This window comes from Flavobacterium aerium (assembly GCF_030766725.1).
GTDB lineage: Bacteria > Bacteroidota > Bacteroidia > Flavobacteriales > Flavobacteriaceae > Flavobacterium > Flavobacterium aerium.
On the sequence record NZ_JARQWR010000009.1, the window covers coordinates 1 to 57,671 of the forward strand.

The following is a 57,671-nucleotide window of genomic DNA, read 5'->3' on the forward strand; positions in this document are numbered from 1 at the left end:
CACCATGCGGGAAGAGAATGGAGTAAAAGTGAAGTTTGCGTATAATGAAAACGAAGAATTAGTAAACATTCAAAATGAACATAAAGAATTATACCGTTTCCGTAGAAATGGAAATGGAGATGTTGTAAAAGAAATTGGATTCGACGGATTAAAAAGAGAGTACCGAAGAGATCGAGCAGGTAAAGTAGTCCGCATTGAACGACCAGAAGATCGATGGACGGAATATGAGTATAATCTGATTGGGCAAATTATCCGTTCCGAATATTATGATGGAAGTTGGGAAGCCTATAGTTATGATAAACGAGGTCTCATGATTGAAGCAGTCAATGAGCAGATTGCGGTGAAATTACAGCGCGATGCGATGGGACGTATTATTGAGGATCAGCAAGGCGAACATAGCGTACAAAGTATTTTTAATCGTAATGGACAACGCATAGCAGTAACCAGTAGTTTAGGAGCTAATGTCCAACATGAATATGATAAGTTAGGCAATCTGATTCAAACGCAAGCAGGAACGAAGGATTTAGAAAATTCATGGGAAATGCAGCGACAATATAGTGTGATGGGACAAGAGTTGAGTCGTACTATGAGTGGGGGAATACAAAGTAATTGGGAATATGATTCTGGCGGACACCCTATTGTACATCAGGTAAAATCAGAAAAACGAATTATGCGCCATCGTCGTTACAGTTGGAGCACCAATAACCGTTTATGGAAAATGGTCAATGAGCTTACCCAAGGACAAACCGATTATGGGCATGATGCTTTTGGAAGTTTAGCTTGGGCAAAATATGAAGAAGGGCAATACGATTATAAGTTTCCAGATGAGGTAGGAAATCTATTTGAAACAAAAGAGCGGAATGATAAAGAATATGGAACAGGAGGAAAGTTAATACGAGACAAAGAATTTTTCTATCTGTACGATGTTGAAGGCAATCTAATTCAGAAAACAGGAAAAGTAACCTGGAAGTACGAATGGCAAGGAAATGGAATGCTCAAACAGGTAGAAAAACCCAATGGAACAAAAATAATATTTGAATATGATGCTGTAGGAAGACGAACAGCTAAAATTGTAGCGAATAACATCACTCGTTTTGTTTGGGATGGAAATACGCCATTACATGAATGGAATTATGCAGTAGAGAATCGTCCCGAATGGATTGTAGATGATATGGGATTCTTGCAGCAAGATCAACCAGAGCCAGTTACTTCCGATTGTATTACTTGGGTTTTTGAAGAAGGAACATTTAAACCTACGGCCAAAATTGTTGGAGATCAGAAATACTCTATAGTAACCGATTATTTAGGAACACCATGCCAAGCATTTGATGAAAAAGGGGAAAAAGTTTGGGAGATGGAGTTGGATATTTATGGCAAAATCCGTAATCTTGAAGGAGCAAGTTCTTTTATTCCATTCCGCTATCAAGGACAATATGAAGATATAGAAACGGGATTGTATTATAATCGTTTTCGATATTATAGTCCAGATTCTGGAATGTATTTGAGTCAAGATCCGATAGGACTAGCTGGAGGAAATGTATTGTATGGATATGTGCAAGATAATAATGCTTGGGTTGATGTATATGGATTGACAGGAGCTATAGCTACTACATGGAATCAATTTCAATCTAAAACATCAGGATGGTTTGGTAGTAGAAGTGAAGCAGCAACTGGTTGGAAAGTTTATCAAGAAAGCTCTAATTCTAAAGAATTATTAGCAATAGGAAGATTACCTGATACTGAAGCTGCAGAGAAAAATTTAGGAATGAGAAGATTAAATACTGCAGGTTGGACTCCAGCTGTAAATGATTCATGGATGCAGGGGGGAATTGATGCAAATAAACCTTTTTATTTAGCATCTGATCCAATTGCCGCTAATAGATTTAATCCACCAGGATCAAAATTTCCTACGACAGTATTCGATAGAGAATTAAAGCAATTAGATAGTGCAAAATATGTCCAAAAAGGCAAAACCATGGTTAAAGCTTGTCCTTAAATTTTTTTAAATATGAATGATAAAAAAAGAATTATTGATATTATGTCAGTATTTAAAGAGAGAGAGATTTCTTTTATTGATGTAGAACAAATTGTAATTATAAATGATTTGTTCAAAAATTTAAGTAATGAACAAAGAGAAAATATTCGTGAAGATATAAAAGAGGATGAAAGATTAAAAATTTTAGCTTTTACAGAAAAACTTTCAGTTAAAGCATATGAAACAGAAAATATAAGTTATCTAATTACAGCCCTTATATTAATTTCAATAGAAGATTTTAAATGGGATTCACGAGAAAGTCTTATTTACTTGTCAATAATATGGTTTGTTTCAGAAAAAATTAAATCAGATTCTCTAGGATTATTTAATGAAGTGATAAATTTATCTTCAGAAGAAGGAAAAAGAATATTATTAGAATTTGTATCTCGGAATAAACAATTAAAATCGTTGCGAGCAATGGGTTTAAAATCTACGATCAAAAAAAATAGCATTTCTTTTGATCAAATTGTTCCGCCATGGATGAATTAATCGATTACCAGATAAGAGTTAATTAAGAGGGAAATTAAGATGTTCAATAGGGCTTAATGAAAACCAGTTCCTTGTTAAATATTATAAACAAAAAATACGATTTCAACACATTCTATGAACAAACAAATAATTGCCATTACTGCAGTACTATATTTCTTTATGATAGGCTGTAAACAAGACGCAGAACAATCCCAAAATACGACTGAAAACCCAATTACAACTCAAGAAAATAATAACGATAATATTACTGAACAACCAACAAAAACAGAGGATAAAACCAATTGTTTTGATAAAAGTAAATTCACACTTCCTTATAAAGAACCAATTGATTTAGAAACTGTAAAATACAGTCAGTTGGACTGTAAGATTAGTGGAGTAGAAGATTTTTTATGTGGAGAAGAAAAGCTGCGTTATTTGGCATTACCTGAAAATAAGAAAGTCAAAGTGATCCTAATTCCGATGGATTGTGGTGATTTTCCAGATCGTTTCTATCTATTAACCATTGTAGATCAAAAGATTGTTTCAAACCTATATGTAGAAGGAGAATGGTATGAGCCAGAAGGAGATGATTACCAAGAATTAACTACTTTTAATATTGATACAAAGTACAATATTACAGTTAAAACAGATCGAGTAGAAAAAGGTAAAACATCACATAAGGAAACAGCTGTCTATACAATTACGGATCAAGGGGTTTTGGTGAAAAAAGAATAAGGACTAGTACATGAAGAAATACAGTTACAATGATAACATTGAAACTTTCGAAATTGACCCTCAGTTTTTGAAAGAAGGAATACAATATGCGGAGAAAAAAGAGCATAAAGCCATCCGAATCATTACACAGAATAATAATTCAGGTTCAAAATACAATCTTGATTTTTTATTTTTTAAAGACAAAAACTTTATTGAAAAACTAAGTATTGGAGACGATTTCAAAATTGGAAAAATAAGTCACATTGAAGAACTAAATTCAATGAGCGGATTAAAGCATCTGTCATTAAATCAATCCATTGCTATAGACTTATCTGGACTGATTCATTTAGAAAGCCTATATCTGAGACATGATAAAGAAGTCAAAAACTTAGATAAATTAGTTGATCTTCAAGATTTATTAGTGACTACAACGAAAGAAGTAGATTGTCAGTTTTTAAGTAAATTAGAAAAAATAAAGAATTTACGAATCTGTGATGGTGTTCATACTTTGGACGGATTAGAACAATTGGTGAATTTAGAAAGCCTACGCATTACCCATAATCCAAAATTGATAAATATTGATGCAATTAGTCAATTACCACGATTGAAACAAGTTTATTTTGAATGCTGTAAAGGACTTTATGATTTTTCAGTTTTAAAAGAGAACAAAAGCATTACAGAATTGTTTATTGATATATTAGATTCATTAAGTTTTATAAAGTCAATGCCAGAATTAGAAAAAATATCATTTTGGAATTTGAAAGATGGAGATTTAACACCATTAATAGAAGCAAAACAGTTGAAACAGTTTTATTTTTACCCGAATAAAAAACATTATTCGCATAAACTGGAAGAAATAAAAAAGTAAAGTACCTACGCAATTCACAAGAATAAACATGAAAGGTTTAATCAGTTGGGGCAATGCTTATAAAAAGAAGGAAAATGGAAGGAGATTAAGCTTTTTCTGCTTCTTTAATTCAATGATTTCACCTTTGTAAAAATCAAATAAAAATACTTTGTCATAGTCCGAACGGAAAGGATTATTGAGAATAAATTCACTGAAATAAAAATAATCACACTCATTGATAATACTATCAAGTGTAAGAACAAGCCATTTTTTATCTAATCCGACAGTAGAGACAGTTTGTTTCAGAATGATATTCTGCAAATAGGAAATTGAGGGACCTTTGATTTTAAAAGGCTCAGGATTATAAAATTCGACCGATGAATGCGCTCGTTTTTGAATTTGCTGGATGTATTGATAGATAACTAAATCCCCTTTAATACAAGATATAATTTCATTTTTGAGCAATTTTAGATTTTCAGAAGTAAAGTTGAAAGCCCGCTTTTGAAATATAAAATTATATAAACCCCAATACTTATCTCCTTTTGAATTCAGCTCTGCTTCAATTTCGGAAAAAAGAGGTTTTAAAATAGAATAAATAGCATCGGAATCTAGGCTAAGATCTGTAAATTGGATTTGGACAGTTTCAAAATCATCCAATTTTAAAAGACTTGGACCTATTACCTTTAAAGAATTACCATAACTAGTGGTAAACTTCATTAAATCTGTAAATTCAGCGTATTTTTGATCTTTAAGAGAAGAAATTGCCATGTTTTTTAGATTGAAGTTTCTCATGCTATTTTTTTGTCAAAAGTAACAGTAGATCAAGGATAGAATTCTCTTTTTATACGAAACGGAAATATTTTTATACCAAAAGCCCAATTCCAAAGCCTAAAAGAAATCCCATTTCATTTTTGTATAAATTAATTGGGGTTTTGTATAATATAATGCGATGTAGATTAGTTTTTTAGTTATTTCGCTACCTATTAAAAATGAATATTTGGAAAATACATTTAATAATAACTGGTTTGTACGATTTCTGATTAACCCAGAATATCGCATTCATAGACATCTATCTATATTGCTGTATATAGGAGTAGTTTTTTATGACCCATATGAACATAAGGAATTCTCAGGAAATTATCAATTCTATATAAAATCACTGTGGACATCCTATTTGCTATTGATGGTCTACATCAATATGTATGTGCTAATTCCACACTTTCTGTTCAAGGGCAAGCATTTCTCCTATTTATTTAGTTTGATTTTGATTACGATGTGTTGTTATCTAACGTTGAGGTATATCACAGAAAACTATTTTGATGCCTATAGAATAGCACCCAAAAAAGTGTTTTCTAGCTTTTTTAGGGAGATTTTAGCAGCAATGAATATATTAACATTGATGGTCTTTGCTTCCACCTCAATCAAATTATTCCAACGATGGGTGCGAGATAATACGAGAATCAGTGAGTTGGAAAATACTTCATTACAAATGGAACTAAAAGAGTTGAAGAACCAGATTAATCCCCACTTCCTATTCAATATGTTGAACAACGTAAATGTGTTAGTGAAGAGTAATCCAGATAAAGCCTCTTTAGTAATCTTGAAACTTTCCGATTTTTTAAGATACCAACTGTATGACAATCATCATACAGCGGTGCCATTACTTTCAGAGATACAATTTTTGAACGATTTTATGGATTTAGAGAATATTAGACGCGATGGATTCAATCACAGTTTGAAAATAGAAAGTGAAACCCAAGACAATGAAGTCATATCAAAGTTAATGTTGCCGCCTAATTTATTCACCACATTCGTTGAGAATGCGATTAAACACAGTGTAGATCCCGATTATCCGTCACAAGTCAACATTATTTTCAGTATATATGAAAAACAACTGACGTTTATGTGTATCAATACAAAACCAAGCGAGCCCATTTTCTCTCCCAATAGTGGATTAGGATTAGCAAACATCAACCGTCGATTAGAATTGTTGTATGGCAAGGACTTTAAATTAGAATTAGAAGATTCAGATAGACTGTATAAAGTAACCTTAAGAATCCCCGTATGAATTGTATAGTTGTAGATGACGAACCTTTGGCAAGAGAAGGAATGCTCTTGTTGATTAAAGATGTTCCAGAATTAAATGTTTTGGGCTGTTTTAATGGTGTAAAAAAAGCAAAGGAATTCTTAGCAGAAAACAAAGTCGATTTGATTTTTCTTGACATACAAATGCCAGGGATGAACGGACTTGATTTTGCAGAAACAATATCCGAGGAAACACTGATAATATTCACAACAGCCTATTCACAATATGCTTTAAAAAGTTATGAAGTAGATGCCATTGACTATATGGTAAAACCAATTTTGAAAGAACGCTTTGAAAAAGCAGTAAAAAAAGCATTGAATTATAGTGAGCTATTACAAAGTACTGAAAGTAAGAGCAGTTTAGAAGATATTACGGCCGATTTTATGCTGATTAAAGCAGACAGGAGATTTCATAAAATACTATTTAAAGACATACTTTACATTGAAGGATTGAAAGACTATGTAGTGATTTATGTGAATGACACGAAAGTAATTACCGCGATGAATTTGAAAACAATTTACCAGCAATTGCCCTTAGACATTTTCATTAGAGTAAGTAAATCCTATGTGGTGAATGTCAATTATATTCTCTCATTTGATAATCATACAATCTATCTCCAAAATGCGGAGATACCCATTGGAGAAATTTTCAGGAAAAGTTTCTTAGAAATGTATCTCGGGAAAAATATTTCAGATAAGTTATAAATAAAGAACGGTATCAATCTAAACCTACTAAATTAATCCAATGAAAAAGAAACTGCTTTTATTTTCATCCGTGTTTTTTTGCCTTTATGCCAATGGACAAGAAAAAGAAATTAAGACACAAATCCGTAAAGAAATAACGGATCGGTTTCCAGCAACACGTATATTTGATGTTCAGTATCAGCAATATTTACCAACAGATTTTGACTCTCAATTATTTGGGAATGACTTCCAAAAAGGAGAAATTCAGAACCATTCCAAGCTGAAATTAATTGCGAATATCCCATTTTATAAAAAACCAAAATGGACCTTGACCTCATCCTTCAACTATAGATATGAAACGTTTGATTTAAAGAACGTGGAAAATGTCTCAATGCCTTCAGCAATGCCCTATAATGAGAAATTAGATTTTCATTATTTATCGGCAGCAGTAAGCTTTACAGGTTTTACAAGTTTGTTTAAAAAAACCTTTATTTACAATGCGAGTATCATTGCCGATGGGAGCAATAAAGATGTAGAACGATTTAAAGTATTCTTTGGCGGGACATTTGTTTTAAAACGTACTGAGCGCACTACAATAACGGCAGGTATTATTGCCTTTATTGATCCTGCTTCACCCATTCCATTTTCACCAACCTTTACATTAGAACATAAATTCAAGAATTCACCATGGGTATTTGACTTTATTCTCCCACAAAGATTATTATTCAAAAGAGACATTTTTGGAAAGGGAAGAATTTCTTTAGGAAGCGAATTAGGGTCCGATGGATTCTATACCTACGTGAATCGACCCGGATTTGCAAGAGTATACGATTACAGGCAAATTGAAATAAAATCAGGCTTAACCTATGAACACAGTCTTGGAGATGGGCTCATTGCAACCTTTAAAGGAGGATTTGCCAATGTTTTTAATTCAAGAGTAACCGAAAGAGGAAAATCGACAAACGATTATATTTTTAATACAACACAAGATGGAACGGGATATTTCTCTGTTGGAATATCCTATAATCCAGTTTTTACAAAGAAAAAATAAAACAGGTGGAGGAGCACCTGACTCATAATCAGGTGGTCCCTAAATGGCTGGATTTTTGGGAATGGCGAGACTACGCCATAAATAAAAAACAAGATAACTTTCCCAGTTTTTATACTTTCCAATGAATTGATCAATCCCTTCTTTATCCTTTTTATCTGTAATAATCTGATGAAGTATCAATGCATTCAAGAGACCTGCATCCCCATAAGGAACACTAGATTGATCTTTAAGGCTTTTTAATAAAGCATAATTGGCGGTCCATATTCCAATTCCTCGAACCTGAGTTAAAAATTTCTGACGACCATCAAAATCAGAAATTTTCTGAATAATCTCTTTTGACAATTCTCCAGAAGAAAAACGAGAAGAAACCTCTAGTAAATATTGTGTTTTTTGAGTAGAAAATTGCATGGCGCGCAGCTCGTCAGGATTCCCTTTCTCGAGTATTTTTGGATTCGGGAAAAGGTAATACTTTTTGTCCTCATAAGTAATAAAATCCCCATAACGCTCGACTAACTTTCGTTTTGTTTTATAGGCAAAAGTCAAATTGATTTGCTGTCCTATGATAGCCCAACAAATAGCTTCAAATAAATCAGGAATTCCAATTAATCGGAGCCCGGCAAATTGATGAGCCATGAAACCAATTTTTTTGTCCCTATTCAATAATGCATAAAAAGGATTTAAATCCCGTTTTAGATCAAACCAATCTTCAACATAATCAATAATCAAACGTTCCATAATAGCATCGTAATGACCTGATAATAGAGTGATGATGAGGTTTTCGGGATCGGCAGTAATATCAATCAGGATTTTCTCATCCTGAAGTACAATAGCTTTACGTATGGCATGATTATTTACTTCATGCAGACAATCATCAAAATCACGGTGCAAATACCATAAACACTCTGTGAAACTGAAATCGGGAGGCAGTGGAATATTAATTATAGGATGACTCATACTACAAAATTAATAGAATTGAAACAGAATACAATCTGAATCTTGCGGATGTAAAATAAAAAGAGGACCCAATAGGTCCTCTTTCTTTATGCTGTCATTTGACTTATTCTCTGTCAATATAGGTTTTGTTACCATTAGAGTTGATATAGTATCGACCACCTTTAGGTCCAGTATATACTTTATGTCCGTTGTATTCACCTGTTACTTTATCCGCACCAGTATCAACTTTAGATTCTACTTTTTTAGCAACAGTCTTTGTTTTAGTCTCTGCTTTTTTAGTTTCCTCTTTTACAGCTGTACCCACTTTCTTAGTTTCCGTTTTTGCTTTGTCTGCTACTTTTTTAGTATCATCCATAGCGGTAGTACCTACTTTCTTCGTATCAGCTTTCGCTTTGTCGGCTACCTTTTTTGTATCTTCTTTTACGGCTGTTCCTGTTTTCTTAGTTTCAGCTTTTGCTTTGTCGGCTACCTTTTTAGTATCCTCTTTTACAGCAGTTCCTGTTTTTTTGGTATCAGCTTTTGCTTTATCCGCTACTTTCTTAGCATCAGCCTTTGTTTTGTCTGCCTCTTTTTTTGCAGCGGCAGTTTCTTTCTTGGCTTTGCTTTCCGTTTTAGTAGCATCCTTCGTTGCTTTTTCTTTCACTGCTTTAGTTGTTTTAGCAGTTTCTTTCTTAATTGCTTTATCCTGAGCTTGAATTGTACCTGCACAGATTAGCAATAAGCATAATACGATTAGTCTTTTCATGGTTTTGATGTTTTAATTTACTATTAAAGGTAATAATTTTATTAATAAAAAATATTTTGAGGAGTAGAATTAAGTAAATACTAAGGAATAGAATTCCAAACACTAGAATACTATAGAACAACAAAAAGCCCCTGATGGAAATCAAGGGCTTTTCTTATTCAACTTTTGGAAGACTATTTGCTTTTTTTAACGTCAGCTTTTACTTTTTCCACTTTAGCTGTAGCATCTTTTTTTGTAGCTTCAGCTTCTTTGTTCATTTTCATTTCTTTAACTTTAGCTTTTTCAGTAACTTTAGTAGCTTCTTTTTCAGCTTTAGTAGCTGCTTTATCAGTACCTTTTGTTACTTCTTGTTTTACAGCTTTTTTAGCTGGAACTTCTTGTTGAGCATAAATCGCTGTAGAGAAAGCGAAGAATAAACCTAATGCAATTAACTTTTTCATGATTGGTTGATTTTTAAATTATAGATTAAAATTAGCTAAATTATATATCCGAAATACAAGGCGAATAAAATATTAACAAATTTTTATCTAAGCCATAATTAACTGAAAATAAGTGGCTTATAAGGAAGCTCTTCCAGATGTTTTTAAAAATAAGCAAAATATTGTGTGACAGCAATATAACTGTTTTAACATGAAAGGATGTGTTAAATGAAACAGATTTTACCCATTGAAAATAATTTTTTAGACAAGCAAAAAAAGGTGGATTTTTAGCATGTAATTGTAGGAAAAAGAAATCAAATTGATTTTCGTATAAAATAAAAAAAGCGAGAGAAGTTAGAAAAAAGCGCGAAGCTGAATATTTCCTGTGTGAATGGCTTGGCTAGTTTCACTTTTTCGACCCTGATAATTTATATTAACATCAAGATATTGGGTTAAATTCTTTTGAATTAATAATCGCCATGTTAAATTTTGACCAGCTTGCAATCCTTCTAACATTTGATAAGCAACCGGAGAAAGCTCATTTCCCTCAAAAGCATTCTGATATAAAGAGAATTCACCATTCATGGTAAACTTCTTTTCACTAGCATAAGTAAAGGAAGTACCTAGGCGCTGTTGGTTAAGAGATTCCAGATCGCCAATTTTATTTTCTTTGACCTGATATTCATAGAAGAGATCCCAACTGGTATTTTTTGAAAACAAATACGAGATTTTTGGAGCAACCTGATAACCTCTTAATTCAAAGTTTTTTGTGCCATAATTTTCGGAGGTATTGGAAGACTTTATCGTTTTGCTACCAAAACCAAAAAGCCAGCTCTTTTTATACAAGTGGGTATATTGCAATTGATGCGAGTAATTTTTCCCTTCTAGGGAACCAATAGAAAGTAAGCTCTTCGTTCGGCTACTAATATAGGTATAGGTAACGGAATGATTTTGTTTCCCTCTATTGTAAAATAAACTATTTCTAAAACTGGAGTTAAGCCCTAACAAATCCGTTTCATTTGTACTAAAAGGATTCAAATCAAAATTATCCTCTTTTCGTTTAATCTTTCGATCAATGATAAAGGAAGTCTGATTATAAAAATAAGAAAGAAACTTTTTGATCCCTTTTTCATTCTGCCATTGATTTGTGTTTAAAGTAATAGATTGAGAATATTTATTCTGATGCGTTTTAATGAATACCTGATTAGGAAGGAAAACACGAATATATTTTGCCTGATCCGCAAATTGTGCTACTTCAAATTCTTCCAGTTCCTGAACACCATTATTATTATAATCAATCCACACATAAATACCACGGCCGGGATCCACTTCGAGATAAGTAAACTCCTGTTGTGGAATCGTACCCGATGTGGTTTCAAAAGCTGTAGTAATTTGAATTAACTGATTGAAAAAACGATCATTGTACAGTAAGCGAGAATTTAAAGAAGGCTCATTTGGTCGCGATTGGTCTTTAAATTTCAGATTTCTGTAATTTACAAATAAAGACAAATCACTCTTTTCCGTCTGGATTAATCGAGACTTAATATAATAAGACTGTGAAGTATTAACCCGTTGTATTAATCCGTTTTGTAAACTATCATTAGTACGATTAAGGTAACCTAATTCAACATACACTTTGGTAGAATCACCACGCCCCATGAAAGCACCATATTCAAAGAAACGTTGGCTTAAAGCAGAAAACTGATCCGTAGCTACGAGACGTTCTTGATTATTTTCCAATCGAACAGTACCACCAACCCAATTTTTATCAAAATGATATTTCGTTCGAGTTTGATTACGAATGAATTTAGAAGAGGCATAATCGCCGTCATTTTGCAAAATACTTCCTTGGGTCTGGATTTGCCAGTTATTGAATTTAAACAACCCATTAGCAATATGGCGATGCCCTGAGAAACTTTTTGAGAAGTCAAGCTTTTCAAACTGATAATTAAAGGTTCCTTTAGACGGTAATTTGAAACTTAAACCTGTTACCAGTAAACTTTGATTTCCAAGTGGATTAGTTAAATTCCAATCCCGATCAAATTCAATGGTAAATAAACGTTCAATAGTTTTGAAATTCTGTTGGACAAACTGATAGTTAGCAAAAGCATCAATTTGCCATTTCTCATTTGTAAATACGCGCTGTCTGATGTTTATCCTTCCTGCAGTTCCTTGATTATTCCCGTCATCTATAGGAGAAAATAGATTTTGATCATTATTACTAAGACCAATTTCAAAATCAACATTCGTTTTCTCATCAGGATTGTATTTCCCCATGACGGTTGCAATTTGGATTTTCGTAGGAGCAACCAATCGGATAATAGGCTCAAAATTTCCCTGCGGAACACCACTTATAGGAGCAACATATTGATATATTTTACCAACGGCAGCATTATTCGTAATATTGTAATTCCCTAAGTTAGGACCTACTAGGCTAAAGCGAACATTATATAGAACATCTTCAGCCACATTGGAATATTGAAAAACTTCAACACCACCAATATTTACTTTTTTGTATAAGATTTTATTTTCCGAATAACTGTCAATATAAGCAGAAGGAGCAGTCATTAATGCGGGATCATCACCGGCAGCAACTAATGCTTGTACCTGTTCTGGCGAAAGATTCTGTTGCAGCGGTTGATTCTTCACATCATTTTCTGAATAGACATACCCTCCAATACTCCAGGTTTCACGCTCATGAGTCGCTCCGGCATACGTAAGGAAACGAGTATAGTTACGATCTGTATATTGATACTCAATATTGATCCGCATTTCGGAAGTAATAGGAAATAAAGAAGTAAATACAATTTCTCCGGCATTGTAATCAATAACGTAATCTTTGTTCTCTCCACGCGTGAGCAAAATACCATTCACAAACACACGCTCACTACCTGATACCACTAGGACATACAACTCACCATTAGGACCTCGAAGTTTATAAGGCCCTTGATTTCCTTCTTGACCAACAAAAGTACTTTTCGCATACTGCCCGCGAACTAACGCTGCTGCTGCAAAAATGGAAGTTTTGGCTTCTAGTCGTCCAAATTCAAAATGAGTAGAAACACCCTGTACCTTTTTATTGAAATTCAAAAACTTTGATTTCCGATTCTCCAGGAATAAATCCCCAGCACGAATACTCCATTTGTCGCTAAAGAGCTCAATGAAAATCTGATCAAATTCATCTAATTTTTGAGAGTAACCACCCTCCTGCAAAGGAATATTACTATCCTGAATAGAAGCCCTAAGACTTACTTTATCCGATATTTTTCCAGTAATCTGTAAGTCTAAAGCAGAGTTGACAACTGCGTTTTGATTGTTTCCTATTGTAATTCCTCTCGTGATACTTCCCGAAGTTGTAAGTCCGTCAAAAGGAATAAAATTACGTTTCACATCCTGCTTCACCTTATATAAGCTTCCCTGTGCAGCTTCATTACTCACAATACGACTATCATCGTAGATGGTATAATCTTTGGTTAGAAAGCGAGGATATTTCAAGTAGTGTACGGTGAGAGAATCTATAGTGGTAAGTGCCGACTTTGATTTGAAAATCAACAGACCTTTTCCAAAATCGACAGTATAAGCAGTACTATCAATACCATTTCCTTTGATGTCAGTCAGTTTAAAAAAGGTAGGATTAATGCTCACACTATCAATACGAATGGTATCCTGAGTAACTTTTATTTTTTTGGTTTTGTATGACGTGCTGATATCCTGAGCCTGTAGCCCAGCATAAAAGAGAACACAAAACAATAAAAATAATTTTCTAAACATACTCCTATTAACTCCAAAAAACCAAAAGTAGTGTTAAAGTATCAAATTTTTAACGTGTTGAGGAGACTTGCGCGCAAATAAATAAAGGATTAGAATTAAAACCAAATAAAAAACCACCGGATTAAGAATAAGCCGATGGTTCACTATATATAATAAGGACAAAGTACTAAGAGTTCTCTGTTGTTACAATTTGCATTGTTTCACGGCTCACTTGTTTTAACAGCACATTCTTATTCTGTTCTACCATTTGAGCGGCTTTATCGTTAAAATGACGAATTGTATATAAGGACACATTTTCGTTATACGTTACTTTAAACTTTTTCGATAATATTTTATGAAGCTCATTAAAATTACCAAACTTATCATCCACACAAACAGAGAAGCTAATCGCTGAATTTTGAATCAAATGCACCTTCATTTTGTACAAATGCAGTAAGGCGAAAATTTCACTAATATTTTCCTCCATAATAAAAGAGAAATCAATAGAAGACAATGAAACCAACAATTGATCTTTCTTGACAATATAACACGGGAATTGAGGCTCAAGATCTGGTCCTTTACTTACGCGAGTACCCGGTAACATCGGATTGATAAAAGATTTCACAAACAATGGAATCTCTTTACGTTGCAAAGGTTGCAATGTTTTTGGGTGTATTACAGTAGCACCATAAAAAGCTAACTCAATGGCTTCACGATATGAAATTTGATTCAGCAACACCGCATTTTCAAAATAACGTGGATCGGCATTCATAACACCAGGAACATCTTTCCAGATTGTTACACTTTCGGCATTAAGACAGTAAGCAAAAATAGCAGCGGTATAATCAGAACCCTCACGGCCTAAAGTGGTGGTGAAGTGATTAGGGTCAGAACCTAAGAAACCTTGAGTGATATTCAGTGTCTTGCGTTTTACTTGAGTAGCGATATTTTCCTGAGTTTGTTCCCAATCTACGCTAGCGTCTCTGTAATTCGTATCCGTTTTAATAAAATTACGAACATCCAACCATTCATTAGCAACACCACTATGATTTAAATAATGACTTAGAATCGTAGTAGAAACAAGTTCACCATAACTCACAACCTGATCATAGACGAAGTTATAATTAGGCGATTTATTAATGCTTAAGAAATGTTCTAAATCCCCAAATAATTTATTAACATCATTGAAAACAGCATGACGCTCCTCTTCAAATAAATCCAATAAAATCTGATTGTGGTATTTTTTGACCTCCTGAATAGAAGACTGCAAAGAAGGCGATTTATCAAAATAATCCTTAATAACAACCTCAAGAGCATTCGTAGTTTTCCCCATAGCAGAAACCACTAATAAAACATCCTGAAAACCTACTTTTTGTAAAACATCATAGACGTTTTTTATCCCAGCGGCATCTTTAACTGAAGCCCCGCCAAATTTGAATACTCTCATATATTTGCAACAAAATTTGTTATTCCCTGTTCACTCATTTGTACCGTATACCAATCCTTTAATAGTGTAGCCCCCGATTTTTCGTAAAACGAAATAGCAGAAGTGTTCCAATCCAGAACCACCCATTCCATACGTCTTACTTTTTCTTCTTTGGCATATTTAATCACTTCACTATATAAAGCATTCCCTAAACCAGTTCCGCGCATTTTCTCCTTCACGATTAAATCTTCCAGATGAATCGTTTTTCCTTTCCATGTAGAATAGCGATTGTAGAACAATGCCATGCCTACAATTTCATCATCCACTTCAGCAACAAAAGTCTGGAATAAAGGTTCCGAAGCGAAACCATCACGAATTAAATCTTCAACAGTCACTACAACAGCATCAGGTTCTCTTTCAAAAGTTGCAAGTTCTTGGATTAACTGTAATACAGAAGCCATGTCACGAGCTTCACCTTTTCTAATAATCATAATAATTTGTATTGGTAGCTTTTCCTGCTTTTCCGCTATATCTTTTTAGGTCAGAACAAGCCCTAAAAAGGATGCCGCTTCAATCAGGGCTATTAAAAATTGAATTAAAATTAAACAAATGTACAATTCTGATAAACTATCCTGTAATAATTATTTCATTATAACAAAAATATCGATATTTGTGAACACAACTACAACGAAATAGTAATGGAAGAAAGGAATAAGACATTAGGTGAGTTTATCATCGAAAAACAAGAAGAATTTCAATTTTCCTCCGGGGAATTATCTAGATTAATCAATTCAATCAGATTAGCAGCAAAAGTAGTTAACTACAAAGTAAACAAAGCCGGATTAGTCGATATCGTTGGTGCAGCCGGAGAAACGAATATTCAGGGAGAAGACCAGCAGAAACTAGATGTGTATGCGAATGAAGTTTTTATCCAAACCTTAATTAATAGAGAAATTGTTTGTGGAATCGCTTCCGAAGAAAACGATGATTTCATCACAATTCAAGGAAAAGATAAAAGCCATAACAATAAATATGTAGTATTAATGGACCCATTGGACGGATCATCAAATATTGATGTGAATGTATCAGTAGGAACGATTTTTTCTGTTTTCAGACGTATTACACCAGTAGGAACACCCGTAACGATAGACGATTTCTTACAACCGGGAGTCAATCAAGTTGCAGCAGGATATGTTATTTATGGAACTTCTACAATGCTAGTATATACTACAGGACATGGAGTAAATGGATTCACATTAAACCCTGCAATTGGAACATTCTATTTGTCACACCCCAATATGCAATATTCAAAAGATGGAAAAATATATTCCATCAATGAAGGGAATTACGTTCATTTCCCACAAGGAGTAAAAGATTATATTAAATACTGTCAGTTAGAAGAAGGAGATAGACCCTATACTTCACGCTATATTGGAAGCCTCGTATCCGATTTCCATCGTAATATGATTAAAGGCGGAATCTATATCTACCCAACCAGTGCAAAAGCACCCAATGGTAAATTGAGATTATTGTACGAATGTAACCCGATGGCCTTTATTGCAGAACAAGCAGGAGGAAAAGCATCCGATGGTTACGGTAGAATCATGGAATTACAACCTACAGAATTGCACCAGCGTGTCCCATTCTTTTGTGGAAGCTACAATATGGTAGAAAAAGCCGAAGAATGCATGAAGAATGCAAAGGGATAATTCCCTTAATAGATCGTAAAAACAAAACTCCTGATGATAACAATGCCATCAGGAGTTTTGTTTTTTATTCACTTTCAAGATTATTCGTTTTTTGCATAAAACACACACTTTGATGTTAAAGTCATTACTATTATCATAAAAGTGACTAATTTACATTTGTATATTAAATATTTTATATAGATTTGAGTTCCGTAAAATAATCGTTTTATACGATATAAAATAACATTGTAAACACAATAGTGCCCCTACCATTTTTATGTTTACCCCTATTGTTTCAAGACAATGGTGGCATAATTTAAAAAGTATGAAGAAAACTATACTCTTTTTGCTTTTGTTCCCTATGGTACTATTGGGACAAAGCACCAATCAGAATTACGTTAAGACCACGAATTATCGTGAAGCAGGTGGTACCAATCCACAATCACAGGTAACCTATTTCGATGGATTAGGACGTCCTATCCAGACCATTGCACAACAACAATCCGGAACGGGAACCGATATGATTACTCATATTGAGTATGATGGTTTTGGCCGTCCCGTAAAGTAATATTTACCCTATGCGGGAAATACTACCGACATGAGCTTTCAGCCCAACGCACTAAATGCGACACTCAATTTTGCACAATACACTGGACAAAATCCTTACAGTGAGAATTTTTACGAGAATTCCCCTTTAAATCGTGTGCGTAAAAAAGGAGCTCCAGGTCTAGATTGGCAAGGGAATACCACCGATGATAATGATCATACTGTAAAATATGAGTACTCTAGTAATGCCGAAAAAGAAGTAAAATTCTACGATGCCAAAACCACATGGAATGCTAGTGCAGGGTTGTATGACATTCAACTCCTCGATCGTGGATATTATGCCCCAGGTACATTGTCAAAAACTATTATCAAAGATGAGAATTGGATCAGTGGAACAGATAACACGACCGAAGAATACAAAGACAAACAAGGACGGGTGGTGCTCAAAAGAAACTATGAATCCGATGCCGGTGAAAGCCGTCGAGATCTAGGATTACATAATACTTACTATGTCTATGACTTGTATGGAAATTTAACCTATACCATTCCACCCTTAGCCTCAAGTCCATTGACTCAATTGGATCTCTTATGTTACCAATACAAACACGACCACCGCAACCGAATGGTGGAGAAAAAAATACCAGGCAAACAATGGGAGTTCATTGTTTATGATCCATTGGATCGTCCAGTGGCAACGGGTCCTGTCTTTACTCCTTTTGGTGGAGATCAAACAGGGTGGATGATTACCAAATATGATGCCTTTTCTCGAGTAGCCTATACCGGATGGTATGCCGGTAATACGCCCCGTGCTACTATGCAATCCCAAGCAAATGCTACTGCTACATTTTCGGAAAAAAGAGTGACTTCCAATACCGTTGATGGAGTTACAATTGGTTATTCTTCCGCTACTTTTCCTTCCAGTGGAATCAAATTATTAGCAGTCAATTATTATGATAATTACACTTATCCTTTAGCGCCCACTGTTCCTGGACAAATTGAAGGACAAACGGTTTTAACAACTGTCAAAGGTTTGCCTACAGGCAACTGGATACGCACCCTAAATTCCCCTGCTTCAATTGCCTATGAACTAAGCCATACGCTGTATGATGAAAGGAGCAGGCCTATTTCGATGTATACCAAAAATCCTTGGGATGGTTATTTCCAAATTAATTTGAAGCTTGATTTTAGTGGAAAAACACTTTTTACCAAGACTTTGCAGAAGTTTGATACCAATGCTGTAGTCACTTCGGTTACGGATACCTATACCTATACGGCGCAGGATCGTTTATTAACCCACAAACAACGGGTGGATGGCTTGGCCGAACAATTAATTGTCTCCAATAGTTATGATGCCTTAGGACAACTTATTGCAAAAAATGTGGGTGGAAATGATGTTTCGGGAGCAACGGGATTACAGAAAGTAGATTACCGCTACAACATTCGCGGTTGGTTAACCGATATTAATAACGAAGCAACATCGGGTAATGCCGGATTAGTATTGGGTGCAGGAGATTTATTTGGTTTTAAAATCAATTACAATCAAGTTACCGACAGTCAGAATGGTGTCGTGGTTTCATCATCTTCCAGTGCATTCAATCAGGTAAGACCGTTGTACAATGGTAATATTGCTGAAACTTTTTGGAAAACAACCAATGATAATGTGCTGCGAAAATATGGATATCTATACGATAAACTCAACCGTCTGAGGGCTTCCTATTACCAAAAACCAGAAACACAAAATCCTTATCCCAATTCTTATAACGAGTCTATGGGTTATGATAAAAATGGAAACATTAAATTCCTGCAACGCAATGGAAACCTAGATTCTCATCTGTTTAACATCCTGATGGATAATCTAGAATATTCCTATACCGGCAATCAATTGAATAAAGTGATAGATTTCACGAATAATCCCGCAGGTTTTAAAGATGATAGTAATGGTATTACGGACCCTGAAGATGATTATGCTTATGATGCCAATGGAAACATGACCTTGGATCAGAATAAGGGTATTAATAAAGTGGTATACAATCACCTGAATTTACCAACAGAAATCACCTTCTCTGGAAGCGCCACTCGAAAAATTAATTATCTTTATAATGCTAACGGGGTAAAATTGCAAAAAACGTTCATTAATGGAAACCGAACCACCGTGACCAATTATTTAAACGGTTTTCAGTACAATGGCAGTGTATTATTATTTTTCCCACATGCTGAAGGTTATGTTGCCCGAACAGAAAACCTGAGCGGACAGGCTTTTTTCAATTATGTATTCAATTATAATGACCATTTGGGCAATGTACGGGTGAGTTATACACTCGATCCATTGACCAATATGCCTAAAATTATTGATGAAAATAATTACTATCCTTTCGGATTAAAACAGGCCGCCTATAATACAGAAGAATATGCGTATTTCTCCTCAAACAATGGTGGAAGTGGTTATTATAGTCCTGTTTTAGGAATTATTGAAGCAGGGGCAATCAGTCCCTATAAATATAAATTCAATGGGAAAGAATTGCAAAATGAGTTGGGGCTTAACTTGTACGATTTTGGAGCCCGTAATTATGACCCAGCGATAGGGAGATGGATGAATATTGATCCATTAGCGGAACAGGGGAGACGATGGTCTCCTTATACTTATGCAATGGATAATCCTATATACTTTATTGATCCAGATGGAATGTGGCCTTGGCCTTCATGGAATAGTGTAAAAACAACATATAAATCAAGTACTAAAAATGTTAAGGCCTACGTAAATAAACAAGTTGCTGAAATAAAATACGACCTGTCTAAGGCTAGTGAAAAAACAGGATTTACTCATGCTGCAAAGTGGTTCGAGACAAAAGCAACAAGCATCAGTAATGGGTTTGACCTAACAGTCAAGAATCCAGACAATGCTAATAAAGGAATGTCTGAAAAGCCACAGGGCAGCCGAGATGTAAAAACCGCAGTAGTAGACGTCCTTGCACAGTTATCCACTTTCTTAACGCCGGGTGGCTTTCCTACTGATGATAGTGATAATACGGATAATAGGACTTCCTCAGACAGCAATGAGGCAACAAATACAACAATGAGTGCTTCTACGAATTCTGAAGACCAAACAGTGGAGATTGCCTCTAAAAATTTTAAAGCTACTGACCCAATTAGAGGCAATTCGTCACAAGTTCTTACTTTAACAAAAAAAACTACTGTTAATAAATCAGCTTTAGATAGTGTTAAATCAGCACACACTAAAGACTCCCTAAGAGCAATGGAAGACAAAAAAAATAAGGATATAGAATATAATAAAAATAGATACTATTAGAATATGAAAAAAGTTTTAAGTTTTATGTTAGTTTTTATGTTTTTTGCTTGTAATAATAAGAATGATAAGGAGTCTGTACCTAAAAAAGATAAAAGTAAAAATTATAGATTTGATTTCCCAGACACTTTGATAGTTAACAAGAAATACAATGGTGTACTATATTACGAAAGTAAATTAGATTCAATTTCAACCAAAATCGGAGATTTAGAAAATTATAGATATTCTCGATTACTTATTACTAAAACGGATAAAATTGCCTCTACTAACGACGAAATATTCAAAAAGATTAAAGATACTTTTTGGGCAAAGAATAATAGGGAAATAATATTTACAGATGTTGTCTTTGATAAGATTGGTGTATTTTATCTTGAAGGTTATATATATAATCTCGCTGGAGTTAAATTAGCTAAAAAAGATGAGAATGGAGAAAATATGTACGATATGATTGAAGAATTTGAGCCAGTTATTCATAAAGTTATTGTTATAGAAAAACCATAAATAACAATCATATGAAACAGCTTTTAATTATATTATGAATTTCTTTACTTTTTATATCATGTGTAAAAACAAATAAAAATATTAATAATGAAGATTTAAATAGCTTGCTATCAAACAATATTAGAAAATACCATCAAACAAAGGATAAAAAGTATCTTGACTCTGCATATATGGAATTATCTAACAATAAAGATTATATAAAAGAAGGTTTAGTCGGTAAGAACTCACTACCAATTATATCATTATTATTAAATCTAAAAAAATATAATGAATTAGAAAAGCTATTAATTAATAATAATAATAAGTATAATCGACTTAACACTTTAAATACTGTTCGATTTTTAAAATTAAAAGACTTAGATAGAGAAAAAGCAAATTTTCATATTAAAAAAAGTATTATAATGATTCAAGATACTATAAATAAAGCACCTAATGATTCTCTATTATATGCAGATTATTTTTCTATGAAGGTACTTTTAATAGGTAAAAAAAATACTCTAAAAGAAATTGATAGTATGCAAATAGCGAACAAAAATTACTCTGATTTATTTTATAATAATATTTTAAAAAATGCTGTTGAAAATTATTCAGAGTAACAATATGTTCCTTGTTAATTAATTGAAATTAACAGAATCCCAAGAGCTACTTCATATGGAATAATGGAAAAGATAAAAGCCCAGAATTTTAATTATGAAAAATAAAGAATTTAATTTATTAGAGTGGCACGATGCAACTCTAAAATGTATTAACATAGATAGAAGTAATCCTGGTTACAATGACAGTATAGAAATAGATATTGTTTGGCCTTCAGGAGGTGAAAATAAACTTATTTTTAAGGATGTTTATTCTGCAAATTTCTCTTTAAATTTTGGAGTAATTGCAGAGGAATCAATATTAGGTGCTTCTATTATTGATAACTCAAATGTAGAAATAATAAAGATTAAAGAAAAATGGAGTAAGCTTTATGACGGTATAAAGGATTTATATGGCTTTGAAATTAAAACAGCTTCAACAGCAAGTAATATCAAAATATTTGCTCTATCATTTAGTTTAGAAAATGTATAATCATTATATTTAATAGTCAACAAAGAAGATTAGTAACAAAAATATAGATATAATGGCAAGGAGCAGTATGGGAACAAAAATAATTAATACTATGAAAAAAAATTATTTAATTGTAGCTATACTTTTCTTATCCTCATTAAATGCACAAACCTTACGAAGCGATTATTGCAAATGTGAAATAAAGGGAAGTAAAATACCTGACCAATCAACCATTAACAAAATTAGTTTAACCTCGAATTATTTGGAAGGGAAGCTTCATTTGAAAATCACAAATAATTCAAAAGATACAATCTACATATTTAAAAGCTATTTTGATAATGGTATCAGCAATTCTGAGTATTTGTATCGGTATGACAAGAAGAGTAATACTGTCAATATCTCTTTTGTGCCTTTACTTCCATACTTGTCTACCAAATATTCTGATAGAATAGTTTTAAACGATAGAATTATAACAGATAATCAAGTTGTCTATGATTTTTATAAAATACTTCCCTTTAGTGAGTACTCATTTAGCATAGCTGCTTTGAATTTTAGAGAAAAAAAGGAGTTTATAAAAGACTTTGACACCTCTACATTAAATAAATTTGAAAAAATAAAGGGAATTAAAAAGAAAAAATGGATTAAAAAAAATCCATCGTTTTTTATAAATATTGCATATTATGATAATGTGGAAGTTTTATGCAATTCAGATTTATATTATCTGAAAGAATTAAAATTTAATGATGCTGCCAAAAATTTTAAAGTTATCCGTTGTGAAGTAAACTAAATTTGGGAAAATTAATTTTGCCTTTGATAAAATTCCAAATACTGTTATCGAAGTGAAAGTTCCAGAAAATATAATGAACACTGTCACACATTTCTCAGCTGATGGAATGCCTGCTGTTGCAGTACTTGCTGAACAATTACAAAATATTTATAATATTACACCATCAAATTCTAGTATTATACCTTAAAAATAAAAAACTATGTTAAAAATAAAAGCTAAAATTTATCTATATCAATACAAAGCAAGAAAAACACCATTTAATTCTGGATATAGACCTTTATTTAATTTTGAAAATGACATTAAAATTTCAGGCAATATTGAGTTAATCAATACTGATTTATTTTATCCTGGCTTGCAAGATGAAGTATTCATTACATTTATAAGTGATTCTGTAAGCAAGAATGATATAAAATTAGACACAATTTTTTCTTTTGATGAAGGTTTGAATATCCTTGGTGAGGGACAAGTAGTAGAAGTTATAAAATATCATTAAAACATAAGCTTTTCACATCTAAAAGATAATTGATTGAAAAAATAAAACTCGAGCAATTGTTCGGGTTTTTTGCTTTATAGTTCTGTTATATTTTTAGCAAAGAAGTCTTTCTGTTTCTTCTGCAACAAATATATTTTCTTCTGCAAATTTAAAAGTTAACGGAAATACTACAATGCAACATTATTAACAGAGATTATTCAGTCAGCATATGAAGCACTTAATGATGGCAGTGCTATTCTAGTACATTTACAATGGATAAATGGACTAGAAACAGCTAAATACGATAAGCAAGGCATCGGTTTAAATTATAAATTAAGCCCAGAAAAGGAAAGAAGTTCTACCAGTGGTGATTATGTAGGTGTGAGAAAAGGAAATGAATACGAAGTTACTGTAGAAATTGCAAAACAAGGATTTGGCTCTGAAAACAAATTATTTAATTTAGCTGAGGCTTTAACACATGAGTCCTATCTTCATGTTGAAGGTCAAGCTAAAGATTACTTAGACGATGAATCAGAAAATAATTCACATCTTCCCAAAGAATACAGAAAATACGGAACACATGCGGACCATTATTATATAAGTATGGAAGTTCTTAAAAACCCTAATGGAAGTATGGCAAAATCTTATAATCAAAGAGCAATGAATACATTACAAGAAATTTCAAAATCATTAAAAGTGATAACCTTTATATATATTTTCGTTTTAATCTTTTATATTATTTTATAGTACATTTTATTTAGAATTTTAAACTAACAGAAATCAACGTTATAAATGATGGTTTCTCACAAGTAGAGATTAATATGGTAAATAATGCAATATCTCATATAGTTTCCAATACTGAAAATCTTGATTTTAATAATAATGATCTATTCAATGGAAAAACATCTGCAAATTATACAGCGCCTGATGACAAACCTAATACATTTACTCAAGTTAAAGCAAATGAAGGTTTAAGACCATATTTAGGTCGTGATGAATCACCGGCATATACTTCTGGTAATAAAATAACATACAATTTATTTAGTTCGCTTTGGACACAAACAGGACAATTTACAGTAAACAATATACAAAATGCAGCTGTTCACGAAGGGAATGGACATATGATAAAAGGTATTACCTGGTCAAGGTGTAGAACATGCAGAAGCTTATAACATCCAAATGAAACATAGCACATGGAAAGGCACAACTTCAGAATGGAAAAATAAAGTTAAAGAATCACGTAAACTTATATTAAATGGGAAATTATAAACAAACAATAATCGTATTAAGTCTTATAGTTTTATGCGTAAGCTGTAACAATAAAACTCAGAATGATTTAGGGAAATCATCTATATACTCAAAACTAGAAAAAGTTATAATATCTGATTCAATGGATTTTCCAAGCATTCATTTTATTATATCCTTTAAGAATAAAAGCGATAAAAATATAATCCTATTTACAAATTCATTTTATAAAAAAGAATCTTATGAAAATGCGGGTTTAATATTATCAATAGATAATATTACGACCCCAATTGGAGCAATGTTGAAATATGACTACATAAGCGTTGATGCATCGAGTGAAATGAAAATTATATTTTCTTATTCTCCACAATACCCAAACAAATGGGTGAAAATAGATCCTAAAAAAAATACTAGACAAGAACTTTTACAAATAGTAAAAAAAATCCATCTAAAATATCATTATGATAAAGAATTAAATGACAAAGCTCTATTAGAATCGAAAAATAAACGATTCACTATTAATGAAGACTTTATAATTAATCAAAAAGAGTATGAAATTATGTATAAAAATGATATACCAATGGAAGAAGTTATAGAGCTATTAAAATAATCCCCATTAATAAAGTATAAAACTAAGAACATTAATATGGGTAGTAATTTGAAATACATATTTTAGAGAGATTATGAAAAGAATTATTAAATTTCTAATTATTGTTATGTTCTGTTTTAGTTGCACTAACACAAATAAAGAAAATAATAAAAAGACATTGGAATCATTTTTCTCAAAAACAAATTGGGAAGATTTTAATTCAAAAACCTTATCTGAAAATGAATTAAATCATTTTATTAATGATAAAATAGATTTTTTTAATAGAGAATCTTTTTTCTCTTATATAAAAAAAAACAAAATAGATTTGCCTTATGATGATTTTTATTTAATTGAAATAGAGAATCCTAATGGAGAAAGAGCTGATGCAAAAAAAATAATTGTAATAAATCATGATAATAAATTAACTTATTTAGGCTTTAAAAAATTAATTAATTGGTCTAAAATTGATTTATCTAGCAATGAAATCAACGAATATAAGTTTGAAAAATTAAAGAGTGGAACACAGAATAATAGTAATAGTTATATACTAACAACACATATAACATCAGACACTTATTAATACCCAAACTAAATTCTATAATAATAAAAACCACTTCTTAATGAAGTGGTTTTTAAAATTTATTAATATGAAAAATATAATTATATCAAGTTTTGTTTTATTATTTATTTTTTGCTTTAGTATGCACAATTTAAAAGCACAATCAAAAACAGATGTTGAAGATGTTTTTAAGATGCAGTTATTCTTAAATAAGAGAAATATAATTTTCACGAGAGGTGATAATTCTGCAATTAAAAATGATTCATTATATAAATCATTTAAAAATTTAATTAGTTTAAAAATTGATACTCTTAAAATTGACAATGATATTGAAGGCTTACAATATGATATGAATTATAAATTTTATAAAATAAAAGATTTGAATATTTCTTATAATAAAGAATTAGTTGGTCATGAAAATAGCTATATAAGTGTAGTCTGTTGGGATCCAGATTATTGTATTCTGGCTATTAATGAAAAAACTGGGGCTTCTTATCGATTAACAGGTTTTGATACAAATGATTTTCTTAGTTTTCTATCTGATTTTAAAGAGAAATACAATCATCAAAATAAGAAAAATTTAAAAACGTCAACATTTTTAAATAATTATAAAGTACAGGATCTAGATTTTAAATGTATGTATAAAGGATTAAGAAGTAAAGAAATGGACCGGAATAAATACCCTTGTCTTAGAAGATGTAATGATCCTATGGAAATAAGTTAATAACACTATTAGAGTTCATGAAATAATGATAAAAATACTTATTCTATTTACGTGTTGCTTTAGTATGCACAATCTAAATGCACAATCAAAAACTGATGTTGAAGATGTTTTTAAGATGCAGTTATTCTTAAATAAGAGAAATGTAATCATAGATAAAAAAAGTAATTCAATTATCAAAAATGATTCATTATATAATCTTTTTAAAGGTTTGATTAATCTGAAAATTGATACACTTCAAATATCTAATAAACTAGAGGGACTTCACTATGATATAAATTTTAAATTCTATAAAATCCACCAATCTACAATTAGTTATAAAAAGGAATTAATAAATCAACAATATAACTATATAGGTATTGTATGTTGGGATCCAGATTATTGTATTCTAGCAATTAATCAAAAAACGGGAGCAAGTTATAGATTAGCAGGTTTTGATACTAATGATTTTCTTAGTTTTCTATCTGATTTTAAAGAGAAATACAATCATCAAAATAAGAAAAATTTAAAAACGTCAACATTTTTAAATAATTATAAAGTACAGGATCTAGATTTTAAATGTATGTATAAAGGATTAAGAAGTAAAGAAATGGACCGGAATAAATACCCTTGTCTTAGAAGATGTAATGATCCTATGGGAATAAGTTAATAAATATTATTAGAATTCATGAAACCATGATAAAAAAAATATTTATTCTATTTATTTGCGTTCTTAGCATAAACGCTATAAATGCACAATCAAAAACTGATGTTGAAGATGTTTTTAAAATGCAGTTATTTTTGAATAAAAAAAACTCTATTTTTAGAAATATGAATCATTCTGTAATAAAAAATGATTCCTTATACAATATTTTTAAAAATTTAATTGATCTAAAAATAGATACACTTCAAGTAGAAAACAATTTAGAAGGAATTCTTTATGATATAGATTATAAATTTTATAAAGTATCTGATGCAAGAACTTCTTTCAATAGGAAATTTATTAATGATGATTTTAGATATTTAAATATCTCTTTTGGCATGGATAATTTTTTCATCCTCGCGGTTCATCAGAAAACTGGAGCGAGTTATAGATTAGCGGGGTTTGATACTAATGATTTTTTAGGTTTTTTATCTGATTTTAAGGAGAAGTATAATCATCAAAATATGAAAAACCTAAAAACGACAACATTTTTAAATAATTATAAAGTACAGGATCTAGATTTTAAATGTATGTATAAAGGATTGAGAAGTAAAGAAATAGACCGGAATAAATACCCTTGCCTTGAAAGATGTAATGATCCAGTGAGCATGCATCAATTTAGTACTAAATAAAGAATAATAAATATATAATAATATTTTAAAATTCGCTGTTGAAAATTATTCAGAGCAACAATATGTTCCTTGTTAATTAATTGAAATTAACAGAATCCCAAGAGCTACTTCATATGGAATAATGGAAAAGATAAAAGCTCAGAATTTTAATTATGAAAAATAGAATAATTATAAAAGGAAAAGAAGATGAGTTGATTTTATCTGTAACATTAAAAGATATTTTATTATGCATTGAAAATCCTATTTCATATAATTGGAAAGTATTATGGTTTGAAGGTATTGGTCAATTAGACAGAACCATTAAAGAGGTTGAAGATATTATAAATCATTCTGTTAATGGTCAATTTTATAGTTTTCAAGAATTAATAAAATTATCTAATAATTTAGAACAATTATTAGAAGTTGTAATCATTGGAGATAGGGATATTAATAAATTAATTCGTTATAATGATGATAATGAAATGTATCATAAATGTGAATATGTCATTGAATTAGTAGATTCCTCTTTTTGGGAAATTACTAGTTCAGAATTAAAATCTATTCAAATAATGAAAAATAACTTTGAAGGAGTATCTGATATTAAATAAGGTATTGTGAAAAATTATAAATGAAAGAACTCAACAATAAATTAGAAGAAATTCAAAAAAATATATGTGAAAAATATGGATTAAAATATGAATCCACTTCACTTGACCTAAAAATAGGTATTTCTTTAAGTGTAAAAGAAAATATACAGCCTATTCACGCATTAAGACACCCATCTATAAATGGTACTACTGGATGGTACATTTGGTCTGGGGAGTATTCCGAAGACAGTGGTTTTTTTAAGCCTTTACATGCTATTCATCTTGAAGAATGGTGCCCGTTAATGTTACCCTATTTAGGATTACCACCTGGCTCACGGGTATTGATTACTGAAGATGGAAATTATGTTGATGTTTGGGAAGATAATTCTTTATTGAATATTTAATTGATTTTTTATACTATCCTTGTCTAAATAAATGCTCAGACCCGCAAAAACACGCTCTTACCATACTGGATAAAAACCATTATTATCCTTTTGGATTAAAGCATTCCGCCTATAATACAGAAGAATATGAGTATTTCTCCTCAAACAATGGTGGAAGTGGTTTTATTATAATTGGGGTTGTATTAATTTATCTAGGTTTAACAAAAAAATAGTATGCGAAAAATTATATACCTAACATTTATTATAGTCTTCTTTAGTTGTAATAAAAATAATAATGAAAAGATAATTTTAACTTCTGGCCTAGGAATGGATCCTGATGCTTTGCGTTTTGGTATTGAAGTTAGGAAAGATTCTGTTTTTTACTGTGAAGAAATCCCTAATCAAAAGGGGGAATATAATTATTATAAATCTCATTTTAATTCCAATGATTTTTTAAATCTAAAAAATGAATTAGAATCATCATTTAAAGAAGAAGTAATTTTACATGATATTGTTGATGCAAAACCATACCAATTAAATTTGAATCTAAATAAAAATAATAAAACGATATTATTTCATAATTCATTTTTAAACAACAAACAAATGAAAGCTATTGATGCAATTATAGAATTAAAAAAATTAAATTTTGACTGTAGTGAATTTCATAAATTCCCAATGGAATTATTAAATGAAAAATTACCTGAGCCACCTGTACTTATTCAAAAAGATGAGAAAAAATTTGTTTTTGATAAAATATTAACAAGTAAAATGGCTGAAAAAAACTATGAATTGCCTTTGCAGTATAATAATATAATGCTTTTTGGAAAATGTAAAGACGATAAAATCGGACTAGTATATATGAGCGAATTAAGAGGTATTCATAAATTTAAATATAAAAACTTAGAATTTTCAGCTTTTTTAGAAAAAGCTCTAAATCAAGAAATTGATATCAGCTACGAAGATAAAATTGATTGTTTTGAGATTGATAAAACAGTTTCATTATTATACAAAGAAAACAGTTTTGATAAATTTTTAGATATAATCGGTGATAAAATTGACACTACTACATATAGTCTAAAAATTGATCCAAATAAAAAAGAAATTAACAGTATATTATACTTTTGTTTTTTAAACAATTATTTAGCTTCTTTTGATGATTATATTGGTTTTTTCTATATCCGAAAATCTAGTTTGCTTTACACAGAAACAAAATGAAAAAATATATCATTGAGAAAATCATCAGTATTTTTATAATACTAAGTGTAATCTCATGTACTTCTGTAAAGACTAAAACTAAACATGATTCTCAATTAATACAAATTATATTTGAAGACTATATAAAAGAGCATAAAGAATATAAGCCTGATAGAGAATTAAAGGCTGTCGAAATCTATGTGAGAAAAGAAAAATCAGATGGTCTAACAGTTTCTATCTTTGATATTCCTATTGATAATATTACCATTAAATCTGAACAAGAAAAACTGATTGGTCAATACAATAATATCTTGTTTGAAATATATGGATTAGATAATTTGGAAGACAAAAAAAAATCTTTCTTTCAAAATCCAAATTTCCATATTGATACAACTACAATGTTGATTAAAAAACTTTCAGACGAATGGGAACCGTATGTATACATACAATATGATTTTAAAAAGAACTATAAAACTATAAGATACCTCGATGGGAGAAAAATAGAACAAAAATTTAAATTTTAATTAGCTAATTAAAAAAGGAAAGGTTTAATAAGGAATTCACATTATGACAAACATTAAACTATTATTTCAATTTCTATTATAAATGTGTTTTTATTGGAGAAAAATGACACTTTAGCATTAAACCCTATTAAACAAAATTTTTATCATATCAATGGAGTATTAGATAAATCTATTTTAATAAAATATAAATCAAAAAATTATATACTTAACAAAATAGATAATACTACTAAAAGTATTGTCATTAATTATAATCCAAATGCTGAAGACAAATGAAAGTTAAAGTAATAAAATTAGAAATAAAGAATGTTGAGAAGTCTGTCATTAACTCAAAAATGGAAGGCTTTTTGAATATTGGAGATGAATATATAGTTTATGGTCTTACAATGCAAAAAAATATTATGTATGTGCAAATATATATAGATAATAAATTGATTAGTATTCCAATTGAGTTATTTGAAGTAATTGATTCTAGAGTTTCAAGATATTGGTTAGTGACCTATACGAATATTACAACACGCTTTTGGCCAAATGAATTCTATCAAGAATATTTTCACGATGATTTGTTTGAAGAGGTACCAGAGACTGTTTCTAAATTTAATGATGTAAGAAATAAAATTGAAAATGAATTTAACAATTAAAGTGGTAGTGTATCAGATTAGGTGTTTTATATATATCAACAATGTAACTAACTGAAAGAGAATATAAATTTGTAATTTTTGAATAGTAAAAGAGTCGGACATACTTTTACAAAACGTAGGGCAGAAAATACTAATCAACTGCAATTACAAGCTGAAAATAGTGGGCAAGCTCAAGGACAATGGATGAATAACTCAGCGGCAGAGCAATTAATTTTTGATAATTTAGATAATCTAAAAAATGGTGCTATAAATATTGAGATACCTAAAGGTGTTGGCAGAATAGTAAATCCAGATGGAACTTTTACGCCAGCTACACACGCCAGAGTTGTGCCAAGTGGTTCAGGAGTAAAAACAGCGTATTCTTTTAACCCTTAAAAATTAATTAAATGGAAATAGAACCTTTATTAAAACAAATATCTACAGATTTATTTTTAGAGTATGAGCGCCAAGATTGGGGAATAATCAATTCTTGTTCAGATAGGGTGGAAGAATTCATAAATTATTTTAATAAAAATAATGAATTCCCTACCAATATTCAGTTTGAGTTATTTGAATTGATTGTAGCATCTTTTAATGACCTAATATTAGAACATAAAGAAGATAACACCACAACTAATTTATTTGTGAATTTTGTTGTCAGTAACTCAAGGAAGCCATTTTTGGACATTATAGATTATTGGAAAGGAATATATAATGAAGAGGAATTTCCAGTGGCTAAATACTTCCCAGTTATCAAGTGATGTTTACCCCCTGCTGGCGCGAGCATCTTGCTCGTGAACACAAAGCGAATTGACAAAGAAAAATATAAATTTAAAAGTTAACGGAAATACGACATGACTAAATATCTTTTATTACTTATGCTTTGTGTCTCTTCGTGTAAAGAAGACAAAAATGATGACATACAAAACATCTCCGATGCCAAAATTAAAAATGGTAAATATAAATTCTATAAAAAGAATGGAGAATTAGACAAAGTATTGGAATACATAAATTTATGTGGAACACAGTACTTAAATCAAGGGTGGTATTTTAAGAATAATATGGATACATTATTTGGAAAAAGTAATTTTTATAAAATATCTGTTGAAAAAAGTATTCTTAAATCCGATGAGAATTCAAGAATAATCATAAAATATAAACCTTTTATGAAAAATTCTATTAGTGTTTTACTTTTAGGTAACAAAAATATAGACGATAATTTTTGTAATCTTGCAAAGATTCGCTTGGATACTTTATACTTTGTTGATAATAAGCTCGAATTTAATCAAAGTTTTAGAAACAAAGGCACTAAAATGATTGGAGGATATATAATTGAGTTTAAGAAAGTGCCTGAAAAAATAAACAACCATAATGTTTATGATGAAAGGAGAGTTTATTTTAAGATCCCTTTTGAGGTTAAATAGTGATGCAGATATGCCAGATAATGTATTATCAGATCAGTAGCATTTTAAATAACACTTCACAGATTAAGATAGAAATAAAAAGAGCCCGATATCGGGCTCTTTTTATTTATTCATGTTTTGCATTTCAAAGATAAAAGTATCTAGATCTACATCTAATCCTAGTAAAAACAAAGCTTTGTCTACGATGTAATCTACATTTCCGGGCGTAAACCCTAATGCTAGACTAAAACGTTTTAAGATATCATTTTGTTTAGGGCCAAGATTATTATCGGCATAAATCATCTTGGTCAAATCGTACAAACGTTCCAATCGTTGAAGGTATAAATACGGAGCATTTATAGGATATTTCAAAGGATCAACCAGAATCTCACGGTATTCCTCCACGGAGATGTCTAAACGCTGCGCCAGTTTATCCAAAAAAAGTCGCTCATCATTATTAATATGACCATCAGCCAAAGCAACACGAACTATAGCAGAGAAATGCCCTCTGTTACGTTCTTTAAAACCACTATCAAATAAATCGGAAAAAGACATAAAATTGTTTTTTAGTAGTATAAATATAAACATAAATATGCAAAAAGACTAGAGTAAACTTTAAAACAACAGAGAGAAATGATGAATTCTTAGTGAGAATCTGGATTTATTGGGGGAATAAGCAAAATAGAATAATGAAATTCAAAAATAATTGTAAATTTGATACTTTAAACCTACACCCAATGTCAGAATTCTGGATTTATTTTAATATAGGCCTGAGGCACGTTCTCGATATTAAAGCCTATGATCATGTACTATTTTTAACTGCCCTTACCGTTCCTTATGCTTTCAAAGACTGGAAGAGAGTATTACTATTAGTAAGTTTATTCACCCTTGGACATACCCTAGCCCTGGTGTTGTCTGTGTTCGGCGTAATATTTATTAAAGTAAACCTGGTAGAATTTTTAATACTAGCAACCATATTAATAACCGCAATATTTAATTTATTCACGGCAGGAAAATCATCCAAGAAAGAAAGTATTAGTGTAGCTGCATTAATTACCCTATTTTTCGGAATAATACACGGACTCGGTTTTTCCAATTATTTCAAAACAATATTAGGCGGAACAGCAACCGATAAAATAATGCCATTGTTGGAATTTGCATTAGGAATTGAAACGGCACAAATCATTGTAGTAATCATCGTTTTAATACTATCATTCATTGTGCAAAGCTTCTTTAGATTTTCGAGAAGAGACTGGATGCTAGCCATGTCAGCCTTTATTATAGGAGTAGTATTGCCTATGGTTGTAGCAAGCGAAATTTGGTAAAAGATTAACGTAGATAAATTCGTTTATAACAAAAGGCACACTACTTTAGTTTGCTGAAATTTTTTAGCTTTGAATAAAGCATGAATATAAAAAAATTAAATAAATACGATAAAGCCTATTTGCGCATTGCAAAAGAATGGGGACAACTATCCTATTGCAAACGCAAGCAAGTAGGGGCAATTATTGTAAAAGACCGCATGATTATATCAGACGGTTATAACGGAACACCATCAGGATTTGAAAACTGCTGTGAAGATGATGGAGGATATACTAAATGGTATGTACTTCATGCAGAAGCAAACGCAATACTGAAGGTTGCAAGATCAACACAATCCTGTGAAGGAGCAACACTATACATTACACTTTCACCCTGTAAAGAATGTAGTAAATTAATACACCAATCTGGAATAAAACGCGTTGTGTATCATGAGGGATACAAAGATACGTCAGGGATTGATTTTCTATTAAAAGCAGGCGTTGAAGTAGAGCATATTTCTAGTTTAGAATAACGATGAAAAACAATAAAAAATACTTACCACTAATTGTTTTTGCAGCACTTGCAATAGGAATAGTAATAGGAGGGATGCTTAATTACCCTTCTAAAGTTTCTGGTTTTGCGGGCAATACCCATAGGAACAAATTAGACCGGTTGATTGATTTTATTGAAAACGAATACGTTGACAACGTCAATACCGACTCGATCATCGACTTAACGGTAAACAATATCTTAGGACAACTCGATCCACATTCAGTATACATTGCTTCAAATGAAGTAGAAGGAATTGCCGAAAGCATGAAAGGAGACTTTGTGGGAATAGGCGTTAATTTCTATATGTACAAAGATACACTAGCCGTTATTAAACCAATTGAGGGAGGGCCATCCGAAAAAGCAGGGATTAAACCCGGCGATCGAATCCTACAAGCAGGTTCGGCTGTGCTTTATGGTAAAAAAATAACAAACGATAGCCTGTTCAATAAACTTAAAGGAGCTAAAAATTCAGAAATCGAACTTACTGTTTTTCGAAAAGAAGAAAATAAAAAGTTTAAAGTCAAAGTCAAAAGAGATGTAATTCCAATCAAGAGTGTAGATGTCGCTGTAATGCTCGATAAAGACAAAGGCTATATCAAAATCAACCGATTTGCGGAAACAACCTACAAAGAGTTTAAAACCGAATTACAAAAGCTGAAAGCTCAAGGAATAGACGAAATTGTAATCGACTTAAGAGACAATGGTGGTGGATATTTAGATCAGGCTGTGAAAATTGCAGATGACCTGTTGAAAGATAAAACACTAATTGTTTTCACTAAAAATAAAAACGGAAGAATAGATAAAACTTTTGCAAAAGACGGAGGTCTTTTTGAGACAGGAAAAGTAGCGATTCTCATTAATGAAAACAGTGCTTCTGCCAGTGAAATTTTAGCAGGTGCCATCCAAGATAATGACCGAGGAATTGTGGTAGGACGACGTTCTTTTGGTAAAGGATTAGTGCAACGCGAAATGCCATTAGGAGACGGGTCTGCTGTACGATTAACCATTGCTCGTTATTATACACCTACAGGAAGATCTATTCAAAAACCATACAGCGCTGGAACAGCAGAATATTTCAATGATTTTACACACCGATATGAGTCGGGAGAATTATATGCTGCCGATAGTATTAAAATCTCCGATACATTGCAATTTAAAACACCAAAAGGTAAAATTGTATACGGTGGCGGTGGAATCGTTCCAGATGTTTTTGTGCCACTAGAAGGAAAACACGGAGATGAATCTGTAATCTTTGTGATGAAATCTGGAATAGTGAGCTATTTTGCCTTTGAGCAATTAGAGAAAAATAGAAAAGCCTTTGAAGGGATAACATTCGATGAATTCCTTGCGAAGATGGAAAAAACAGATGCCTATTATACCAGTTTCAAAAAATACTTGAGAAGTAATGGGTTGACCTTGCCTATCGACAACAATAAAAGCTTAGTGAAAAGATACTTGACAGCAGAATTTGCCAGACAACTTTATGGGGAGAAATACTACTATCAGATTGTTTTGAAAGAAGATATTATGATTAAGAAAGTTATTGCTGAAAAAGTATAAGGCAAGAACGATTCAGGAATAACGACCTTGTTTTCCTAAGTTTAAATAATATAAAGACTAATTAATTATTTTCTGATGCTATCGTGCGCATGAGATTGAGTACCGTTATTCCATTCTGTAAGAATATCAGTTGCCACAGAAGCACCACTACCAGCAGCGATAGCCAATTGACTTCTCCATCCAGCCAAAGTACCAATTACATAAATACCTTCAGCTACTTTATGATCAACATTCGTAAGCTGTATTCTTTGTTTTTCAGGAATAGACTTCAGGTGAGGAGTTACATACTGCATTAAACCTTCAATCGCAAAACTATTAGAAGCACCAATACCTACTACAATCATTTTTGTAGAATACGATCCCTTGTTTGTGATAACGGTAAAGTGAGGGTAAGAACCTTCTACAGTCATTACTTTCTCGTCTGGAATTTGTTCGATTTGAGGATAGGTGTCCGATAAATGTTGGATGCTATCGGATAAAAGTTGAGCGCCAGTAGTTCCTGGAGCAATGCCGTAAGCATTATTAAATAAAGCATCCTGTAAGGAAGAAGCTTTTTGATGCGTGAAAATACCGATTTTTTTGTCAGCAACGAATGCTTTATTATGAGCAGATCCTAGGACTAAGGCGCAGGACATTGAAGATACTCCGCCACCGATAATTAATACATCAAACATAAACTATTGATTTTTTATTTTCTCATCAATTAATTTAGACATTCTAAAAATTAATAAGATGAAAACAGCGCAAAATGAAGCAAATATACCGATTAAAGCAACTAGACTCTCTCCTTCAAAAGGTTTGTCTAAATCCAATAAGGTAATATTAAAGACAATTAATCCTAATGCTAATGCTATTAATATGTAAGTAAAGACTTTCATGATAAAAGGGGATAGAAATTTCTGTAAATTTTGTTTGGTGTGAAATTATGGAATGTTCGCTATATGAACAAATCTTTAACGTTTGCAGCGAATAATTTAACAGCAATAGCCAATAGGACTACTCCGAAAATTTTTCGAACAACAGCCAATCCATTTTTTCCCATTTTTCGCTCAATTAAAGCCGACGACTTCAATACGATATAAACGAGAATAATATTGATTGCAATAGCAAATATGATATTGATTGTTTGAAACTCAGCACGTAATGATAATAAAGTAGTCATCGTTCCGGCTCCTGCAATAAGAGGGAAGGCAATAGGAACGATAGAAGCCGTATTTGCTTCTTCGTCACGATATAAACGAATGCCTAAAATCATTTCAAGAGCTAGAAAAAATAAAACAAATGAACCGGCAACAGCAAATGAATTTACGTCAATACCGATTAATTTTAAAATTTCTTCTCCAACAAATAAGAAAGAAATCATAATGATAGCCGCCACAATAGACGCTTTCTCAGATTGAATATGACCTACACGAGAACGTAGATCAACTATAATAGGAATACTTCCGATAATATCAATTACAGCAAAAAGAATCATCCCAGCGGTAAAAATTTCTCTCCAATCTATTCCCATATTTTCGTTTTTTTTTTGAGGCGCAAAAGTATTCTTTTTTCAAAGAATTTTAGCCAATAAATAGTTAATTTTAAGTCGCTATTTTGTCACAACTTACTCACTCTGTTATTCTTGTAAAGAATTGAGACCAAATTACTTAAAAAAATTAAAATGTAAGGTCTTTTGTAAGACTGAATTTCAGAATTATTCATTTTGGGATTTAAGCCCTTTTTATTTCGATAAATCGAAGTATCTTTGCAGCATGTTTCAATTAGGAAAAACCATAGTTTCAGAAGATATTTTAGAAAAAGAATTCGTTTGCAATCTTTCAGCTTGCAAAGGAGCATGCTGTGTTGATGGAGATGCAGGAGCGCCTTTAAACGAAGAAGAAACAAAAATATTAGCTGCGATTTATCCTAAAGTGAAACCCTTTCTAAGAAAAGAAGGAATTGAAGCTATTGAAGCTCAAGGAACTTCTATTGTTGGAACCGATGGTGATCTCGAAACACCGTTGATTGGAGGGAAAGATTGTGCATATGTAATTTTTGATAAGAAAACAGCGTTATGTGGAATCGAACAAGCCTATAATCAAGGTCTCGTAGATTGGAAAAAACCAGTTTCCTGCCATTTGTACCCGATACGAATAAAAGATTTTTCAGATTTTGCAGCGGTGAATTATGACCGTTGGGATATTTGTGATGATGCATGTTCGTTAGGAAAAGAACTAGAAGTTCCAGTGTACAAATTTGTAAAAGAAGCCTTGGTTAGAAGATTCGGGGAAGACTGGTATATGGAGCTCGAAAAAGTAGCTCAAGAAATGAAAAAATAAACAATAAAATCTGAATTATTTTGTTGTTTTTGCTGAAATAAACATCCCACGTTTTACAGTAGGTGTCGCGTTTTTTTAATTTTAATAAATTGAAAATCAGATATTTATTTTTTTCAGAAAAATACTATAAGAAAAAATACATTGTTAAAAACTCGGGGCAATTGTGGATAAGTTTGGCTTTCAAATGCCATAAGAAATCACAACCTTTGTGTCTCTGAGAATCCAATAATTTGCATTCAAAAGAATAATTCATAATACAGTAAAAGTCAGAAGAATATGTCAGAAATTGAACCAATTTTACAAGAAAATAAAAATCGATTTGTTATTTTTCCTATCAAACACCATGATATATGGGAATGGTACAAGAAAATGGAAGCAAGCTTTTGGACTGCAGAAGAAATTGATTTGCACCAAGATTTGTCAGATTGGAACAATAAACTAAATGAAGAAGAACGTTACTTTATAAAACATATTCTAGCTTTTTTTGCTGCTTCAGACGGAATCGTAAATGAAAATTTAGCAGAAAACTTCGTGAATGAAGTACAATATGCTGAAGCAAAATTTTTCTACGGTTTTCAGATCATGATGGAGAATATTCATAGTGAAACCTATTCACTATTAATAGACACCTATGTAAAAGATGAAAATGAAAAAAACCAATTGTTCACCGCAATTGATGTTTTTCCAGCAATTAAGAAAAAAGCAGACTGGGCATTACAATGGATCGAATCCGATTCTTTTGCAGAACGTCTAATTGCCTTTGCAGCAGTAGAAGGAATCTTCTTCTCAGGGGCATTCTGTTCAATTTATTGGTTGAAAAAAAGAGGACTAATGCCAGGGTTAACTTTTTCAAATGAATTAATCTCCCGTGATGAAGGAGTACACTGTGATTTTGCAGTACACCTACACAATCATCACCTAGTGAATAAAGTTCCAAAGGATCGTATTAGAAAAATTATTACTGATGCATTAAATATTGAACGCGAATTTGTGACGGAATCGTTACCCGTAAGTTTAATTGGTATGAATGCAGTCTTGATGACACAATATCTAGAATTTGTAACAGATAGACTATTAGTAGAATTAGGTTGTGAGAGAGAATACAATTCAACAAATCCATTTGATTTTATGGATATGATTTCGCTTCAAGGAAAAACAAATTTCTTTGAAAAAAGAGTGTCTGAGTATCAAAAATCAGGCGTATTAAATCCCGATGTTGATTCTCAGAAAATTAGCTTTGATGCTGATTTTTAATGGAACACAAGTAGATGTGTAGTCTGATAAAGACTTTAAAAATGCTTGATAAAATAACTTTTTCATCGTAACGATGTTGAACTTTTAAAATTTGTAACCTTATGTTTGTAGTAAAAAGAGATGGCCATAGAGAGCCAGTAATGTTTGATAAGATTACGGATAGAGTAAAAAAATTATGCTACGGTTTAAACGATCTTGTTGATCCAGTAAAAGTAGCAATGCGTGTAATCGAAGGATTATATGATGGTGTAACAACTTCTGAATTAGATAATCTAGCTGCCGAAACAGCAGCGTCAATGACTATTTCTCATCCAGATTATGCACAATTGGCAGCGCGTATCGCAGTTTCAAACTTGCATAAAAACACCAAAAAGTCTTTCTCTGAGACTATGACGGACATGTTTAATTACGTGAACCCAAGAACAGGGCAAGAAGCACCTTTACTTTCTGAAGAAGTACATCAGGTGATTATGGATAATAGTACATTCTTAGACTCTACAATTATCTATAACAGAGATTTTAATTACGACTACTTCGGATTTAAAACATTAGAGCGCTCTTATTTATTGAGAATAAATGGAAAAATAGCAGAACGTCCACAACATATGTTAATGCGTGTTGCCATCGGAATCCATTTAAATGATTTAGAAGCAGCAGTTGAAACGTATGAATTGATGTCAAAGAAATTCTTTACGCATGCAACACCTACTCTTTTCAATTCAGGAACACCAAAACCTCAAATGTCATCATGCTTCCTATTGGCAATGCAAGATGATAGTATTGATGGAATTTACGATACATTAAAGCAAACCGCAAAAATTTCCCAGTCAGCAGGAGGAATTGGATTATCAATTCATAATGTTAGAGCGACAGGATCATACATTAGAGGAACAAATGGTACATCAAATGGAATTGTACCAATGTTACGTGTATTCAATGACACAGCCCGTTATGTAGATCAAGGTGGTGGAAAAAGAAAAGGAAGCTTTGCAATTTATATAGAAACATGGCATGCTGATATCTTTGATTTCTTGGATTTGAGAAAAAACCACGGAAAAGAAGAAATGAGAGCCAGAGATTTGTTCTTAGGAATGTGGGTTTCAGATCTATTCATGAAACGTGTACAAGAAGATTCAACATGGACATTAATGTGTCCTAACGAATGTCCGGGATTATACGATGTATATGGAGAAGAATTTGAAGCAATGTACCTAGCATATGAAGCAGCTGGAAAAGGAAGAAAAACCATTAAAGCACGCGACGTTTGGGAAAAAATTCTTGAATCACAAGTAGAGACAGGAACACCCTATATGCTGTATAAAGATGCTGCAAATAGAAAATCAAACCAAAAGAATTTAGGAACAATCCGATCTTCAAACTTATGTACTGAGATTCTGGAATATACTTCTGCAGACGAAATTGCAGTGTGTAATTTAGCCTCAATATCTTTACCAATGTTTGTGGAGAATGGTGCATTCAATCACGAAAACCTTTACGATGTAACCAAACGTGTTACCCGTAATTTGAATAAAGTAATAGATAGAAATTACTATCCAGTAAAAGAAGCAGAAAACTCTAATATGCGTCACCGTCCAGTAGGATTAGGGGTGCAAGGATTAGCAGATGCCTTTATTCTATTGCGTTTACCATTCACCAGTGACGAAGCAAAAAAACTGAATCAAGAAATTTTCGAAACATTATACTTCGCGGCAGTAACTGCATCGATGGAAATGGCTAAAGAAGAAGGACCATATTCAACTTTTGCAGGATCACCAATTTCACAAGGAGAATTCCAGTTTAATCTTTGGGGATTAAACGATGGCGATTTAAGCGGACGTTGGGACTGGACTTCATTGAGAAAAGAAGTAATGGAGCACGGGGTACGCAACTCATTGTTAGTAGCACCTATGCCAACCGCTTCCACTTCTCAAATTCTAGGAAACAATGAAGCTTTTGAACCGTACACTTCAAATATTTATACAAGAAGAGTATTATCTGGAGAGTTCATTGTAGTAAATAAACATTTACTAGAAGACCTTGTAGAAAGAGGATTATGGAATGAAGAATTGAAACAAGAGATCATGAGAGCAAATGGATCAATTCAACACATCACAAATATTCCATTAGACATTAAAGAACTGTATAAAACAGTTTGGGAGATGAGTATGAAAGATATTATTGATATGTCCCGTCAAAGAGGATATTTCATTGATCAATCTCAATCATTGAATCTATTCATGGAAAATGCAAACTTTGCGAAACTTACTTCAATGCATTTTTATGCATGGCAGTCAGGATTAAAAACGGGGATGTACTATTTAAGAACGAAGAGCGCAGTAGATGCAATCAAGTTCACTTTAAATAATGACAAGAAAGTAGAAGACGCGCCAATTGCTGTAGAAGATTTCAAAGCAATGTTACTGAAAGCACAAGCAGCAGAACCAGATGATTGCGAAATGTGTGGATCATAACATAAAGAATATATATTATAAAAAAAGGGAAGCGATATACTTCCCTTTTTTTATAGCTTTGAACTAAATAATTTAATTGAATAAAGAAGCTCATGAGTGCCTTATATTTTACCGACCGAAATCCTGTACATATAGCCGATGTGATATATGATGAACAAGTAGGACATGAAATTAATCAATTCCTAAAAGAATATCAGTTTCGTGAAATTCTGGCGCAATATGATTTACCAGTTGGAAATAAAATGCTCTTGTATGGCAAAACCGGATGCGGTAAAACCATGACTGCAAAAGCAATTGCAAAAGAACTAGATAAGAAAATAATCATTGTGAATCTTGCGAGCATCGTCTCCTCAAAACTAGGAGAAACAGCAAAAAATATAGAAGGATTATTTAAGGAAGTAAACTATGAAAGCTCAGTACTCTTTTTTGATGAATTTGATTCCTTAGGACAAATCAGAGATTACGATAACAAAGACAGTGGGGAGATGAAACGTGTGGTCAATACCATGCTTCAGTTGATAGACAGTTTTCCTAAAAAATCAATTCTAATTGCCGCAACAAATCAAATTAATATGATTGATGAAGCATTGATTAGACGATTTGAATTACGCTTAGAATTTAAGGCACCTACAAAAGAAATCCTAGATGTCTATTACGAGAAGCTTTTGAAGAAATATCCTGCTGAATACCGGAATATAAATAGACTGTATGATATTTCTTTTGCGGAAGCACAAGTCAATGTTTTCAAAGAAGTGAAACATAAGATTATCCAAGCGGAAATAGAGAAACAGAACAAGAATAAATAGTACAAATAAGAACGAATCCATTAAATAAAATGGATGTATATTTATCAAAATAAAAAAGAAATGTCAATAGAGGATAGTGTAAAATCTACAGAGGCAAACAAAGGAACACGAGCCATAAATATGGTTATTGACTATACTGTGCTAATGCTGTTATTATTTGTTTTACTCTTTGGAATAGTTTTTATAATTGCAATAATTAATCCAGACTACGCCACTGCAATATTAGGATTTGTAGAGAATACGGGCGATATGGCAGATTATATATTCGGAATTCCTGTAGCATTTTTATATTACATGATTTTTGAAACATTAACATCACGTTCCATTGGTAAATACATCACAGGAACAAAAGTGGTGATGGAAGATGGAAGTAAACCGACAAAGACCGCTGTTTTTTATAGAACAGTGTCAAGATGCATTCCATTTGAAACACTTACTTTTTTGCTTTCAGCAAGAGGATGGCATGATTCAATTTCTAAAACCTATGTTGTGAATGCAAAAGAATTTGAATCCAAGAGAAAATTCAATGAAGAATTTCATGAAATAGGAATTGAAAAACAAAATTAATACAATCTAAGATACTAAAAAGATGATGCACTGGGAGCAATTACTATCCTTAAAACGTCAAGGAGATACCAATAAAAGATTACGAAAAGAACAAGACGATACCCGTTTGGGATTTGAAGTAGATTACGACCGTATTATCTTCTCGGCAGCATTTCGTAGCTTACAAGATAAGACACAAGTAATTCCTCTTTCTAAGACAGATTTCGTACACACTAGGTTAACACATAGCTTAGAAGTTTCGGTTGTAGGTCGTTCATTAGGAAGATTAGTTGGGAAAAAAATCATAGAGAAATATCCCTATCTTCAAGAAGTACATGGATACCATATGAATGATTTTGGAGCTATTGTAGCGGCAGCTTCGTTAGCCCATGATATAGGAAACCCACCCTTTGGTCATTCGGGAGAAAAAGCAATAGGCGAGTTTTTTAAAAATGGAAAAGGACGTCATTACAAAGATCAATTGTCAGAAAAAGAATGGCAAGATTTAATTGATTTTGAAGGAAACGCAAACGGATTTAGCGTGCTTACCGCTTCCCGTCCAGGAATAGAAGGAGGATTGCGAATTTCATATGCTACTTTAGGTGCATTCATGAAATACCCAAAAGAATCCTTACCTAAAAAACCAACCAATAATATATCAGACAAAAAATATGGTTTCTTTCAAACCGATAAAAAATTCTTTGATGAAATAGCAAAAGAAATGGGATTGATCCCAAATAAATCAGGAGAAGACATTGGATTCCAAAGACACCCTTTGGCTTTTTTGGTTGAAGCAGCCGATGATATCTGTTATACAATTATTGACTTTGAAGATGGAATTAATTTAGGATTAGTCCAAGAAGAATTTGCTTTAGAATACCTGATTAATTTAGTGAAAGACTCTATCGATGTCAAGAAATACAAAACATTAACAACCAAAGAAGACCGAATAAGCTACTTAAGAGCAGTGGCGATTGGAAGTCTGATTAGTGATGCTGTTAAAGTATTTGTAGAAAATGAAAAAGCAATTCTAGAAGGAACTTTCCATCATTCCATTACTTCGAAGAGTAAATACATGGCACAGATGAATGATATTATCAACCTGAGTGTTCGAAACATTTATCAAAGTCAGGAAGTAATAGAAAAAGAGATAACAGGATATAGAGTTATAGCAACCCTGTTGGAAAAATTCAGTATGGCTTTCAATAATGATTTTGAAGGTAAAGCAACAAATTACGATCAGTTATTGATGAAGCTATTGCCAGAGAAATATCATATACCCAAAGAAACATTATACGAACGATTACTTCATATTTGTCATTTTGTATCCATGCTCACAGATGGACAGGCATTATTGTATTACAAAACTATAATAGGAAACAAGAGCTAAAATTTAGTGTAACATGACAACAGAAAATGTGTTTTTTGATTGTGAAGAAGCAATCCATACTACAGATATTGATTATTTGGAAAAAGAGATAGGATATGAATTACCAGCATCCTTTCGAGTACATTATTTAAAATACAATGGAGGGATTCCAGAACGAACATATTGTTATAACGAGACAATGTTTGAACCAATGGAAATTGCAGCTTTTAAAGCAATGGCAAAAGAAAATGACTCTAGTGTACCCTCTATACTTTCAACCTATAAATTGATGTTGGAGAAACAAGTTATCCCAATACACTTATTACCATTTGCGAATGATTGGGGAGGGAATTTTTTCTGTTTGAATCTTATTACTGGAGCAATTAGTTTCTTCGCTACCGATAGTTTTTATGAAGAATTAAGCCCAGCAGAAAATCAAGCCAAAGCAGAAGTACAGGTTGGAACCAATTTCGGTAGTTTTATTATCGAACTAATCGATGAAAATGAATTTGAAGAAGAATAAAAGAATATAAAATAGTATCATCCTAGCAGATTATTAAAATCTAGAAAGCCTGTACCACCCATAGTACAGGCTTTTTTATATTTCGGGTAATCGAAAATAATTTTAATGAACTGAACTACATTGAAATGAGAAACTTTTTCGATAGATTTGCGCATCCCCAATTAAAACTTAATACTATTAATTACGCTATGAAAAAAATTACCCTAGGGGTACTTTTTCTATCCTATTTGGTTGGATTTTCACAATCAAAGAACGAAAAAGTAGAAGCATACCTAAATCAAAATTATGCTAAATTAGGTTTAACAAAATCAGACATTTCAGACTGGTTTGTTGAAAGCGAAGGAAGTTCAAAGAGTACAAAAATATCCAACTACTATGTTGTACAACGGTACCAAGGAATAGAAATATTCGGTACGGTATCTAATTTCTCTGTGAAAGAAGGAAAAGTAATTAATCTTGGAAATAGATGGATTGATAAAGTAGCTCAGAAAGTTAATACAACAACTCCTCAGATTACTGTTCTGGATGGTTTAACTAAAGCGTACAATCATTTCAAAATTGTAGCAACAAAAGCCTTCGAAATAGAAGAAACAAAAAACCAATACTCTTTTGTAATCAGCAGTGGTTTATCTTTAAAAGAACCTGTTTTAGCGAAGCTAGTTTTTCAACCTGTTGGAGAAAAATTACGATTAGCATGGGAATATACTATCAATACTCCTAATGGTCAACACATGTGGAATATCAGACTGGATGCTGTAAATGGCAATGTTTTAGCGCAAGACGATTTAGTAATCAGTTGTAATTTTGATCATGAAGGCCATGCTGAACATGCACCATCCTTCTATTTTAATAAAAAAGGTTTTAAAGATACATCTGCATGGGCCGATATACAATCTGGAGCCTACCGAGTATTACATTACAATATTGAAAGTCCAAACCATGGAAACAGAACGTTAATCAGTAATGCACACGATCTAACAGCATCACCTTATGGTTGGCATGATACAAATGGTGCATTAGGCGCAGAACATACTATTACGAGAGGAAATAATGTGTGGGCTTATGAAGACCAAGACGGAGATAATAGCACAATAGGAGAAAGCCCAAATGGAGGAGCTTCATTGATGTTTGATTTTGCATACGGAGGAAATACTGTTGGAGCCGAAACGTATACAGATGCAGCAACAACCAATCTGTTTTATATGAATAACATCATGCACGATATTATGTATCAATATGGGTTTGATGAAGCAAATGCAAATTTTCAACAAAACAACTACAATAGAGGTGGAACAGTAACTAGCTCAGGAGATGCAGTTGCAGCTCAGTCTCAAGACGGAGAAAGACTTAATAATGCCAATTTTGCTACACCATCGGATGGATTTAGCCCAAGAATGCAAATGTATTTATGGAATCAACCACCAGCGATATACCCATTAATTATTAATTCACCTGCAACTATTGCAGGATCCTATGTAGGGAGAGACAATTCGTTTAGCCCTGGAAATGTACCCTTACCAACGGTACCACAAATATTGACTTCAAATATTGTATTGTACAAAGACAATCTAAATGCTGTAGACGATGGATCATTAGCCTGTACACCGCCAGTTAATGCAAGTGAGATTAATGGAAAAATAGCCATACTACGAAGAGGTGACTGTAGTTTTACTGTAAAAGTAAAGTTTGCACAACAAGCCGGAGCAGTTGGGGTAATTGTCGTAAATAATCAAGACGGAGCATTTGGAATGTCTGGAGCAGATGCAAGTATAACAATTCCGGCAATGAGTGTAACCCAAGAAATTGGAGAAGCATTAATTGCACAAATTAAACTACAAACGGTAAATGGATCTTTTCAGGTTCCAGTAGTTGATTTTGTAAACGCCGATGGAGATTTTGATAATGGAATTATTGCTCATGAATACGGGCATGGTATTTCTACAAGACTTACAGGAGGAGGAATCAATGTATCATGTTTGAGAAATGCAGAGCAAATGGGAGAAGGATGGTCTGATTTTTTTGCTTTAATGCTACAAATGAAAACAGGTGATACCCGTGCAGATGCAAAAGGTATTGGAACATTTGTTCGAAGCGAAGCAATTAGCGGAAGAGGAATACGACAATATCGTTACTCGCCCGATATGGCTATCAATCCATTGACATTTGCAGCAACAAACAATTATACCTATTTTGATGAAGATGGTATAAAACGTGTGGATGTACATGCCGTTGGAACAGTTTGGGCATCCGTATTATGGGATTTAACATGGGATTATATTGATAAATATGGATTCGATGCAAGTATCTATTCCGGTACAGGAGGAAATAATAAAATATTACAGCTGGTTATTGATGGGTTAAAACTACAACCTTGCAGCCCATCATTTATAGATGGTAGAAATGCGTTAATAGCAGCAGATCAAGCAACCACTGGAGGAGAGAATTATTGTATGATATGGGCAGCATTTGCTCGTAGAGGCCTTGGAGTTAATGCTTCATCTGGCTCGGCAAATAACATTGAAGATCAAGTAGAAGACTTTACACAACCTGCAGCTGGACCTAATTGTACTCTATCCGTTAATTACTTTGAGGAACAAGGAATGATTAAAGTATATCCAAATCCTACCAAAGGATTAATTAATGTTTATATCAACCAATTTGTTGGGAAACTAAACATACAGATTGTAGACTTAAATGGAAGAGTAGTTTATACAGAGAAAGAATCACAATTTAATGGAGAGAAATCAATCAATATAGGGCATTTGCAAACGGGAATGTATATTCTACAAGTAACAGGTGACCAATTGAATTATTCAAAAAAGATTATCTTGAACTAAATAAAAAATGAAGAAATAAAAAGGGCTGTCTAAATTTAGACAGCCCTTTTTTTATTTTATGTTAGAAGGCATAAAGTAAACCAATGCCCAATGTTTGTTTCAACTGTAATTTTGGACCTACGGTTACTTGTTTACCATCGATCTCTTCTTTTGCTTTAATATCATCATCATAAATCATATGAACACCAATATTTGCTCGTACATATTCGTTGACCACAAAATCCAATTGTGCCTGCCAGTCCACATCAATATTTCCAAAACGATTTATATAATCAGAATAAAGGCTCAATCGGTTTTCAAAATTAATATTCTTATAAACTTCCGTTTTCCAATGATTGGTTAATAATATACCAACTTCCGTACGGGAACGTTTACCCGGTCGAATCATGTTTCCATCAGCATCATAGATGGCTTTGTTAACCCCAAAAGCTCCCTGATCCGCCAAACGTTCATCAAAAACTAATGTTGTTTTTTGGGTTAATGGAGATAGATAGAAGTTAAGCTTGTTTTCTTTATCTATATATTCAGCACCGACTCCTAAAAACACATAAGCAGGAGAAAAAGGCTTAGAGATTGCTATATCTGTATTCGGATAGGAATAACCATTTGTAAATTGCGTATTGAAATTGAATTTCGCACTATGATACCACTTAGAAATTGTATCATTTCGATACCCAAAAGTAGAGTTGATCTGAATCGCATCATCCGTTTTTCTAAGTTCGCGACCCTCTTGTTTATTGATACCATATCGAAATAAAAGCTCATTATACCAAGTTACGTTCTCACGTTCGTATTTTCTTGAAAATTTCCCTTTTAATAATCCAGATACAGAACTGTTACCCCCCACACTCCAGTTTACAAAAGCAATTTCACTCAAGTCCAGACCAATTTGATCCTTTTTTTCCCAATGAGAAATAGTATCGGGAGTACTAGTCTTAATTATAACTTGAGAATAAGAACTTTGTGATATTGTGATGAAAAATAACCCAATAAAAAAAGAAAAAAACTTCATAATAAAATAATAATTTAATGTAATATGGTGAAAGCTAACTTTCTAAGTTAGAAAAAATAGCAACTAAATTTTTAACGTCAATTTTACAATAATGTTGTAATTCATCAATTGAACCATGCTCGATAAACTCATCGGGTATGCCAAGCGATATAATCTTATTTGTGAACTCATGCGCTGCACTGAATTCCATAATTGCACTACCAAATCCACCTCGAACCGTACCATCTTCTAGGGTTATAATCGTTTCAAAGCGATTGAAAACTTCTGTTAACATCTTTTGATCTAAAGGTTTAACAAACGGAAAATCGTAATGCGCAAAGTTTTCACTTTTTTTTGTTTCTGACAATGCTTTAATTACATTATTTCCAATACTTCCAGTAGATAAGATGGCAACTTTGTGACCTTCCTTAAGTCGGTTTGCTTTTCCCATTTCAATTTTTTGAAAAGGTAATTGCCAATTGGTAGTTGTACCACGCCCACGAGGATATCGTATCGCAATAGGATGATCAATACCAAGCTGAACGGTATAAAGCATATTGCGCAATTCAATTTCATTAAGTGGAGCATAAACAATCATATTCGGAATACAACGCAAATAAGCCAAATCAAACACACCATGATGTGTAGCGCCATCTTCACCGACTAAACCGGCACGATCTAGACAAAAGATTACAGGAAGATTTTGTAAAGCAACATCGTGAATAATTTGATCATAGGCACGCTGCAAAAATGTAGAATAAATATTGCAGTAAACAATCATTCCCTGAGTGGCCATACCCGCAGCCAATGTAACGGCATGCTGTTCGGCAATACCAACATCAAAGGCCCTTTGTGGGAAAGCGTCCATCATAAATTTTAAAGAACTACCAGAAGGCATTGCCGGTGTAATCCCAATTATTTTAGGATTTTGCTCCGCAAGTTCAACAATAGTTAATCCAAATACATCCTGATATTTTGGAGGCAGGTGACCTTCCGATTTTGGAAGTATTTCACCTGTAATTTTATCAAACTTTCCTGGAGCATGATATTTCACCTGATCCTCTTCAGCTTGTTGTAGACCTTTTCCTTTGGTTGTAATCAGATGAAGGAATTTAGGCCCTTTAATTTTTTTCAGACGTTGAAGTTCTTTAATCACCAATGGGAGATCATGACCATCAATAGGACCAGAATAATCAAAGTTCAACGATTTAATCATATTGTTCTCTCGTGGATTTTTCCCTTCTTTAACAGCGGTTAAATAGTTTTTTAAAGCACCAACGCTCGGGTCAATCCCAATTGCATTATCATTGAGAATAACTAATAAGTTGGCATCCGTAACCCCCGCATGATTTAAACCCTCAAACGCCATACCTGAAGCAATAGAAGCATCGCCAATTACAGCAATATGTTGTTTGTCTAAATCCCCTTTTAACAGTGAAGCTATTGCCATCCCTAAGGCCGCAGAAATTGAAGTAGAGGAGTGACCAACACCAAAAGTATCATAAATACTCTCACTGCGTTTTGGGAAACCGCTAATTCCATTCAGTTGTCGATTTGTATCGAATGAATTTTTTCGCTCCGTTAATATCTTATGACCGTAAGCCTGATGTCCAACATCCCAAACCAATAAATCATCGGGTGTATTGAATACATAATGTAAAGCGATGGTTAGTTCGACAACGCCAAGACTAGCGCCAAGATGACCTTCTTTTGCAGAAACAACATCAATAATAAACTCACGGAGTTCACGAGCCAATTGAGGTAATTGCGTTTCATTTAATAATCTTAAATCCGAAGGATTTTGAATATGTGAAAGTAAGGAATGCGACATTATTTTTGGAATATCGACAAATTTACAATTTTGTTTTTACTAAATAGAGATAAATAAAAATAGGATTAGCATTGTGAATGAATGTATTGGTCTTTTTAACAAACGAGAAAAGAAGAAATTAGAATTAATAAAAAAATAAATATTGAAATTGTATTTTTGTGAAGATGATAAACATTTTTGACGATACCTATTTCATGAAAAAAGCCTTGCAGGAAGCGCAAGCCGCTTTTGATCGTGGTGAAGTTCCAGTAGGAGCAGTAATTGTTGTGGCTAATAAAATAATAGCTAAAACACATAATTTAACCGAAACATTGAATGATGTGACAGCACACGCCGAAATGCAGGGAATTACTGCGGCAGCCAATTATTTGGGAGGGAAATACCTGAAGGATTGTACACTCTATGTGACCATAGAACCTTGCCAAATGTGTGCAGGAGCTCTGTATTGGAGTCAAATTTCCAAAATCGTATATGGGGCACGAGATGAACAACGTGGATTTATTACGATGGGAACTAAAATTCATCCCAAAACAAAAGTAGTTGGAGGTGTTTTAGAAGAAGAAGCAGGAACGCTAATGAAACAGTTCTTCGCAAATAGAAGGAAATAAAAATAACAAATTTTTCCTTATTAAATAATCAGTCTAAATTTTTTAAAGAAGAAATATTTGAATTATATTTAGTCATCATAAAAAGTAGTGCGCAGTAGTTTATTTCGTTATGAATTAAACCCTATTCTTTTGTTTTTAAGACCTATAGTTGTATAGGTGTTATAGATAGTAAAGTATTTTAGCACAGCCAAACTGATGAATTTAATTTAATTCCTTCCCTATGAAAAGTAGAAAATTAGCACTATTATTAATTACACTATTAATTATCCAATCGTGTAATAAAAGAAAATCAGCACAAGAATTCAATTCTGATTTTTCATTGTACAAAGAATATATTGCTAATTTTACTTCAGGACTACTTTCTTCAGAGTCAGACATTAGAGTGGTATTGGCATATGAAAAAGGAGATTGGAAACCCAATCAGGAACTAGATAAAAGTCTATTTACAATCGATCCCTCAATTGATGGAAAAGTAGTGGCTTTATCAAATAATACAATAGCTTTTCAGCCTAAAAAACCTTTAAAACAAGACACGGAATACCATGTCACACTTCATTTAGGGAAACTGATTAAAACGAAATCAGAATTATCAAAATTTAATTTTACCGTTAAGACCTTAAAGCAGGATTTTCTTGTGGAAACACAAGATTTACAATCGTACAATAAACAATGGCAATATTTAAATACAACACTGAAAACTAATGATAATATGGATCTTGCTACGGCAAAGAAATTATTAACAGTAGAACAGAATGGCAAAAAATTAAACTTGAAATTTGATCAGAATCTAAATTCAAAAACGGAATTTAAATTTGTCATTGACAGTATACAACGTCTAACATCCGATAGTACACTTAAAATTTCATGGGATGGTAAACCATTTGATATTGATGAAAAAGGATCAATGGACTTTGAGATACCAGGGCAAAATAATTTTAAGATTATTAAAGTAGATGTAATCGATAATGGAGAACAAGTAGTATGGATTAACTTTTCTGATCCGTTAAAAAAAGAACAAGATTTAAAAGGATTGGTTGCAGTAGAAACAGCTACAAACTTAAGATACATAACAGACGGAAATGTATTAAAAGTATTTTTTGAAAAACCATTAGCAGGGGAATTATTAGTTGAAATTTTTCAGGGAATTGAAAATATAGATGGTGGCAAGTTAAAAGAAACATATGCCGAGAAAAAACTATTTGAGCAAATTAAGCCAAGCATACGATTTGTGAAAAATGGGACAATACTACCAAGCTCGAGTAACTTAAAAGTCAATTTTGAAGCAGCAAACCTAAAAGCGGTGGATGTGAAAATCTATAAAATTTTCCAAAACAATATTCTACAATTTTTACAAGATAACAGCATCAATGGTAATTATAATTTAAGACGAGTAGCACTTCCAGTGGCTAAAAAAACACTTCAGTTAACGGAAAATAGAATGTCCGATTATTCGAAATGGAATGCCTATGCCCTAGATATCGCAAGTTTGATAAAACCAGAGCCAGGAGCAATTTATCGAATTGAATTTTCTTTTAAAAAATCATATTCTTTATTTAAATGTGATACTACAGATACTACTGAAGAAACCAATAATGTAGAGGAAGAAACGGATGAAGTGGTAGACGATGAGAATTATGACGATGACTATTATGGAGAAGACGAGTACAGATACTATAGTGATTATGATTGGAGACAAGAAGATAATCCATGCAATAATTCATACTATTATAATAAAAAAATTGCGACAAATATTCTAGCGACCGATTTAGGTGTAATTGCTAAAAAAGGAGAAAATAATTCGTATTTCTTTGCGGTAAACGATATTGTTACAACGGAGCCTGTGGCAGATGCCAATATTGATATTTATAATTACCAACAACAAAAATTAGCTTCCTTTACGACCAATAAAGATGGAATAGCCACTTTTGATTTAGATAAAAAAGCATTTTTTGCTGTGGTAACAAAAGGGGTAAACAGCACTTATATCAAACTAGACGAAGGCTTGTCACAATCATTAAGTAATTTTGATGTGGCAGGAAATGAATTGCAAAAAGGATTGAAAGGCTATATGTATGGGGAACGCGGTGTTTGGCGTCCGGGAGATACACTTTATATCTCGTTTATACTAAACGATATTGCAAGTAAGTTACCAACATCACACCCCATAAAATTTAGATTGTCTGATCCAAGAGGTAAAGTTGTATATCAAACTGTACAGAATTATACCCCACAGAATCACTATAAATTTGCTTTTGCAACCAATCAAGATGCTCCAACAGGAAATTGGGAAGCTGTTGTAAGTGTAGGAGGAGCACAGTTTTATAAAAACATAAAAATAGAAACGATTAAACCCAATCGTTTAAAAATCAAGAATAACTTAAGCACAACTGTGCTTTCCGCTTCCAAACCAAATACCGGTAATATAGAAGTAACATGGTTGCATGGCGCAATTGCGAAAGATCTAAAAATTGAAGTTCAAGCAAAATTTTCACAACAAGTCACCACTTTTAAAGGATTTGATAAATATGTTTTTGATGATCCATCTAGAAAATTTAATACAGAGGAAATCAATATTTTTTCTGGAAAAGTTGATGATCATGGTAAAGCAACCATCACAGTACAACCGAAATTAACCGGACAAGCGCCAGGAATGCTAAAAGCCTCTTTCATTACGAAAGTATATGAAAATGGTGGAGATTTTAGTACAGATGTAATTGGGACTAGCTATTCTCCATACCAAACGTATGTTGGAATAAAATCACAAGAACCTAACAAATACGGAATGCTGGAAACAGGAAAAATCAACCGATTTGATATTGTTACAGTAGATGAAAATGGAAGACCAAAATCAGTTAAAAATCTAGAAGTTAAAGTATACAAAGTAGACTGGAGATGGTGGTGGGATGCAACAAACGATAATTTGTCAAATTACAATGCATCTTCAACCAATGTAGCCGTACATACGTATAAAGTAGATACGGACCAAAATGGGAAAGCCAACGTTCAGTTTAAGGTTGAAGACGACTTATGGGGACGTTATTTAATACGAGTAGCCGATTTAACTGGTGGACATGCAGCGGGACAAACAGTATTAATCGATTGGCCAATATGGTCTGGAAAAACAAAAAACACAGATGCTGCTACAGCCAATATGTTAGTGTTTTCTACCGATAAGAAAAAATATGATGTAGGAGAAAAAGCTACAATTTCATTCCCATCAAGTGTAGGAGGGAGAGCATTGGTATCGATTGAAAATGGATCTCAGGTTTTAGAATCACTATGGGTAACCACTAAAAAAGGAGAAACACAAGTCGAAGTGCCTATTACAGCGAAAATGGCACCAAACGTTTATTTTTATATTACTTTATTACAACCACACGCTTCTACATTAAACGATTCGCCAATAAGAATGTACGGTATTCTGCCAATTGAAGTAGAAGATAAAAACACAATATTATCACCAGTTATCACAATGCCCGATGTTTTACGTCCAGAGCAAACAGTGAATATTAATGTAAAAGAAAAAACAGGCAAAGCAATGACATATACCATTGCGATTGTAGATGATGGACTATTAGACTTAACCCGATTTAAAACACCAAATGCATGGAATGAGTTTTATTCTCGTGAAGCATTAGGAGTTCGTACATGGGATATTTATGACGATGTAATTGGAGCGTATGGCGGAAAAGTAAATCAGATTTTTAGTATTGGAGGTGATGAAGATTTAGGCGGAGGACAAGCCAAAAAAGCCAATCGCTTTAAACCGATGGTTGTTTATTTAGGGCCATTTTCTTTGGATAAGAATCAAAATAAAACACATAAGATTAAAATACCAAAATATGTAGGATCAGTAAGAACGATGGTAGTTGCAGGAAATGCTAAAACCAGTGCTTATGGAAATGCAGAAAAAACAACTCCAGTTCGTAATCCATTGATGGTATTAGCTTCATTACCAAGAAAGATATCACCTTCGGAAAAAGTAACCCTGCCGATCACTGTCTTTGCAATGGAAAAACAAGTTAAAAACGTTTCCATCCAATTGAAAACAAGCAAAGGATTGAAAATAGTAGGAAGTGCAATGCAGAATTTGACATTTCCGCAACCAGATGAGCAGATGGCCTACTATGAATTAGAAGTAGGAAATCTTACGGGAATAGCAAAAGTAGAAGTAATTGCAACCTCAGGAAAAGAAAAAGCTTCTTATGAGGTAGAAATAGATGTTATTAATCCAAATCCTGTTACACAATTGTATAAAGATGTGGTGTTAGAACCGAATGCATCACAAACCATAACATGGGAAACCTTTGGAGTATCAGGAAGTAATAAAGCGCGATTAGAAGTATCTTCTTTCCCTTCAATAGATTTCAATAAGAGATTAGACTATTTAATTCAGTATCCACATGGATGTTTAGAACAAGTGACTTCAGGAGTATTCCCACAGTTATATATTGCGGACATTGCCGATATTGATGCGAAACGCAAACAAGATATCCAAAGAAATGTAACGGAAGGAATTAAAAAGTTAAGTGGTTATCAAATCTCATCGGGAGGATTTGCGTACTGGCCAGGAAATCCAATTGCCGATGATTGGGCAACCTCTTATGCTGGACACTTCCTATTAGAGGCAGAGAAAAAAGGATATGTTTTGCCAATTAACTTTAAAAATTCATGGTTGGCACTTCAAAAGAAAGCAGCAAAAGAATGGCGTTTCTTTCCTAAATATGGAAATGACTTAGCACAAGCCTATAGATTGTATACTTTGGCATTGGCAGCAGCGCCAGATTTATCTTCAATGAACCGTTTAAGAGAAACTGCTGGGATATCTAATGAAGCTAAGTTGAGATTAGCTGTAGCGTATGCACTTGCAGGACAGAAGAAAGCAGGAATAGCATTGTTGAATACTAGTAAAATTGATCCAGAGAATTCAAATTATAGCTATTACTACTATGGATCCAGTGAACGCAATAGAGCAATGATTTTAGAAACATTACTTTTATTAGATCAAAAAGCAACTGCATTTACAATGGCAAATAAGGTAGCAAAAGATTTATCAGACAATAGATGGATGAGCACACAGACAACCGCTTATTGTTTATATTCAATGTCCAAATTTGCAAAATTAAACGGAGGACAAGGAATAGATATTCAATACACATCGAATGAGAAAAAACAACTTGTTCAAACATCAAAAGCATTTGCTGATCGAAAATTGGATATAAAACAAGGACAAAATAGTATTACGATAACAAACAATAAAAAGAATACTATTTACGTAAAAGTATTGAACAGTGGTATTCTACCAGTAGGTCAAGAACAAGCTGTACAAAACAATATAAATGCAACGATACAGTTTAAAGATAGAAAGGGTAATACAATTAATGTGAAATCATTAGTACAAGGAACAGAATTTGTTACGGAAGTAACAATCCAGAATACTAGTTTAGAATATGTGGCTAATGTTGCATTAACACAAATACTACCATCAGGATGGGAGATTGTAAATACCCGATTTACGGATTATGGAGATTCCTCCGACAGTAATGCCGATTATATTGATATTCGCGATGATAGAACAAATTTTTACTTTGGACTAAAATCCAATGAAAAGAGAGTATTTAAAATCCTATTAAATGCATCATATCTGGGAAGCTACTATTTACCAGGAGTCCAATGTGAAGCAATGTATGATAACTCCTATATCGCCCGTACAAAAGGAGAATGGGTTAGTGTAATAAAAGAATAATTATTTAAAAAATAAGATATGAAAGCTAGAGACTTAAGAGAAAGTTTAATCGAACAAATTAATAGTGCTGATGATAAACTGCTACAGGAAATTAAAGCAATCATAGAACAGTACCATAAAAATAATGAGGCAGAATTAATCAATGATGATTTGGCGAACAGACGTTTTTATAATGGAGAAGAAGTGGGTGATATTATAAAAAAATGGACAATAGATTAAGAATGGAAATACCTGATAGATTGACGCCCATGCTTGTGGTTGCTATTCGTGATGCGGTAGAACGTCAAACTAAAAAGCTTGATACCGAAAATTTGGAGCA

At 32.5% G+C, this 57,671-nt stretch carries 57 protein-coding genes and 1 pseudogene (1 of these 58 running past the window's edge); 45 read left to right on the top strand and 13 right to left on the bottom strand.

Annotation, left to right across the window (positions count from 1 at the left end; translation table 11 throughout):
* From P6733_RS12715 to P6733_RS12730, 4 genes are all read left to right on the top strand, one after another.
* Positions 1–1,996, top strand: a 1,996-nt coding sequence (locus P6733_RS12715; protein WP_306353281.1) for an RHS repeat domain-containing protein, incomplete at its 5' end; no start/stop codon positions are given.
* Positions 1,997–2,008: 12 nt separating this feature from the next.
* Complete coding sequence (locus P6733_RS12720; protein ID WP_306353282.1) at positions 2,009–2,524, top strand: hypothetical protein; 516 nt, start codon at positions 2,009–2,011, stop codon at positions 2,522–2,524.
* Between the two features lie 114 nt (positions 2,525–2,638).
* Positions 2,639–3,238: a hypothetical protein gene (locus P6733_RS12725; RefSeq protein ID WP_306353283.1), complete on the top strand. Its 600-nt coding sequence runs from the start codon at positions 2,639–2,641 to the stop codon at positions 3,236–3,238.
* A gap of 10 nt (positions 3,239–3,248) precedes the next feature.
* Positions 3,249–4,085 (top strand): leucine-rich repeat domain-containing protein, encoded by an 837-nt coding sequence (locus tag P6733_RS12730; protein ID WP_306353284.1) that lies wholly within the window; start codon positions 3,249–3,251, stop codon positions 4,083–4,085.
* Positions 4,086–4,142: 57 nt separating this feature from the next.
* On the opposite strand, the gene P6733_RS12735 is transcribed toward P6733_RS12730, so the two are convergent.
* Positions 4,143–4,832, bottom strand: a complete 690-nt coding sequence (locus P6733_RS12735) for a hypothetical protein (RefSeq protein WP_306353285.1) — start codon at positions 4,830–4,832, stop codon at positions 4,143–4,145.
* A 229-nt stretch (positions 4,833–5,061) separates the two neighbouring features.
* On the opposite strand from P6733_RS12735, the gene P6733_RS12740 reads away from it, so the two are divergent.
* The 3 genes from P6733_RS12740 to P6733_RS12750 are packed head-to-tail and all read left to right on the top strand — an operon-like array spanning position 5,062 to position 7,884.
* The gene (locus tag P6733_RS12740; protein WP_306353286.1) at positions 5,062–6,132 is read left to right on the top strand and encodes a sensor histidine kinase; all 1,071 of its coding nucleotides are present in this window, start codon (positions 5,062–5,064) and stop codon (positions 6,130–6,132) included.
* Positions 6,129–6,854, top strand: coding sequence for a LytR/AlgR family response regulator transcription factor (locus P6733_RS12745; protein ID WP_306353287.1), 726 nt, complete (start codon positions 6,129–6,131; stop codon positions 6,852–6,854). The genes P6733_RS12740 and P6733_RS12745 overlap by 4 nt, the downstream gene beginning before the upstream one ends.
* A gap of 40 nt (positions 6,855–6,894) precedes the next feature.
* Complete coding sequence (locus P6733_RS12750; protein ID WP_306353288.1) at positions 6,895–7,884, top strand: hypothetical protein; 990 nt, start codon at positions 6,895–6,897, stop codon at positions 7,882–7,884.
* Positions 7,885–7,923: 39 nt separating this feature from the next.
* Here the strand turns inward: P6733_RS12750 and P6733_RS12755 are convergent, their stop codons facing one another.
* From P6733_RS12755 to P6733_RS12780, 6 genes are all read right to left on the bottom strand, one after another.
* Positions 7,924–8,838: a DNA-3-methyladenine glycosylase family protein gene (locus tag P6733_RS12755; protein WP_306353289.1), complete on the bottom strand. Its 915-nt coding sequence runs from the start codon at positions 8,836–8,838 to the stop codon at positions 7,924–7,926.
* Positions 8,839–8,941: 103 nt separating this feature from the next.
* Entirely contained in the window at positions 8,942–9,583 is a 642-nt protein-coding gene (locus tag P6733_RS12760; RefSeq protein WP_306353290.1) for a hypothetical protein, read from the bottom strand.
* Between the two features lie 173 nt (positions 9,584–9,756).
* Entirely contained in the window at positions 9,757–10,023 is a 267-nt protein-coding gene (locus P6733_RS12765) for a hypothetical protein (protein ID WP_306353291.1), read from the bottom strand.
* 333 nt (positions 10,024–10,356) lie between these two features.
* Positions 10,357–13,773, bottom strand: a complete 3,417-nt coding sequence (locus P6733_RS12770) for a hypothetical protein (protein ID WP_306353292.1) — start codon at positions 13,771–13,773, stop codon at positions 10,357–10,359.
* Between the two features lie 166 nt (positions 13,774–13,939).
* A complete protein-coding gene (locus tag P6733_RS12775) occupies positions 13,940–15,199 on the bottom strand; it encodes an aspartate kinase (RefSeq protein ID WP_306353293.1) in 1,260 nt (419 codons plus the stop codon).
* Positions 15,196–15,669 (bottom strand): GNAT family N-acetyltransferase, encoded by a 474-nt coding sequence (locus P6733_RS12780; protein WP_306353294.1) that lies wholly within the window; start codon positions 15,667–15,669, stop codon positions 15,196–15,198. Before P6733_RS12780 ends, P6733_RS12775 begins: the two co-directional genes overlap by 4 nt.
* Positions 15,670–15,876: 207 nt before the next feature.
* Between P6733_RS12780 and fbp the strand changes: the two genes are divergently transcribed.
* The 23 genes and pseudogenes from fbp (at position 15,877) to P6733_RS12895 (ending at position 32,656) form a co-directional block, all read left to right on the top strand.
* Entirely contained in the window at positions 15,877–16,887 is a 1,011-nt protein-coding gene (gene fbp, locus P6733_RS12785) for a class 1 fructose-bisphosphatase (RefSeq protein WP_306353295.1), read from the top strand.
* A 340-nt stretch (positions 16,888–17,227) separates the two neighbouring features.
* A pseudogene (locus P6733_RS12790) lies at positions 17,228–17,626 on the top strand (DUF6443 domain-containing protein); the annotation flags it as partial.
* A 2,121-nt stretch (positions 17,627–19,747) separates the two neighbouring features.
* Positions 19,748–20,719 (top strand): RHS repeat-associated core domain-containing protein, encoded by a 972-nt coding sequence (locus P6733_RS12795; RefSeq protein WP_306353467.1) that lies wholly within the window; start codon positions 19,748–19,750, stop codon positions 20,717–20,719.
* 3 nt (positions 20,720–20,722) lie between these two features.
* Complete coding sequence (locus P6733_RS12800; RefSeq protein ID WP_306353296.1) at positions 20,723–21,217, top strand: hypothetical protein; 495 nt, start codon at positions 20,723–20,725, stop codon at positions 21,215–21,217.
* Positions 21,218–21,387: 170 nt separating this feature from the next.
* The gene (locus P6733_RS12805) at positions 21,388–21,813 is read left to right on the top strand and encodes a hypothetical protein (protein ID WP_306353297.1); all 426 of its coding nucleotides are present in this window, start codon (positions 21,388–21,390) and stop codon (positions 21,811–21,813) included.
* Positions 21,814–21,907: 94 nt separating this feature from the next.
* Positions 21,908–22,282: a hypothetical protein gene (locus P6733_RS12810; RefSeq protein WP_306353298.1), complete on the top strand. Its 375-nt coding sequence runs from the start codon at positions 21,908–21,910 to the stop codon at positions 22,280–22,282.
* Between the two features lie 91 nt (positions 22,283–22,373).
* Entirely contained in the window at positions 22,374–23,048 is a 675-nt protein-coding gene (locus tag P6733_RS12815) for a hypothetical protein (protein ID WP_306353299.1), read from the top strand.
* Positions 23,049–23,247: 199 nt separating this feature from the next.
* Positions 23,248–23,541, top strand: a complete 294-nt coding sequence (locus tag P6733_RS12820) for a hypothetical protein (protein ID WP_306353300.1) — start codon at positions 23,248–23,250, stop codon at positions 23,539–23,541.
* A 360-nt stretch (positions 23,542–23,901) separates the two neighbouring features.
* A complete protein-coding gene (locus tag P6733_RS12825) occupies positions 23,902–24,267 on the top strand; it encodes a glutaminase (protein WP_306353301.1) in 366 nt (121 codons plus the stop codon).
* Between the two features lie 74 nt (positions 24,268–24,341).
* Positions 24,342–24,692, top strand: a complete 351-nt coding sequence (locus P6733_RS12830; RefSeq protein WP_306353302.1) for a hypothetical protein — start codon at positions 24,342–24,344, stop codon at positions 24,690–24,692.
* Positions 24,693–24,775: 83 nt separating this feature from the next.
* Positions 24,776–25,375, top strand: coding sequence for a hypothetical protein (locus tag P6733_RS12835; protein WP_306353303.1), 600 nt, complete (start codon positions 24,776–24,778; stop codon positions 25,373–25,375).
* Positions 25,376–25,448: 73 nt separating this feature from the next.
* Complete coding sequence (locus P6733_RS12840) at positions 25,449–25,934, top strand: hypothetical protein (RefSeq protein WP_306353304.1); 486 nt, start codon at positions 25,449–25,451, stop codon at positions 25,932–25,934.
* 67 nt (positions 25,935–26,001) lie between these two features.
* Positions 26,002–26,637 (top strand): hypothetical protein, encoded by a 636-nt coding sequence (locus P6733_RS12845; RefSeq protein WP_306353305.1) that lies wholly within the window; start codon positions 26,002–26,004, stop codon positions 26,635–26,637.
* Between the two features lie 25 nt (positions 26,638–26,662).
* Positions 26,663–27,283, top strand: coding sequence for a hypothetical protein (locus P6733_RS12850; RefSeq protein WP_306353306.1), 621 nt, complete (start codon positions 26,663–26,665; stop codon positions 27,281–27,283).
* A gap of 26 nt (positions 27,284–27,309) precedes the next feature.
* Complete coding sequence (locus P6733_RS12855; RefSeq protein ID WP_306353307.1) at positions 27,310–27,948, top strand: hypothetical protein; 639 nt, start codon at positions 27,310–27,312, stop codon at positions 27,946–27,948.
* 152 nt (positions 27,949–28,100) lie between these two features.
* The gene (locus P6733_RS12860; protein WP_306353308.1) at positions 28,101–28,535 is read left to right on the top strand and encodes a hypothetical protein; all 435 of its coding nucleotides are present in this window, start codon (positions 28,101–28,103) and stop codon (positions 28,533–28,535) included.
* A 20-nt stretch (positions 28,536–28,555) separates the two neighbouring features.
* Positions 28,556–28,918: an immunity protein Imm33 domain-containing protein gene (locus tag P6733_RS12865; protein ID WP_306353309.1), complete on the top strand. Its 363-nt coding sequence runs from the start codon at positions 28,556–28,558 to the stop codon at positions 28,916–28,918.
* Positions 28,919–29,131: 213 nt separating this feature from the next.
* Positions 29,132–30,112 (top strand): hypothetical protein, encoded by a 981-nt coding sequence (locus P6733_RS12870; RefSeq protein WP_306353310.1) that lies wholly within the window; start codon positions 29,132–29,134, stop codon positions 30,110–30,112.
* The gene (locus tag P6733_RS12875) at positions 30,109–30,615 is read left to right on the top strand and encodes a hypothetical protein (protein WP_306353311.1); all 507 of its coding nucleotides are present in this window, start codon (positions 30,109–30,111) and stop codon (positions 30,613–30,615) included. Before P6733_RS12870 ends, P6733_RS12875 begins: the two co-directional genes overlap by 4 nt.
* Before the next feature lie 269 nt (positions 30,616–30,884).
* A complete protein-coding gene (locus P6733_RS12880) occupies positions 30,885–31,253 on the top strand; it encodes a hypothetical protein (protein WP_306353312.1) in 369 nt (122 codons plus the stop codon).
* 78 nt (positions 31,254–31,331) lie between these two features.
* Entirely contained in the window at positions 31,332–31,628 is a 297-nt protein-coding gene (locus P6733_RS12885) for a hypothetical protein (RefSeq protein WP_306353313.1), read from the top strand.
* 11 nt (positions 31,629–31,639) lie between these two features.
* The gene (locus P6733_RS12890) at positions 31,640–31,993 is read left to right on the top strand and encodes a hypothetical protein (RefSeq protein WP_306353314.1); all 354 of its coding nucleotides are present in this window, start codon (positions 31,640–31,642) and stop codon (positions 31,991–31,993) included.
* Positions 31,994–32,086: 93 nt separating this feature from the next.
* Entirely contained in the window at positions 32,087–32,656 is a 570-nt protein-coding gene (locus P6733_RS12895; protein WP_306353315.1) for a hypothetical protein, read from the top strand.
* 102 nt (positions 32,657–32,758) lie between these two features.
* On the opposite strand, the gene P6733_RS12900 is transcribed toward P6733_RS12895, so the two are convergent.
* On the bottom strand, positions 32,759–33,190 hold the full coding sequence (locus P6733_RS12900) for a tellurite resistance TerB family protein (protein WP_306353316.1): 432 nt from the start codon (positions 33,188–33,190) through the stop codon (positions 32,759–32,761).
* A gap of 182 nt (positions 33,191–33,372) precedes the next feature.
* Here P6733_RS12900 and P6733_RS12905 point away from each other — a divergent pair, with 182 nt between their 5' ends.
* From P6733_RS12905 to P6733_RS12915, 3 genes are all read left to right on the top strand, one after another.
* Positions 33,373–33,960, top strand: a complete 588-nt coding sequence (locus P6733_RS12905; RefSeq protein WP_306353317.1) for a HupE/UreJ family protein — start codon at positions 33,373–33,375, stop codon at positions 33,958–33,960.
* Positions 33,961–34,040: 80 nt separating this feature from the next.
* On the top strand, positions 34,041–34,469 hold the full coding sequence (locus tag P6733_RS12910) for a deoxycytidylate deaminase (RefSeq protein ID WP_306353318.1): 429 nt from the start codon (positions 34,041–34,043) through the stop codon (positions 34,467–34,469).
* Between the two features lie 2 nt (positions 34,470–34,471).
* Positions 34,472–36,049, top strand: a complete 1,578-nt coding sequence (locus P6733_RS12915; RefSeq protein WP_306353319.1) for a S41 family peptidase — start codon at positions 34,472–34,474, stop codon at positions 36,047–36,049.
* A 65-nt stretch (positions 36,050–36,114) separates the two neighbouring features.
* On the opposite strand, the gene P6733_RS12920 is transcribed toward P6733_RS12915, so the two are convergent.
* Genes P6733_RS12920 through P6733_RS12930 form a run of 3 tightly spaced genes read right to left on the bottom strand, consistent with a single transcriptional unit; the run spans position 36,115 to position 37,562 of the window.
* Entirely contained in the window at positions 36,115–36,723 is a 609-nt protein-coding gene (locus P6733_RS12920; RefSeq protein ID WP_306353320.1) for an FAD-dependent oxidoreductase, read from the bottom strand.
* Positions 36,724–36,726: 3 nt separating this feature from the next.
* Positions 36,727–36,927, bottom strand: a complete 201-nt coding sequence (locus P6733_RS12925) for a hypothetical protein (RefSeq protein WP_306353321.1) — start codon at positions 36,925–36,927, stop codon at positions 36,727–36,729.
* 59 nt (positions 36,928–36,986) lie between these two features.
* Positions 36,987–37,562: a MarC family protein gene (locus P6733_RS12930; RefSeq protein ID WP_306353322.1), complete on the bottom strand. Its 576-nt coding sequence runs from the start codon at positions 37,560–37,562 to the stop codon at positions 36,987–36,989.
* A gap of 241 nt (positions 37,563–37,803) precedes the next feature.
* On the opposite strand from P6733_RS12930, the gene P6733_RS12935 reads away from it, so the two are divergent.
* The 8 genes from P6733_RS12935 (at position 37,804) to P6733_RS12970 (ending at position 48,176) form a co-directional block, all read left to right on the top strand.
* Positions 37,804–38,370 carry a DUF3109 family protein gene (locus P6733_RS12935; RefSeq protein ID WP_306353323.1) on the top strand — a complete coding sequence of 189 codons (567 nt, stop codon included), beginning with the start codon at positions 37,804–37,806 and terminating at the stop codon, positions 38,368–38,370.
* Between the two features lie 276 nt (positions 38,371–38,646).
* A complete protein-coding gene (locus tag P6733_RS12940; protein WP_306353324.1) occupies positions 38,647–39,624 on the top strand; it encodes a ribonucleotide-diphosphate reductase subunit beta in 978 nt (325 codons plus the stop codon).
* A gap of 101 nt (positions 39,625–39,725) precedes the next feature.
* Positions 39,726–42,095: a ribonucleoside-diphosphate reductase subunit alpha gene (locus tag P6733_RS12945; RefSeq protein WP_306353325.1), complete on the top strand. Its 2,370-nt coding sequence runs from the start codon at positions 39,726–39,728 to the stop codon at positions 42,093–42,095.
* Positions 42,096–42,187: 92 nt separating this feature from the next.
* Positions 42,188–42,901 (top strand): AAA family ATPase, encoded by a 714-nt coding sequence (locus P6733_RS12950; protein ID WP_306353326.1) that lies wholly within the window; start codon positions 42,188–42,190, stop codon positions 42,899–42,901.
* A 60-nt stretch (positions 42,902–42,961) separates the two neighbouring features.
* Positions 42,962–43,468, top strand: a complete 507-nt coding sequence (locus tag P6733_RS12955; protein ID WP_306353327.1) for an RDD family protein — start codon at positions 42,962–42,964, stop codon at positions 43,466–43,468.
* Between the two features lie 25 nt (positions 43,469–43,493).
* Positions 43,494–44,837 carry a deoxyguanosinetriphosphate triphosphohydrolase gene (locus P6733_RS12960; RefSeq protein WP_306353468.1) on the top strand — a complete coding sequence of 448 codons (1,344 nt, stop codon included), beginning with the start codon at positions 43,494–43,496 and terminating at the stop codon, positions 44,835–44,837.
* 13 nt (positions 44,838–44,850) lie between these two features.
* Positions 44,851–45,339: an SMI1/KNR4 family protein gene (locus tag P6733_RS12965; protein WP_306353328.1), complete on the top strand. Its 489-nt coding sequence runs from the start codon at positions 44,851–44,853 to the stop codon at positions 45,337–45,339.
* A 188-nt stretch (positions 45,340–45,527) separates the two neighbouring features.
* Complete coding sequence (locus P6733_RS12970) at positions 45,528–48,176, top strand: T9SS-dependent M36 family metallopeptidase (protein ID WP_306353329.1); 2,649 nt, start codon at positions 45,528–45,530, stop codon at positions 48,174–48,176.
* A gap of 61 nt (positions 48,177–48,237) precedes the next feature.
* On the opposite strand, the gene P6733_RS12975 is transcribed toward P6733_RS12970, so the two are convergent.
* On the bottom strand, positions 48,238–49,188 hold the full coding sequence (locus P6733_RS12975) for a DUF3078 domain-containing protein (protein WP_306353330.1): 951 nt from the start codon (positions 49,186–49,188) through the stop codon (positions 48,238–48,240).
* Positions 49,189–49,222: 34 nt separating this feature from the next.
* The gene (locus P6733_RS12980) at positions 49,223–50,998 is read right to left on the bottom strand and encodes a 1-deoxy-D-xylulose-5-phosphate synthase (protein WP_306353331.1); all 1,776 of its coding nucleotides are present in this window, start codon (positions 50,996–50,998) and stop codon (positions 49,223–49,225) included.
* 164 nt (positions 50,999–51,162) lie between these two features.
* Between P6733_RS12980 and P6733_RS12985 the strand changes: the two genes are divergently transcribed.
* The 4 genes from P6733_RS12985 to P6733_RS13000 all read left to right on the top strand — a co-directional run.
* Entirely contained in the window at positions 51,163–51,606 is a 444-nt protein-coding gene (locus P6733_RS12985) for a nucleoside deaminase (RefSeq protein ID WP_306353469.1), read from the top strand.
* 220 nt (positions 51,607–51,826) lie between these two features.
* The gene (locus P6733_RS12990; RefSeq protein ID WP_306353332.1) at positions 51,827–57,352 is read left to right on the top strand and encodes an alpha-2-macroglobulin family protein; all 5,526 of its coding nucleotides are present in this window, start codon (positions 51,827–51,829) and stop codon (positions 57,350–57,352) included.
* Between the two features lie 18 nt (positions 57,353–57,370).
* Positions 57,371–57,571: a hypothetical protein gene (locus P6733_RS12995; RefSeq protein WP_306353333.1), complete on the top strand. Its 201-nt coding sequence runs from the start codon at positions 57,371–57,373 to the stop codon at positions 57,569–57,571.
* Positions 57,572–57,573: 2 nt separating this feature from the next.
* On the top strand, positions 57,574–57,671 hold the beginning of the coding sequence (locus P6733_RS13000; protein WP_306353334.1) for a hypothetical protein. The gene runs 124 nt beyond the window's last position; the window shows 98 of its 222 coding nt (coding positions 1–98); its start codon is at positions 57,574–57,576; its stop codon lies off the right edge, out of view.

What these genes read in the sequence shown, in the direction of transcription:
- P6733_RS12770 (WP_306353292.1), bottom strand. Translation starts at nt 13,773, where the DNA reads ATGTTTAGAAAATTATTTTTATTGTTTTGTGTTCTCTTTTATGCTGGG.
- P6733_RS12840 (WP_306353304.1), top strand. Translation starts at nt 25,449, where the DNA reads ATGAAAAGAATTATTAAATTTCTAATTATTGTTATGTTCTGTTTTAGT.
- P6733_RS12775 (WP_306353293.1), bottom strand. Translation starts at nt 15,199, where the DNA reads ATGAGAGTATTCAAATTTGGCGGGGCTTCAGTTAAAGATGCCGCTGGG.
- P6733_RS12950 (WP_306353326.1), top strand. Translation starts at nt 42,188, where the DNA reads ATGAGTGCCTTATATTTTACCGACCGAAATCCTGTACATATAGCCGAT.
- P6733_RS12745 (WP_306353287.1), top strand. Translation starts at nt 6,129, where the DNA reads ATGAATTGTATAGTTGTAGATGACGAACCTTTGGCAAGAGAAGGAATG.
- P6733_RS12940 (WP_306353324.1), top strand. Translation starts at nt 38,647, where the DNA reads ATGTCAGAAATTGAACCAATTTTACAAGAAAATAAAAATCGATTTGTT.
- P6733_RS12720 (WP_306353282.1), top strand. Translation starts at nt 2,009, where the DNA reads ATGAATGATAAAAAAAGAATTATTGATATTATGTCAGTATTTAAAGAG.
- P6733_RS12835 (WP_306353303.1), top strand. Translation starts at nt 24,776, where the DNA reads ATGGGAAATTATAAACAAACAATAATCGTATTAAGTCTTATAGTTTTA.
- P6733_RS12945 (WP_306353325.1), top strand. Translation starts at nt 39,726, where the DNA reads ATGTTTGTAGTAAAAAGAGATGGCCATAGAGAGCCAGTAATGTTTGAT.
- P6733_RS12995 (WP_306353333.1), top strand. Translation starts at nt 57,371, where the DNA reads ATGAAAGCTAGAGACTTAAGAGAAAGTTTAATCGAACAAATTAATAGT.
- P6733_RS12890 (WP_306353314.1), top strand. Translation starts at nt 31,640, where the DNA reads ATGGAAATAGAACCTTTATTAAAACAAATATCTACAGATTTATTTTTA.
- P6733_RS12860 (WP_306353308.1), top strand. Translation starts at nt 28,101, where the DNA reads ATGAAAAATAGAATAATTATAAAAGGAAAAGAAGATGAGTTGATTTTA.
- P6733_RS12800 (WP_306353296.1), top strand. Translation starts at nt 20,723, where the DNA reads ATGAAAAAAGTTTTAAGTTTTATGTTAGTTTTTATGTTTTTTGCTTGT.
- P6733_RS12780 (WP_306353294.1), bottom strand. Translation starts at nt 15,669, where the DNA reads ATGATTATTAGAAAAGGTGAAGCTCGTGACATGGCTTCTGTATTACAG.
- P6733_RS12930 (WP_306353322.1), bottom strand. Translation starts at nt 37,562, where the DNA reads ATGGGAATAGATTGGAGAGAAATTTTTACCGCTGGGATGATTCTTTTT.
- P6733_RS12920 (WP_306353320.1), bottom strand. Translation starts at nt 36,723, where the DNA reads ATGTTTGATGTATTAATTATCGGTGGCGGAGTATCTTCAATGTCCTGC.
- P6733_RS12980 (WP_306353331.1), bottom strand. Translation starts at nt 50,998, where the DNA reads ATGTCGCATTCCTTACTTTCACATATTCAAAATCCTTCGGATTTAAGA.
- P6733_RS12985 (WP_306353469.1), top strand. Translation starts at nt 51,163, where the DNA reads ATGATAAACATTTTTGACGATACCTATTTCATGAAAAAAGCCTTGCAG.
- P6733_RS12905 (WP_306353317.1), top strand. Translation starts at nt 33,373, where the DNA reads ATGTCAGAATTCTGGATTTATTTTAATATAGGCCTGAGGCACGTTCTC.
- P6733_RS12925 (WP_306353321.1), bottom strand. Translation starts at nt 36,927, where the DNA reads ATGAAAGTCTTTACTTACATATTAATAGCATTAGCATTAGGATTAATT.
- P6733_RS12850 (WP_306353306.1), top strand. Translation starts at nt 26,663, where the DNA reads ATGATAAAAATACTTATTCTATTTACGTGTTGCTTTAGTATGCACAAT.
- P6733_RS12915 (WP_306353319.1), top strand. Translation starts at nt 34,472, where the DNA reads ATGAAAAACAATAAAAAATACTTACCACTAATTGTTTTTGCAGCACTT.
- P6733_RS12810 (WP_306353298.1), top strand. Translation starts at nt 21,908, where the DNA reads ATGAAAAATAAAGAATTTAATTTATTAGAGTGGCACGATGCAACTCTA.
- P6733_RS12820 (WP_306353300.1), top strand. Translation starts at nt 23,248, where the DNA reads ATGTTAAAAATAAAAGCTAAAATTTATCTATATCAATACAAAGCAAGA.
- fbp (WP_306353295.1), top strand. Translation starts at nt 15,877, where the DNA reads ATGGAAGAAAGGAATAAGACATTAGGTGAGTTTATCATCGAAAAACAA.
- P6733_RS12730 (WP_306353284.1), top strand. Translation starts at nt 3,249, where the DNA reads ATGAAGAAATACAGTTACAATGATAACATTGAAACTTTCGAAATTGAC.
- P6733_RS12965 (WP_306353328.1), top strand. Translation starts at nt 44,851, where the DNA reads ATGACAACAGAAAATGTGTTTTTTGATTGTGAAGAAGCAATCCATACT.
- P6733_RS12805 (WP_306353297.1), top strand. Translation starts at nt 21,388, where the DNA reads ATGGAATTATCTAACAATAAAGATTATATAAAAGAAGGTTTAGTCGGT.
- P6733_RS12970 (WP_306353329.1), top strand. Translation starts at nt 45,528, where the DNA reads ATGAAAAAAATTACCCTAGGGGTACTTTTTCTATCCTATTTGGTTGGA.
- P6733_RS12755 (WP_306353289.1), bottom strand. Translation starts at nt 8,838, where the DNA reads ATGAGTCATCCTATAATTAATATTCCACTGCCTCCCGATTTCAGTTTC.
- P6733_RS12765 (WP_306353291.1), bottom strand. Translation starts at nt 10,023, where the DNA reads ATGAAAAAGTTAATTGCATTAGGTTTATTCTTCGCTTTCTCTACAGCG.
- P6733_RS12855 (WP_306353307.1), top strand. Translation starts at nt 27,310, where the DNA reads ATGATAAAAAAAATATTTATTCTATTTATTTGCGTTCTTAGCATAAAC.
- P6733_RS12795 (WP_306353467.1), top strand. Translation starts at nt 19,748, where the DNA reads ATGCCTAAAATTATTGATGAAAATAATTACTATCCTTTCGGATTAAAA.
- P6733_RS12895 (WP_306353315.1), top strand. Translation starts at nt 32,087, where the DNA reads ATGACTAAATATCTTTTATTACTTATGCTTTGTGTCTCTTCGTGTAAA.
- P6733_RS12880 (WP_306353312.1), top strand. Translation starts at nt 30,885, where the DNA reads ATGAAAGTTAAAGTAATAAAATTAGAAATAAAGAATGTTGAGAAGTCT.
- P6733_RS12870 (WP_306353310.1), top strand. Translation starts at nt 29,132, where the DNA reads ATGCGAAAAATTATATACCTAACATTTATTATAGTCTTCTTTAGTTGT.
- P6733_RS12750 (WP_306353288.1), top strand. Translation starts at nt 6,895, where the DNA reads ATGAAAAAGAAACTGCTTTTATTTTCATCCGTGTTTTTTTGCCTTTAT.
- P6733_RS12875 (WP_306353311.1), top strand. Translation starts at nt 30,109, where the DNA reads ATGAAAAAATATATCATTGAGAAAATCATCAGTATTTTTATAATACTA.
- P6733_RS12735 (WP_306353285.1), bottom strand. Translation starts at nt 4,832, where the DNA reads ATGGCAATTTCTTCTCTTAAAGATCAAAAATACGCTGAATTTACAGAT.
- P6733_RS12815 (WP_306353299.1), top strand. Translation starts at nt 22,374, where the DNA reads ATGAAAAAAAATTATTTAATTGTAGCTATACTTTTCTTATCCTCATTA.
- P6733_RS12830 (WP_306353302.1), top strand. Translation starts at nt 24,342, where the DNA reads ATGGTAAATAATGCAATATCTCATATAGTTTCCAATACTGAAAATCTT.
- P6733_RS12990 (WP_306353332.1), top strand. Translation starts at nt 51,827, where the DNA reads ATGAAAAGTAGAAAATTAGCACTATTATTAATTACACTATTAATTATC.
- P6733_RS12865 (WP_306353309.1), top strand. Translation starts at nt 28,556, where the DNA reads ATGAAAGAACTCAACAATAAATTAGAAGAAATTCAAAAAAATATATGT.
- P6733_RS12935 (WP_306353323.1), top strand. Translation starts at nt 37,804, where the DNA reads ATGTTTCAATTAGGAAAAACCATAGTTTCAGAAGATATTTTAGAAAAA.
- P6733_RS12910 (WP_306353318.1), top strand. Translation starts at nt 34,041, where the DNA reads ATGAATATAAAAAAATTAAATAAATACGATAAAGCCTATTTGCGCATT.
- P6733_RS12725 (WP_306353283.1), top strand. Translation starts at nt 2,639, where the DNA reads ATGAACAAACAAATAATTGCCATTACTGCAGTACTATATTTCTTTATG.
- P6733_RS12960 (WP_306353468.1), top strand. Translation starts at nt 43,494, where the DNA reads ATGCACTGGGAGCAATTACTATCCTTAAAACGTCAAGGAGATACCAAT.
- P6733_RS12845 (WP_306353305.1), top strand. Translation starts at nt 26,002, where the DNA reads ATGAAAAATATAATTATATCAAGTTTTGTTTTATTATTTATTTTTTGC.
- P6733_RS12975 (WP_306353330.1), bottom strand. Translation starts at nt 49,188, where the DNA reads ATGAAGTTTTTTTCTTTTTTTATTGGGTTATTTTTCATCACAATATCA.
- P6733_RS12900 (WP_306353316.1), bottom strand. Translation starts at nt 33,190, where the DNA reads ATGTCTTTTTCCGATTTATTTGATAGTGGTTTTAAAGAACGTAACAGA.
- P6733_RS12955 (WP_306353327.1), top strand. Translation starts at nt 42,962, where the DNA reads ATGTCAATAGAGGATAGTGTAAAATCTACAGAGGCAAACAAAGGAACA.
- P6733_RS12760 (WP_306353290.1), bottom strand. Translation starts at nt 9,583, where the DNA reads ATGAAAAGACTAATCGTATTATGCTTATTGCTAATCTGTGCAGGTACA.